Origin of the sequence: Nocardia sp. NRRL S-836 (genome assembly GCF_001279525.1) — a bacterium.
In the GTDB taxonomy this organism is placed as follows: Bacteria; Actinomycetota; Actinomycetes; order Mycobacteriales; family Pseudonocardiaceae; genus Lentzea.
Genome location: NZ_LGDY01000120.1, coordinates 1 through 57671, shown reverse-complemented (window position 1 = coordinate 57671; position 57671 = coordinate 1). Strand labels below are relative to the sequence as shown.

General features: G+C 70.3%; 52 protein-coding genes and 1 pseudogene (1 of these 53 running past the window's edge). 21 read left to right on the top strand and 32 right to left on the bottom strand.

Annotated elements, in window-relative coordinates:
• The 8 genes from ADL03_RS31400 to ADL03_RS31365 form a co-directional block, all read right to left on the bottom strand.
• A protein-coding gene (locus tag ADL03_RS31400; RefSeq protein ID WP_082373626.1) for a hypothetical protein crosses the window boundary here: on the bottom strand, positions 1-320 show its 5' portion. It extends 193 nt beyond the left edge of the window; 320 of the gene's 513 nt are visible here — the first part of the coding sequence; it begins with the start codon at positions 318-320; its stop codon lies beyond the left edge, outside the window.
• A complete protein-coding gene (locus ADL03_RS31395; RefSeq protein WP_053737207.1) occupies positions 317-889 on the bottom strand; it encodes an AAA family ATPase in 573 nt (190 codons plus the stop codon). The genes ADL03_RS31400 and ADL03_RS31395 overlap by 4 nt, the downstream gene beginning before the upstream one ends.
• Positions 890-927: 38 nt before the next feature.
• Complete coding sequence (locus ADL03_RS31390; RefSeq protein WP_053737206.1) at positions 928-1443, bottom strand: hypothetical protein; 516 nt, start codon at positions 1441-1443, stop codon at positions 928-930.
• 3 nt (positions 1444-1446) lie between these two features.
• Positions 1447-2493 (bottom strand): Gfo/Idh/MocA family protein, encoded by a 1047-nt coding sequence (locus tag ADL03_RS31385; protein ID WP_063798769.1) that lies wholly within the window; start codon positions 2491-2493, stop codon positions 1447-1449.
• Positions 2494-2695: 202 nt separating this feature from the next.
• On the bottom strand, positions 2696-3955 hold the full coding sequence (locus ADL03_RS31380; RefSeq protein ID WP_053737204.1) for a Gfo/Idh/MocA family protein: 1260 nt from the start codon (positions 3953-3955) through the stop codon (positions 2696-2698).
• A gap of 102 nt (positions 3956-4057) precedes the next feature.
• On the bottom strand, positions 4058-5533 hold the full coding sequence (locus ADL03_RS31375; RefSeq protein WP_157529509.1) for a hypothetical protein: 1476 nt from the start codon (positions 5531-5533) through the stop codon (positions 4058-4060).
• A gap of 85 nt (positions 5534-5618) precedes the next feature.
• Positions 5619-6080 (bottom strand): hypothetical protein, encoded by a 462-nt coding sequence (locus tag ADL03_RS31370; RefSeq protein ID WP_053737202.1) that lies wholly within the window; start codon positions 6078-6080, stop codon positions 5619-5621.
• A 24-nt stretch (positions 6081-6104) separates the two neighbouring features.
• Positions 6105-6617, bottom strand: a complete 513-nt coding sequence (locus ADL03_RS31365; RefSeq protein ID WP_053737201.1) for a GNAT family N-acetyltransferase — start codon at positions 6615-6617, stop codon at positions 6105-6107.
• Between the two features lie 71 nt (positions 6618-6688).
• Here ADL03_RS31365 and ADL03_RS31360 point away from each other — a divergent pair, with 71 nt between their 5' ends.
• Entirely contained in the window at positions 6689-7138 is a 450-nt protein-coding gene (locus ADL03_RS31360; protein WP_053737200.1) for a helix-turn-helix domain-containing protein, read from the top strand.
• A 71-nt stretch (positions 7139-7209) separates the two neighbouring features.
• Here the strand turns inward: ADL03_RS31360 and ADL03_RS31355 are convergent, their stop codons facing one another.
• On the bottom strand, positions 7210-10209 hold the full coding sequence (locus tag ADL03_RS31355) for a BTAD domain-containing putative transcriptional regulator (protein WP_197288805.1): 3000 nt from the start codon (positions 10207-10209) through the stop codon (positions 7210-7212).
• Positions 10210-10260: 51 nt separating this feature from the next.
• Positions 10261-11184, bottom strand: a complete 924-nt coding sequence (locus ADL03_RS31350) for an AsnC family transcriptional regulator (RefSeq protein WP_197288804.1) — start codon at positions 11182-11184, stop codon at positions 10261-10263.
• Between ADL03_RS31350 and ADL03_RS46000 the strand changes: the two genes are divergently transcribed.
• Entirely contained in the window at positions 11174-12037 is an 864-nt protein-coding gene (locus ADL03_RS46000) for a bifunctional 2-polyprenyl-6-hydroxyphenol methylase/3-demethylubiquinol 3-O-methyltransferase UbiG (RefSeq protein WP_082373623.1), read from the top strand. The two genes, ADL03_RS31350 and ADL03_RS46000, sit on opposite strands and share 11 nt — an antisense overlap.
• Here ADL03_RS46000 and ADL03_RS31340 read toward each other — a convergent pair.
• Positions 11949-12545: a TetR/AcrR family transcriptional regulator gene (locus tag ADL03_RS31340; RefSeq protein WP_053737196.1), complete on the bottom strand. Its 597-nt coding sequence runs from the start codon at positions 12543-12545 to the stop codon at positions 11949-11951. The genes ADL03_RS46000 and ADL03_RS31340 overlap by 89 nt on opposite strands.
• A 64-nt stretch (positions 12546-12609) precedes the next feature.
• Between ADL03_RS31340 and ADL03_RS31335 the strand changes: the two genes are divergently transcribed.
• A complete protein-coding gene (locus ADL03_RS31335; protein ID WP_063798767.1) occupies positions 12610-13074 on the top strand; it encodes a hypothetical protein in 465 nt (154 codons plus the stop codon).
• Positions 13075-13271: 197 nt separating this feature from the next.
• Here the strand turns inward: ADL03_RS31335 and ADL03_RS31330 are convergent, their stop codons facing one another.
• From ADL03_RS31330 to polA, 7 genes are all read right to left on the bottom strand, one after another.
• A complete protein-coding gene (locus ADL03_RS31330) occupies positions 13272-13661 on the bottom strand; it encodes a RidA family protein (protein ID WP_197288803.1) in 390 nt (129 codons plus the stop codon).
• A gap of 27 nt (positions 13662-13688) precedes the next feature.
• Positions 13689-14591 carry a methionyl-tRNA formyltransferase gene (locus ADL03_RS31325; RefSeq protein ID WP_053737193.1) on the bottom strand — a complete coding sequence of 301 codons (903 nt, stop codon included), beginning with the start codon at positions 14589-14591 and terminating at the stop codon, positions 13689-13691.
• Positions 14588-15820 (bottom strand): argininosuccinate synthase, encoded by a 1233-nt coding sequence (locus ADL03_RS31320; RefSeq protein WP_053737192.1) that lies wholly within the window; start codon positions 15818-15820, stop codon positions 14588-14590. The genes ADL03_RS31325 and ADL03_RS31320 overlap by 4 nt, the downstream gene beginning before the upstream one ends.
• Before the next feature lie 17 nt (positions 15821-15837).
• Positions 15838-16563 (bottom strand): hypothetical protein, encoded by a 726-nt coding sequence (locus tag ADL03_RS31315; RefSeq protein ID WP_157529508.1) that lies wholly within the window; start codon positions 16561-16563, stop codon positions 15838-15840.
• A gap of 226 nt (positions 16564-16789) precedes the next feature.
• The gene (locus ADL03_RS31310) at positions 16790-17422 is read right to left on the bottom strand and encodes a hypothetical protein (RefSeq protein ID WP_053737190.1); all 633 of its coding nucleotides are present in this window, start codon (positions 17420-17422) and stop codon (positions 16790-16792) included.
• A gap of 49 nt (positions 17423-17471) precedes the next feature.
• Complete coding sequence (locus ADL03_RS31305; RefSeq protein WP_053737189.1) at positions 17472-18623, bottom strand: glycosyltransferase; 1152 nt, start codon at positions 18621-18623, stop codon at positions 17472-17474.
• A 131-nt stretch (positions 18624-18754) separates the two neighbouring features.
• Positions 18755-21430, bottom strand: a complete 2676-nt coding sequence (gene polA / locus ADL03_RS31300; RefSeq protein ID WP_082373622.1) for a DNA polymerase I — start codon at positions 21428-21430, stop codon at positions 18755-18757.
• 54 nt (positions 21431-21484) lie between these two features.
• Here polA and ADL03_RS31295 point away from each other — a divergent pair, with 54 nt between their 5' ends.
• Complete coding sequence (locus ADL03_RS31295; RefSeq protein WP_231642514.1) at positions 21485-21895, top strand: hotdog fold thioesterase; 411 nt, start codon at positions 21485-21487, stop codon at positions 21893-21895.
• 76 nt (positions 21896-21971) lie between these two features.
• On the top strand, positions 21972-23144 hold the full coding sequence (locus ADL03_RS31290) for a lipase family protein (RefSeq protein WP_063798766.1): 1173 nt from the start codon (positions 21972-21974) through the stop codon (positions 23142-23144).
• 50 nt (positions 23145-23194) lie between these two features.
• Here ADL03_RS31290 and ADL03_RS31285 read toward each other — a convergent pair whose 3' ends face one another.
• The 5 genes from ADL03_RS31285 to ADL03_RS31265 form a co-directional block, all read right to left on the bottom strand.
• A complete protein-coding gene (locus ADL03_RS31285) occupies positions 23195-23911 on the bottom strand; it encodes an ABC transporter ATP-binding protein (RefSeq protein ID WP_053737187.1) in 717 nt (238 codons plus the stop codon).
• Positions 23908-24714, bottom strand: a complete 807-nt coding sequence (locus ADL03_RS31280; RefSeq protein ID WP_063798765.1) for an ABC transporter ATP-binding protein — start codon at positions 24712-24714, stop codon at positions 23908-23910. Before ADL03_RS31280 ends, ADL03_RS31285 begins: the two co-directional genes overlap by 4 nt.
• A complete protein-coding gene (locus ADL03_RS31275; RefSeq protein WP_053737186.1) occupies positions 24711-26420 on the bottom strand; it encodes a branched-chain amino acid ABC transporter permease in 1710 nt (569 codons plus the stop codon). Before ADL03_RS31275 ends, ADL03_RS31280 begins: the two co-directional genes overlap by 4 nt.
• A complete protein-coding gene (locus ADL03_RS31270) occupies positions 26417-27331 on the bottom strand; it encodes a branched-chain amino acid ABC transporter permease (protein WP_053737185.1) in 915 nt (304 codons plus the stop codon). The genes ADL03_RS31275 and ADL03_RS31270 overlap by 4 nt, the downstream gene beginning before the upstream one ends.
• 77 nt (positions 27332-27408) lie before the next feature.
• Positions 27409-28635 (bottom strand): branched-chain amino acid ABC transporter substrate-binding protein, encoded by a 1227-nt coding sequence (locus tag ADL03_RS31265; protein WP_063798764.1) that lies wholly within the window; start codon positions 28633-28635, stop codon positions 27409-27411.
• A gap of 225 nt (positions 28636-28860) precedes the next feature.
• Here ADL03_RS31265 and ADL03_RS31260 point away from each other — a divergent pair, with 225 nt between their 5' ends.
• Positions 28861-30492 carry a hypothetical protein gene (locus tag ADL03_RS31260; RefSeq protein ID WP_157529507.1) on the top strand — a complete coding sequence of 544 codons (1632 nt, stop codon included), beginning with the start codon at positions 28861-28863 and terminating at the stop codon, positions 30490-30492.
• On the opposite strand, the gene ADL03_RS31255 is transcribed toward ADL03_RS31260, so the two are convergent.
• From ADL03_RS31255 to ADL03_RS31240, 4 genes are all read right to left on the bottom strand, one after another.
• Positions 30473-31084, bottom strand: coding sequence for an ANTAR domain-containing response regulator (locus tag ADL03_RS31255; protein WP_053737182.1), 612 nt, complete (start codon positions 31082-31084; stop codon positions 30473-30475). The genes ADL03_RS31260 and ADL03_RS31255 overlap by 20 nt on opposite strands.
• Positions 31085-31126: 42 nt before the next feature.
• The gene (locus ADL03_RS31250) at positions 31127-31945 is read right to left on the bottom strand and encodes a hypothetical protein (RefSeq protein WP_053737181.1); all 819 of its coding nucleotides are present in this window, start codon (positions 31943-31945) and stop codon (positions 31127-31129) included.
• Between the two features lie 197 nt (positions 31946-32142).
• Positions 32143-32742: a hypothetical protein gene (locus ADL03_RS31245; protein ID WP_053737180.1), complete on the bottom strand. Its 600-nt coding sequence runs from the start codon at positions 32740-32742 to the stop codon at positions 32143-32145.
• A complete protein-coding gene (locus tag ADL03_RS31240) occupies positions 32739-33092 on the bottom strand; it encodes a PLDc N-terminal domain-containing protein (protein WP_053737179.1) in 354 nt (117 codons plus the stop codon). Before ADL03_RS31240 ends, ADL03_RS31245 begins: the two co-directional genes overlap by 4 nt.
• A gap of 383 nt (positions 33093-33475) precedes the next feature.
• Here ADL03_RS31240 and ADL03_RS31235 point away from each other — a divergent pair, with 383 nt between their 5' ends.
• Together ADL03_RS31235 and ADL03_RS31230 are read left to right on the top strand one after the other, a co-directional pair.
• Complete coding sequence (locus ADL03_RS31235) at positions 33476-35059, top strand: thiamine pyrophosphate-binding protein (RefSeq protein ID WP_053737178.1); 1584 nt, start codon at positions 33476-33478, stop codon at positions 35057-35059.
• A 146-nt stretch (positions 35060-35205) separates the two neighbouring features.
• The gene (locus ADL03_RS31230) at positions 35206-35691 is read left to right on the top strand and encodes a DUF664 domain-containing protein (protein WP_053737177.1); all 486 of its coding nucleotides are present in this window, start codon (positions 35206-35208) and stop codon (positions 35689-35691) included.
• Between the two features lie 41 nt (positions 35692-35732).
• Here the strand turns inward: ADL03_RS31230 and ADL03_RS31225 are convergent, their stop codons facing one another.
• Both ADL03_RS31225 and ADL03_RS31220 read right to left on the bottom strand, forming a co-directional pair.
• Entirely contained in the window at positions 35733-36266 is a 534-nt protein-coding gene (locus ADL03_RS31225) for a PH domain-containing protein (RefSeq protein WP_053737176.1), read from the bottom strand.
• A gap of 133 nt (positions 36267-36399) precedes the next feature.
• A complete protein-coding gene (locus ADL03_RS31220) occupies positions 36400-37317 on the bottom strand; it encodes a LysR family transcriptional regulator (RefSeq protein ID WP_053737175.1) in 918 nt (305 codons plus the stop codon).
• Positions 37318-37398: 81 nt separating this feature from the next.
• Between ADL03_RS31220 and ADL03_RS31215 the strand changes: the two genes are divergently transcribed.
• The 6 genes from ADL03_RS31215 to ADL03_RS31190 all read left to right on the top strand — a co-directional run bounded on the left by ADL03_RS31215 (position 37399) and on the right by ADL03_RS31190 (position 44425).
• Positions 37399-38883: an aldehyde dehydrogenase family protein gene (locus ADL03_RS31215; RefSeq protein WP_053737174.1), complete on the top strand. Its 1485-nt coding sequence runs from the start codon at positions 37399-37401 to the stop codon at positions 38881-38883.
• Between the two features lie 357 nt (positions 38884-39240).
• Positions 39241-40401, top strand: coding sequence for an FAD-binding oxidoreductase (locus ADL03_RS31210; RefSeq protein WP_053737173.1), 1161 nt, complete (start codon positions 39241-39243; stop codon positions 40399-40401).
• 10 nt (positions 40402-40411) lie between these two features.
• Entirely contained in the window at positions 40412-41530 is a 1119-nt protein-coding gene (locus tag ADL03_RS31205) for a Glu/Leu/Phe/Val dehydrogenase (RefSeq protein WP_197288802.1), read from the top strand.
• Positions 41527-42606 (top strand): CaiB/BaiF CoA-transferase family protein, encoded by a 1080-nt coding sequence (locus tag ADL03_RS31200; RefSeq protein ID WP_053737171.1) that lies wholly within the window; start codon positions 41527-41529, stop codon positions 42604-42606. The genes ADL03_RS31205 and ADL03_RS31200 overlap by 4 nt, the downstream gene beginning before the upstream one ends.
• 1 nt (position 42607) lies before the next feature.
• Complete coding sequence (locus ADL03_RS31195; protein WP_053737170.1) at positions 42608-43768, top strand: acyl-CoA dehydrogenase family protein; 1161 nt, start codon at positions 42608-42610, stop codon at positions 43766-43768.
• Between the two features lie 108 nt (positions 43769-43876).
• Positions 43877-44425, top strand: a complete 549-nt coding sequence (locus ADL03_RS31190; protein ID WP_197288801.1) for a TetR/AcrR family transcriptional regulator — start codon at positions 43877-43879, stop codon at positions 44423-44425.
• A 4-nt stretch (positions 44426-44429) separates the two neighbouring features.
• Here the strand turns inward: ADL03_RS31190 and ADL03_RS31185 are convergent, their stop codons facing one another.
• Complete coding sequence (locus ADL03_RS31185) at positions 44430-45125, bottom strand: peptidylprolyl isomerase (RefSeq protein WP_053737168.1); 696 nt, start codon at positions 45123-45125, stop codon at positions 44430-44432.
• Positions 45126-45310: 185 nt separating this feature from the next.
• On the opposite strand from ADL03_RS31185, the gene ADL03_RS31180 reads away from it, so the two are divergent.
• From ADL03_RS31180 to ADL03_RS31170, 3 genes are all read left to right on the top strand, one after another.
• Positions 45311-45499, top strand: a complete 189-nt coding sequence (locus tag ADL03_RS31180) for an antitoxin (RefSeq protein ID WP_053737167.1) — start codon at positions 45311-45313, stop codon at positions 45497-45499.
• Between the two features lie 317 nt (positions 45500-45816).
• Complete coding sequence (locus tag ADL03_RS31175) at positions 45817-47832, top strand: NACHT domain-containing NTPase (RefSeq protein WP_157529506.1); 2016 nt, start codon at positions 45817-45819, stop codon at positions 47830-47832.
• Between the two features lie 52 nt (positions 47833-47884).
• Positions 47885-48574, top strand: a complete 690-nt coding sequence (locus tag ADL03_RS31170) for a hypothetical protein (protein WP_157529505.1) — start codon at positions 47885-47887, stop codon at positions 48572-48574.
• A gap of 46 nt (positions 48575-48620) precedes the next feature.
• Here the strand turns inward: ADL03_RS31170 and recQ are convergent, their stop codons facing one another.
• Positions 48621-50687: a DNA helicase RecQ gene (gene recQ / locus ADL03_RS31165; RefSeq protein ID WP_053737238.1), complete on the bottom strand. Its 2067-nt coding sequence runs from the start codon at positions 50685-50687 to the stop codon at positions 48621-48623.
• A 39-nt stretch (positions 50688-50726) separates the two neighbouring features.
• A complete protein-coding gene (locus tag ADL03_RS31160; RefSeq protein WP_053737164.1) occupies positions 50727-52577 on the bottom strand; it encodes a Xaa-Pro dipeptidyl-peptidase in 1851 nt (616 codons plus the stop codon).
• Between the two features lie 99 nt (positions 52578-52676).
• Between ADL03_RS31160 and ADL03_RS31155 the strand changes: the two genes are divergently transcribed.
• The 4 genes and pseudogenes from ADL03_RS31155 to ADL03_RS49895 form a co-directional block, all read left to right on the top strand.
• On the top strand, positions 52677-53615 hold the full coding sequence (locus ADL03_RS31155; RefSeq protein WP_053737163.1) for a maleylacetate reductase: 939 nt from the start codon (positions 52677-52679) through the stop codon (positions 53613-53615).
• Positions 53616-53706: 91 nt separating this feature from the next.
• Complete coding sequence (locus ADL03_RS31150) at positions 53707-55008, top strand: esterase family protein (protein ID WP_053737162.1); 1302 nt, start codon at positions 53707-53709, stop codon at positions 55006-55008.
• Positions 55005-57482: a bifunctional lysylphosphatidylglycerol flippase/synthetase MprF gene (locus ADL03_RS31145; RefSeq protein ID WP_053737161.1), complete on the top strand. Its 2478-nt coding sequence runs from the start codon at positions 55005-55007 to the stop codon at positions 57480-57482. The genes ADL03_RS31150 and ADL03_RS31145 overlap by 4 nt, the downstream gene beginning before the upstream one ends.
• Positions 57479-57671, top strand: a pseudogene (locus ADL03_RS49895) (hypothetical protein); the annotation flags it as partial. The gene ADL03_RS31145 and the pseudogene ADL03_RS49895, both read left to right, overlap by 4 nt.

Genomic DNA, 57671 nt, shown 5'->3' with positions numbered 1-57671 from the left:
TCGGCCAGCAGCGGCGCCACGGCCGTGAGCACGGCGGTCCGGTAGCTCTCGTGCACCCACGCCACCAGCAGGTTCACCGGGTGGCCGGCCAGCTCGTAGCCGACCTCGGCGGCCAGCTCACGCGGCTTGCCCCAGTCGGCCCTGACCCACGTCGGCCGGTGCCCCCGCGCCAGCGACGCCCGTGCCGCGCGGCCGGGTCCGTCGTCGGCCATCAGCGGCTGCGTGCGGCACGGCAGCACCACCCGCCACCCGCGTGCCACCAGCCGTTCCGCGCAGCCGGCCAGCATCCCGCTCCCACCGAGCACCAGCGCCGACCTCACCGTGCACGCTCCTCACCGACCGCGGCCAACGGCCCGTCCAGCCACCGTTCCACCTGCCCCTGCCCGCTCAACCGCACCACCACGACCTGGTCGACGAGCGCGCGCACCCTGGCCCGGCTGCGCCCGTAGGTCTTCCAGCCCCACCGCAGGATGTGCTCGGGGTCCGTGAACACCGACCACAGCGACGGTTCCTGGTTACCGTTCCACAACTCCACGCGTCGCGCGCGCCGCCTGACCGTCCGGCTGACGAGCCGTCCCATCACCGTCGGGAACGGGTGGTCGAGCCACACCACCGTGTCCGCCCTCGCGGCCAGCGCCCCGCGGACCTCCTTGTACTGATACTCCGTGACCCACCGGTCACCCTCCGCGAACGCCGCGACCTCGGCGCCGAACTCGGGCCGGGGTGTCCACTGTGGACCCCAGTACAGGCGGTCCAGCTCGACGTAGCGGACACCGTGCCGCCCGGCGATGCGCCGGCACAGCGTCGACTTGCCGGATCCGGCGTTCCCGGCGACGAGGATGCGCCGGGGCACGTGCGGCAGCGGATCTGCTGGTCCGAGCAACGGCATCGGCCCAGGCTAACGAAAACCCGGTGATCACAACACGGTCAGCGGCGTTGGGGCCGCGGCACCGCGAACCGCTGCTGCATGGCCGAGATCCGCCAGATCACGAAACACGCGAGCCCGGCGGCGGCCACCGCGCAGACCGTGGACAGCGTCGAGAACACCACGTAGGCCCCGGTGTCGAGCAGCACCGTCTCCAGCAGGTCGGTCAGCACCATCGCGAGGAACGCGTACTGCCACGGCCTGATCAACGGGCTCACGGCGCGTTGCTTGAACGGCACGTCCCGCTGCGCCGGGTCGCTGGCCCGCCACACGTCGCTGATCACCCGGACGCCGTGCAGGGCGATGGCCTCGGCGTTGTGGGTGGCGTTGCGGAACCACAGGACGAACGCCACGGCGGCGGGCAGGTAGAGCACCTGCGCGAGGAAGCTCCACGTCGACGAGCCGCCGGTCCAGTCGTTGACCGTGCCCCACACCGACTCCGCGGCGACGAGCGCGATCAGGCCCTGGCTCACGAGGCCGGTCAGCCGGACGTCCCTGAGGTCGATGTAGGTGTCCACGGGCTACCTTCCGAAACCGCAACCGAGTTCCGCGAACGTAGCGATCTTCTCGGCGGCGCGCACCACCACCTCGTCGATCCCGTCGAGCACGATCCGGTCACCGTCGCGGCGGGCGGGCACGAACGGCACGTCGGCCTTCCCGCACTCCTCCACCACGGTCGTGAACGCGCGCGCTGCGGCCAACGGCGACACCAGCGGCTCACCGGTCTGGCGGTGCCGGATGAGGTTCTCCAGCAGGTCCACGGGTGGAGGAACGGCCATCCTGTGGTCGTTGACCATCAGCTTGTCGTCGTCGTACCACCACACGGCCTGCCCCAGCGTTCCGTGCACGAGCACGACCGGCGGCAACGACGACTGCGCGCACAACGTCGCCGCCACCACCACGGGCGGCGCACCGTCCGACGTCACGCGCACGCACGCCGTGTCGTCGGCGGTGATCGTGTCGCGGCACCGGAACAGCTCCAGCTCGACCGAGACACCGGCCCGTTCCTCGACGTCGGCCAGCAGCAGCGCGTTCTGCAGGGCGTGTGCGAACGGGTTGACCAGGCACCCGTCCTCGCCCTGCCGCCCGGCCCACGCCGCCCGCTCGTAGTAGGCGTCGGTCCGCACCCACCGCCCGGCCGCGCCGATGCCGGAGATCTCGCCCAGCGCACCGGAGCCGATCAACGAGCACAGCCGCCGGTAGGTCCCGGTGCCCTGCGACTGGAAGCCGACCTGGCACACCAGCCCGCGGTCGGCGGCCGCGGCCGACACCTCGTCGAGGTCGGCGACCGTGAGCAGCGCCGGTTTCTCCAGCAGCACGTCACAGCCCAGCTCGAACGCCGACAGCGTCAGCTCGCGGTGCGTCGACGGCGGCGAGGAGACCACGACGACCTCCGGGTGCACCTCGGCGGCCAGTGCGGGCAGGTCCGGGTAGGACGGCACCGGCACGTCGACGTCGGCCACGTCCACGACGCCCACGAAGGTCGCGGTCCCGTCGTGGCCGAGCCGCAGGAGGTTCTCCACGTGCCGCGCCCCATGCCCGCGAGCCCCGACCAGCGCAACACGCATCGCCCTCACCCTTCTCGGGTGGACTTCGCCGCCGGCGCGAGAGCTCCGGCGGCCACCCGCACCGGCGACCACCAACCCGGCCACCAGCATCGGCCGCGGGCTGGGGAATTTCAATGCACCGCGCCATCCAAGACAGCCTTGTGACAGCAACGCGCCACTAATGGCCGTGTCGTGGCGCCCCGTGCCACGGACCGGAGCCTCCTCACCGGAGGTCGGCGACGCGGACCGGTAGGCCGGTCTCGAAGCTGCGGTTGGCGGCGAACCCGGTCAGCAGCGACAGCACGCCGTCGTGGTGCGTCGCCCTGCGGCCCAACGGGTCCTCCTGCCCGGCCGGGCCGTACAGGGCGGCGGCCATGCGCCGGTCGGCACCGCCGTGGCCGTCCCGGTCGTACGTCAGCGGGATCTCCTCGCGCCGTTCGAACAGCCGCTGCACGGACAGCGTCGCCCACCCCTGCTCGGGGTTGGCGACGGCGCCGTGCACGGCCGGCTGCTGCCCGGACACCCACGAGTTCTCGACCACTTCGAGCTCCAGGCGCCCCCTGCTGCCGTTGACCATCAGCCGGTAGCCCTCCCACGGCGAGTAGGCCGTGAGGTGGTAGGTCAGGCTGGCGCCACTGGCGTACCGCACGAGCACCGCCATGTCGTCCTCAATGGACACACCCGGTTCGAACGGGTTCTGGTCGCGGCGATAGCCGTCCTCGTGCCGTGCGTCGAGGTAGAGCTTCTTGAGCCACGCGTCCTGTTCCAGCCGGAGCTCGAACCGGTCGTCGTCCACGTATCCGTGGCGTGCGCCGTTCTTGTTGCCGTAGAAGAACAACCGGCCGTGCGCGTACACGGTCTCCGGTACCGAGCCGATCCACCAGTTGAGCAGGTCGAAGTGGTGGGTGGCCTTGTGCACCATGAGGCCACCGGAGTTGGCCTTGTCGCGGTGCCAGCGCCGGAAGTAGTCGGCGCCGTGCCGGGTGTCGAGCAGCCACTCGAAGTGCACCGACCCGATCTCCCCGACGGCACCGTCCGCGAGCAGCGCGCGCACCTTCTCGTGGATCGGGTTGTAGCGGTAGTTGAACGTGACGGTGACGTCGCCGTCGTTGCGGTGCACGGCATCCAGGATCTTGTGCGCCGACGCCATGTCCGTCGTCATCGGCTTCTCCGTCACGACGGCGCGGCCCGCGTCCAGCGCCTCGACGACGTACGTGTCGTGGTACCGGTCGACGGTGGTCACGACGACGACGTCGACCCGTTGCTCCGTCAGCATCCTGCGGAAGTCCTCGGCGGCGTACGCGGGAACCGGTTCGAGCCCCAGCCCGGCGAGCCGGTCGTTGTGCGCGGCCATGCGCGTGTGGTTCACGTCGGCGAACGCGACGAGCTCGCAGGTGTCGGCGTGCTCGACCGCGATGGCGTGGACGTGCCGTTCCGCCCGTGCCCCGGTCCCGACCACCGCGTACCGCCTGCGCGCCGTCACGACCTCAGGGTAAGCGTTTTCCACACGCGCCGGGTGGCGCGGTGCCGCCGACGCGGAACGGGGCCGCGGCGGTGTGCCACGGCCCCGTTCCGGATCGTCAGGTCAGCTGACCGTGCGGTCGCCCAGCAGCGCCCACTGGCTCCAGCCCGCCTTCTCCTTGTAGAAGCGGCGGATCGGCTTGCCGTCGTCGGTGCGGGCGAAGACCTCGACGGTCTTGGTCTGCGCGTGGTACATCGCGGTCGGCGGCTCGGAGACCTTGGTGGTGCCGAGCTTGGCCCAGGCGGTCCAGCCGCTGTCGGTCGCGCGCGAGTGCTCGACCTGGCCCTCGGCGCCGAGCTGCAGCACGTCGATCGAGCCGGTGGTCGTGTTGTACACCGCGGCGGGGGTGCCGACGCCCTTGCCGCCGAGCGTCTTCCACACGCCGGCCGCGTACTGCTCGACGCTGCCGGTGGCGCTGCGGACGAAAACCTGGTCGACGGCGACGCTCGGGTCGCTGACGATCTTGACGTCGCCCTGGTCCTGCCACTTCGCGCCGTCCCACCTGACGAGCCTGTCGTCGGCGCTGCGGGCGTAGACGTCCTTGTCGAGCACGGCCGGGTTGCCGGCGATCTTGCGGTCGCCCAGCGGTTCCCACCGGCCCGCGGCGAACCGCAGCAGCGTGCCGTCGGTGCCGCGGGCGAGCACCTCGACGGCCTTGGCCTGGTCGTTCCAGCGCAGCGCGGGGTTGCCAGCCAGCGCGGTGTCGCCCAGCGCGAGCCACTTGCCGTCGGCGCGGTGGTAGATCCGGCCGTCGGTGCCGCGCGCGTACACCTCGACGATCTTCGTCGCCGGGTTGAGCAGCGCCACCGGGTCGCCGGCGAAGAGCTCGGGGCCGAGCTGCTGCCAGCCGGCCCAGCGGCTCGTCTTGTGGAAGTTCGTGATGACCGTGCCGTCCGTGCCGCGGGCGAAGACCTCGAGCGACTGCGCGGCGGTGTTGGAGATCTGCGGCCCGCTGCTCACGACCGGTGCGTCGGTGACCGGGGTGTCGCTGGTGGTGGTGCCACCGCCACCGGACTCGACCAGGCCGTTGTAGCGCAGCGGCACGTACCGGCGGGCGGTCGCGGCGCTCCACACCCGCTGCACGGGCTGGGAGCCGTCCGGGCCGGCCTGCTCGCGCACGATCGGGCGGGTCTTGGCCGCGTCCGCCCAGCCGATGAACAGCGCCACGTGGTTGAGGCGGTCGTTCAGCGCGTCGCCGGGACGCAGGTCCTCCCAGTCGATGCGGTGCGCGACCTGTTCGAGGATGTGGGTCGTGTAGGAGATGCGCAGGCCCCAGGCCATCGACACGTAGCCGGAGCAGTCCGTGCGGTAGGCGCCGTACTTGTTGCCGAAGCAGTCGCTCTGGCTGTAGGGCACCCGCGCGCTGATCCACGTCCGCGACCGCGCGAGGACCTCGCTGCGCGTGATCTTCGAGTTGGCCGCGTACGTCCCGCAGTTCGCGCCGCCCTCGGCAGCCGCCACCGCGACGTCGGGCATGGCCAGCGTCGAGCCGAACGTGATGGCCGCCGCGGCGACCGCCAACATCCCCCACGATCTCATGCCGGTCACCGTAGCAAGGCGATGTGAAGTTTTGGTCCGGTCGAACGGCCGGAGTTGCACACCGCGAACGCCGGGCGCGCCGCCGTCACCCGAGCACGCTGCGGTAGCGCCGCGGGAGGTACAGCTCCGGCGCGCTGTCGTAGGGGTACTCGACCACCCGCAACCGGGTGCGGTGCCCACCGGCCTGCTCGTACGCCCAGTACCGGCCCTGCTCCTCCGCCCACGCCGCGAAGACCACGACGTGCCGGGTGAGGTTGGTGCCGTCGGCGCGCAGGACGACGTCGCCCGCGCGCAGCTCGTCCGGCCCGATCACCGTGCTCACGCCGGCCAGGCCGCGGGTGTCGAGGCCGCCGTGGCGGTCCTCCGGCTTACCGGGCAGGCCCCACGCCATGGACACGAAGCCGGAGCAGTCGGCGCGGTAGATGCCGTGCTCGTTGGCGTGGAACTTCGTCTGGCCGTAGGGGACCGAGTCACGCAGCCACGTGCACGCGCGTTCCACGATCTCGGCACGGCCGATGAGGCGTCCGGCGGTGCGTGCGGAGGTCACGCGCCCATGGTCGGTGACCGACCTCTAAATGCCCTGCAAACTCGCTATAAGGTCCGCGTCGGTGATCTCGGCGGTGACCCACGCGAGCGGGTAGCTGAGCCTGATGGTGTCGTCGCTCCTGGTCAGCCGCACGCCGGGGAGCACCTTGCGGACCAGCGCGAGCATGGCGTGGTTGTCCGGCAGCACGTCGCCGTGCAGCTCCGCGAGCCCGAGCCGGGCCGCCACCTCGGTCAGCGCCTCCAGCAACCCCCGGCCGACGCCGCGGCGCTGCCAGCGGTCGACCACGGCGACGGCGATCTCGGCGCCGCACTCGCCGGTGCGGATGACGCGGGCGATGCCGATCGGTTCGCCGGCGATGCGCGCGCAGACGGCCGCGTGCCGCGTGCCGTCGACGTCCACCAGCACCTCGCGCGCGGACGCGGTGAGACGCGGTGTCGGGGAGTGGAAGCGCTGGTAGCGGCTTCGCGCGGACAGCCCGGCGAACACCGCGTCCACCGCCGCGGGGGCCGACTGCCGGTCGAGCTCGGTGACACGCATGGGACCCCCTGAGTTCGGAATCCGAACTGTAGCTGAGTTCGAAAAACGAACGCAAGGGATATCCTGGGGGCATGTCGTACGCGAGCTTCGCCAGCCTGCCCTGCACGCTGGGCCGCCCCGCCGCACTGCTGGGCGAGCGCTGGACGTTGTTGCTGCTCCGCCAGATCTTCCTGGGCACGCGCCGGTTCGAGGACTTCCAGTCGGCGATGGAGATCTCCCGCAGCGTGCTGACCGACCGGCTGAGCATGCTGCTGGACGAAGGCGTGCTCAAGCGCGTGCCGTATCAAGCCGATGGACGCACACGGCACGAGTACCGCCTCACGGAGAAGGGCAGGGACCTCTACCCGGTGCTGATGGCGCTGCGGACGTGGGGCGAGAAGTGGATGCTGGCCGAGCAGGAGGACGAGCCGTTCTCGCTCGAACACCGCGACTGCGGCGGCGGCGTGCGGGCGAAGGTCGAGTGCACCGGCTGCGGTGCCGAGCTGACGGCGCGCGACGTGCACGTGACGGCGCGCTCGTGAACCCGTACCAGGTGCCTCGTCCGGCTACCTCGGGCACGACGTGCTGCGCCGAGTCGGCGCAGCACGTCGTCCTAGGTGCTCAGGTGGGTTGAGCGCCAGTCACCGGCACTCAACCCCTCCAGCTCGTCCGCCTCCCGTGCCCGCAGGTCCGCGAAGAGTGCCTTGGCCTGCGCCCAGATCGCCTCGTCACCGGTGGCGGCCGCGAGGTCGCGCATGGTGCGGGCCTGCCAGATCGGCAGCCCGAGCGTGGTCCACTGGTCCAGCGCGTCCTCCAGCAGGTCCGCGGCCTCCTCGTCCCGGCCCTGGGCCAGTGCGGCCTCGCCGAGGGTCCTGGTCATCAGCGCCACGCCGAACCGGTCGCGCTGACGGGTGCAGACCTCCAGGCAGCCGGCCAGCAGGTCCTCCACGCCGTCGAGCTCGCCCGCCCGCAGCGACGCCTTCGCGAGCGACTGGACGGCGTACGTGGCACCGAGCTCGTCACCGGCCTCGCGCAGGATCCGTTCCGCGTCCCGGCTGAGCTCCACGGCCCGCGGGAACGCCCCCGTCGCGCGGTGGCAGACGCTCAGGCCGCGCAACGCCAGCGCTTCGCCGCGCTGGTCGTCCAGTGCGCGGTACAGCTCGACGCAGCGTTCGAACGACGCGATCGCCCCGGTGACGTCGCCGTGGTCGCGGTGGATGGCGCCGACGCCGTAGCTCGCCGCGGCGACGACCCCCTTGTCCCCCAGCGCGATCGCCTGGTCGAGCAGCTCGCGTGCCTGCTCGAACTCCGCGAGGTCGCGCCGGACCGTGCCCATGCCGACGTACGCCACGGCGAGGGTCTCGGTCTCGCCGATGTCCCGCGCGATCTGCGCCGCCTGCTGGAAGTGCCGCAACGCCATCGCGAAGTCGTCCTGCTCGTAGCGCAGCTGCCCGAGCCCGGTCAGCAGCACCGCCTCCGCCCGCCGGTTGCCGCGGTCGCGGGCGGACCTGAGCGCGACCTCGTGGGTGCGCTGCCAGTTGCCGAACTCGTTGCGGGCGGCGAAGGGCGACGACAGCAGCGACGTGAGCACGGTCGTGGTCAGCTCGTCCACACCGAGGTCGTGCGCGCGTTCGACGGCCCGCACGACCGCGTCCGTCTCGGAGTGCAGCCAGCCGTTCGGGTCCTCCTCGACGTCCTCGGCCAGCCGCCGGTCCACCTCGACCGCCGGGGTGAGCCGGGGGCGCAGGCCCAGCGTCACGCGCGGCAGGTTCCGCACCCCGGTCTCCACGAGCGCGAGCCACGTCGCGAGCGTGCGGGTGACGGCCTCGGTGACCTCGCCCGCGGGTTCCCGCGCGGCCTGCTCGGCGCCGAACAGCTGCACCAGGTCGTGGAACCGGTAGCGCACGCGGCCGATCTGGTCGACGCCCGCGACGTCGACCAGCCGCAGGTCCACGAGGTGCTCGACCACGTCCTCCGCGTCGTACGGCGGGATGTCCAGCAACGGTGCCGCGACCCACGCGCCGAAGTCCGGCAGGTCGAGCAGGCACAGCAGGTGGAAGGCCCTGCGGTGCACCGCGTCCAGCTCGGCGTAGTTGAGCCGCAGCGACGAGCGGATGGCCAGGTCGCCCATCTCCAGCTCGTCGAGCCTGCGCCGTTCGTCGGACAGCCGCCTGGCCAGCGTCTTCAACGGCCAGTGCGGCCGGGCCAGCAGTTTCGCCCCGGCCGCCCGCAGCGCCAGCGGCACACCGCCGCACAGCTTCGCGATCTGGTGCGCCGCCTCGGGTTCGTTGCCGATCCGGTCGGTGCCGACGATCCGGCTGAGCATCTCCGCGGAGATCTCGTCGCTGAGGAACCCGAGCTCGATCGGTTCGGCGCCTTCGAGCCCGGTGAGCCGGCTGCGGCTGGTGATGATCACGAAGCAGTTCGCGTTGCCCGGTAACAGCGGCCTGACCTGGGCCTCGCTGCGGGCGTTGTCGAGCACGATGACCAGCCTGCGGTCGGCGACGGTGCGCCGGTACAGCTCGACGCGTTCGTCCGGCGCGGCCGGCTGGTCGGTGCCGGGGATGCCAAGCAGCCCGAGGAACCGCCCCAGCACCTCCTGCGGTTCGAGGTCGCGCCCCGCGCCCCGCAGGTCCGCGAACAGCTGCCCGTCGGGGTAGGTCTTGCGCAGCAGGTGCGCGGCGTGCACGGCCAGCGCCGACTTGCCGGCCCCGCCGAACCCGGAGATCACGGCCGTCGGCGTCGCCGTGCTGTCCTCCGGCGGCTCGCACAGCCCGATGACCTGCTTGAGCGCCTCCTGGCGGCCGGTGAAGTCGCTGATGTCCGGCGGCAGGTGGTGCGGCACGACCTGCGGCTTGATCACGACCGGCGCCGACGCGGCGGTGGTGAGCGCGTCCTCGATCGTGCCGTTGAGGATCGCCGTCTGCAGGTCCCTGAGCTTCTCGCCCGGCTCGATCCCCAGCTCGTCCAGCAGGTACTCCCGCGCGTCGCGGTACACCGTCAACGCGTCCGCCGTCCGTCCCGCACGGTGATACGCCCTCATCAGCAACTCACGCGTCTCCTCGCGCGCCGGGTGCGCGTTCGCCAGTGCCGTGAGCCTGCCGATCGCGTCCTGCGCCCGCCCCTGCCGCAGCTCGCAGCGGCCGAGACCTTCCTCGACGCTGAGCCGCTGCTCTTCGAGCGCGAGCGCGTGTCCTCGTGCGAACTGCGCCTCCACCCCGTGCAACGCCGGTCCCCGCCACAGCGCCAGCGCCTGCTGGTAGTGCGCGACCGCCGTGCTCTGGTCCCCGGCCCGTTCCGCCTGCCGCGCCGTGGCGACGTGCCGGGCGAACATCTCCACGTCGCTGTCGACATCGAGCACGTACCCCGGCGCCCTCGTGATCAGCGCTTTGTCGAGCGCCCTGCGCAACGACGACACGTAGGTGTGCACGAGCGCACCGGCGGTCTGCGGCGGCTGGTCGTCCCAGATGAGGTCGATCAACCGGTCCACCGGCACCACCTGCCGCGGCTGCAACAACAACGCGGCGAGCAAGGTCCTCGGCTTCGGTCCGCCGAGGTTCACCTGTCTGTCGCCGACCCACACTTCCACTGGCCCCAGTACGAGCGCCTTCACGCCCACACCCCCATCCCCCAGAATGAGCACGCGTGCGTCTTAGAGAATGCACTACTCGGCGGTGAGATCCACCCGTTTCAGCGTGCGCAGCACTGGAGCGGTCTCCACGTCGTTGACGCCGTCGAGCCCGCCGATCCGCTCGGTGAGGTACCGGTAGAGCTCGCCCGTGGTCGTCGTGGCGATGCTGGCGACGAGGTTGCGCGGCCCGGTCGTGGCCGCGGCGAAGTACACCTCGCGGTGCCCGGCGAGCGCCCGTCCGGTCTCCGCAAGCGCCGACGGCCTGACCGACATCCACAACCGGGCCTGCGTCGGAAAGCCGAGGTCGGCGGGATCGGCGTCGAGCTGGACGTCGAGCACACCCGCCCGCCGCAACAGCTCGACCCTGCGCCTGGCCGTCGACTCGGACGTGCTGGTGGCGTGGGCGAGCTGGGTGAACGTCGCCCGTCCGTCCACCGCGAGCACCCGCAGGAGCGCCTCGTCCGTTCCGCTCAGCTCGACCGCTTCGTGATCACGCGTGACCGTCAACGCCGCCACTTCCTCGTCCGTCAGGCAGTGCACGCCGCGCCACGTCTGCGGCGCCGTGAACCCCCGCAGCACGGCATGCGCACTCACGTCCACCAGCCTGCGCGGCAACCGGTCGAGCAACAGCTCGTCGGCGCTCGCGACCTGCTGCATGCACGAGATCTCGGTCCCACCCGACATCAGGTGCACGAAGTGGGTGTCCGCGCGCTTGGCGAGCGCCCGCGCCAGCGCCGCCCCCGCGTCCGGCGTGCACCTGAGCCGCAACGTCCACGCGTGGTACCCGAGCCGGAACCGGTTCGGCACCCCCACCACCCGGACCCCGCGCTCCACGAGCCCCCGGTACCTGCGCGCCACGGTGTGCTCCGACGTGCCGAGCACCTCGGCGATCCTCGCGAACGGCGCCCGCCCGTCGATCTGGAGGGCGTGGACGAGCCTTCGGTCGATGGATTCCACCTTCGTCAGCGTATTGCGTGCCGGATTCCGCCACGTTTCTACGGCTGGCCGCTACTTCGGCGCGCGTCCTGGCCACGCTGGACGCATGGTTGACTTCGAGGGTTTCTACCGGGGCGGGCCGCTGGTCGAGGGCATGCCGGACGTCGGCGTGCCGTGGGACATCGGCGGGCCGCAACCGGCCGTGGTGGAGTGGGAGGCGGCGGGACGGTTCCGCGGGCACGTGCTGGACGCGGGGTGCGGAACCGGCGACAACGCGATCTTCCTTGCGGCGCGCGGGCATCGCGTCACCGGGGTGGACATCGCACCGACGGCGATCGACATCGCACGGTCCCGCGCCGTCGGAATCGATCCCGACTCGACCCCCTCCGGGGGGCGAGCGGCCCCCACTCCCATCATCCCAGCCAGGTCTGACACTTCCGGCGACCTCACCTGGGCGGTGGGCGACGCGGCAACCCTCACCGGCCAGTTCGACACCGTCCTGGCCAGCGCCCTCTTCCACTGCCTGCCACCGGACCGCCGCCCCGCCCTGGCGCGCACGCTGCGCAACGCCGCCGCCGACGGCGCGTTCCTCAACCTCACCTGCCTGGCGAACCTCGAAGCCCCGTTCCAGGTCTCCGAACCCGAACTGCGCACCGCCCTCACCGAAGCCGGCTGGGACATCACCCGCTTCGAGCGCGGTTCCGTCGCGGTGGCCGGGGTTCCGGGCCTGCCCACCCTCCCGGTCTGGCTCGTCGAAGCCACCGCGGCGAAAGCCACCGCAACCGCTACCGCAACGACTCCACGTGCCGACCCAGCAACGCCACCATCAACTCGGGTGTCATCCGATCCGGGTGCAGCACCCCGTTCACGCTGAGCCCGTCGATCAGCGACGCCAGCCGCTCCGCCTCCAGCGTCACGTCGAGGTCCGCGGCCACGGTCCCCTCCGCGACCATCCGCCGCACGACCTTCCCGCAGATGAACCGCAACCCGTCGTAAAGCCGCTCGGCCTGTGGCAGCAACGCGGGCCGGGTCCGCGTCGCCGTGACGAAGGCCAGCCACAGCACGGCTTCGTCGCGGCGGCGCTCGTCCAGCGGCAGCATCTCGGACAGCACCCGGACGGCCGGCCGTCCCTCACCCGAGCCCAGCGTCTCCACGTGCGCCAGGATGCGGGCGCCGATCGAGTCCACCAGCGCCTCCACGGCGAAGACGATCATCGCGTCGTGGCTGTCGAAGTAGTGGCGGATCGAGCCGATGGCGAGACCGGCCTCCTGGGCGACGTTGCGCAGCGACGCCTGTTCGACGCCATCACGGACCACGACGCGGAACACCGCCTCGGCGACGTGCTGACGGCGGGCGACCGGATCGACGACTCGGGGAGACACCTCCCTTTTGTAGCACGACCCTGCTAGTTTAAGTAGCAGGGGTATGCCACAAAAGGGGGAAGCAATGACATACGCGCTGATAGCGGCCGGTGTGCTGTACGTGCTCGTCCGCAGGTTCATCGGTGAACCGCTCAACGCCCGCGACCTGCTCGGCCCGCCGGTGTTCCTGCTGTTCTTCGGCATCCGGGCGACGACCGACTTCCACGCCGCCTACCTCCTGCCGCTCGCGGCGGGGTTCGCGTTCGGCGCGCTCCGGGGCATGACGATCAGGCTCTACGAACGCGACGGTCACCTGTGGCAGCGGTACACGCCGTGGACGTTGCTCGTGTGGGTGACGTCGCTCGGCGTGAGCGTCGGCCTCGGCTTCCTCGTCGGCGGGCACGCGCCGACGCAGCTGTCGATCGGCGTGAGCATGCTCGGCGAGCTGTGCACGATCGGCGCGAAAGCGCTCAACACCGGCATCCCGTTCGCGCGGAACGAGGCAGGCAGCCCGTTGGCGCGGTTGCACGACAGGCGCGGACCGTCGTGAAGTCCTCCTGGGAACCGGTCTGCCCGGCGTCGCCACCCGCACACCACACGACCCGCGGGTCCGGTGTGCTTCGACGTCGCCGGGCAGACCGGTGACCAGGGTCCAGATCACCACCGCCTACCGGATCCCCTACGCGCGCGTCGGCACCGCGGTCACGAACACACCGCGGGAGATCGAACGCCAGGAGACCCGGTCACTCACTCGGCAGCGGCGGCGACGACCTCGATCTCCACCAGCCACTCCTCCTCGTAGATGTCGCAAGCGATCACGGTGACCGCGGGTTCGTGGTCACCGAGGAGCTCGCGGCGCACGTCGGAGTTGACGCCGCGGTACTTGCGGTCGGCCAGGAACGTCGTCGCCTTGACGATGTTCGTGCGGTCCATGCCCGCCGCCTCGAGGGTGGTGAACACGTTCGCCCACGCCTGCCGGCACTGCGCCTCGAAGTCGTCGGGCACGTTGCCGTCGGCGTCGGCGGGGATCTGACCGCTCACGAACAACAGTTTGCTGCCACCCGGCACGCTGGCGGCCTGGACGTAGCCGGGGCTGGGGATCGCCGTCTTGATCGGCGTGAAGGATGCGGTACGCACGCACCGCATCCTCCCGCATCGCCACGATCAGGTGAGCCGGCCACCCATCTTCTTGAACACCTCGGCCGCCGGACGTGCTTCTTCGCCGTCGACCTGGACCTCCAGCAGGATGATCCCCTCGGTGCCCGTCACGACCGCCACACCGCCGTCCGCCTGCCGCACGACCTTGCCGGGCGTGCCGCAGAAACCCATCGACGGCAGCGCGGCCTTCTTGACCGCGATCCGCTGGCCGTCGAGCGTCGTCCAGGCGTTCACGTACGGGTCGGACTGGCCGCGGACCAGGTCGTAGATCGACCGGGTGCTCTTCGTCCAGTCGATCCGGGTGTCGTCCTCGGTGATCCGGTGCCAGAACGTGCGCTTCGCCGCGTCCTGCGGCGTGCCCCGCTCACCGGCGGCCAGCCGGTCGAGCGCTTCGAGCGTCGCCGGCACGTACTGCGCGGTGACCTGCTCGTAGATCTCGGTCGCCGTGTCGTGGTCGCCGATGGGCACGACGCGTTGCACCACGACCGGTCCCGTGTCGAGCTCCGGTTCCATCAGGTGCACCGTGACGCCGGTTTCGCTCTCGTGCTCCCGGACCGCCCAGTTGATCGCGCCGAACCCGGAGAACTTCGGCAGCAGCGCGTCGTGCACGTTCAACGCGCCCAGCCGTGACGTGGTCAGCAGCTCGCCGGGCAGCCGCGTGCGCCAGTTCGTGGAGACGATGGCGTCCGCGGCCAGCTCCCGCAGCTGTCCGGGCAGCTCGGGCTCGCGCCCGTTCGCCGAGATCACGCACGACAGCCCGTGCCGCTCGACCAGCTCGGCCACGTGGGGCTCGCCGAGCCCGGTGAACTCGGTGCGGTGGGTCAGCACCTGCACGACGTCGTGGTGTTCGACGAGCGCGCTGAGCACCACCGCACCGAGTTCGCCGTAGCCGAAGAAAACAATCCTCATGAAACTCCTTCAGGCGCTGAGTCGGACGCCGCGGCGGCCACCGACGCGAAGCGCAGCGCGTTCATCCGGATGAAGCCCTCCGGGTGGTGCCGCTCGTAGGCCGCCGCACCGACGCCCGCCTCGAACGACACGCGCTTGCGGCTGTGCCGGGAGAACGGCGAGGTGCGCCGCAGCACGCTCACGTTCCCCTTGTACAGCGCGACCTCGACGTCGCCGGACATGTTCTGCTGGCTGTGGTCGATCGCCGCCTGCAGCATCTCCCGCTCGGGGGCGAACCACAGGCCGCGGTAGACGAGCCTGGCGTAGCGCGGCATCAGCTCCTCCTTGAGCAGGGCCACCTCGCCGTCGAGCGTCAACGCCTCCAGCGCGCGCCTCGCGGTCAGCAGGACCGTACCGCCGGGCGTCTCGTACACGCCACGCGTCTTGATGCCGATGATCCGGTTCTCGACCATGTCGACCCGGCCGATCGCGTGCTTCGTGGCGAGCTCGTTGAGCTTGCCGAACGTCTCCGTCGCGGTCAGCGGCACCCCGTCGACCGCGACCGGGTCGCCGCCCTCGAACGTGATCGTGACGCGCTCCGGCTCGTCCGGCGCCTCCGCGAGGTCACGCACCCGGAAGAACACGCCGTGCGGCGGCAACGCGCCGGGGTCCTCCAGCACCTCGCCCTCGTAGGTGGTGTTCATCAGGTTCTGGTCGACCGAGTACGGACGCTCGGCGGCACCGGTGCTGTCGATCTGGATGCCGTGGTCGGCGGCGTACTTGAGCAGCTGCGACCGCGTGTTGAGGTCCCACTCCCGCCAGGGCGTGATGATCTTGATGTCCGGGTTGAGCGTCTGGTACGCGAGCTCGAACCGCACCTGGTCGTTGCCCTTGCCGGTGGCACCGTGCGCCACCGCGTCCGCACCCACGGTCTTCGCGATCTCGATCTGCTTGGCCGCGATCAACGGCCGCCCGATCGCCGAGCCGAGCAGGTAACCGTCCTCGTAGACGGCGTTGGCCCGCAGCATCGGGAAGACGTAGTCGCGGGCGAACTCCTCACGCAGGTCCTCGACGAACACCTCCGCCGCACCGATGGCGTACGCCTTGTCCCTCGCCCGGTCCAGCTCCTCACCCTGACCGAGGTCCGCGATGAACGCGACCACCTCGCATTCGTAGGTCTCCTTCAACCACGCCAGGATGACCGAGGTGTCCAAACCGCCGGAATAGGCAAGAACCACTTTGTTGACCACGACGCTCCTCTGGCTTTTCAGACGCGGAAAAGGTCTTCCATGGTTTCGTGCGAGATTTCCTTGCTCAGATCCCGTTCGGCCGCGTAAGCCATGTTGATGATCGTGCGCTTGGCGCCTTCCTCAACGGGGTGCACGCGGTGCAACGTGGTGTCGGTGCGCAGCAGGTAGATGTCACCGGGCTTCAGCTCGTACGAATAGATCGGGTTGTTCACGAGCTGCTTGAACACCTGCGGATTCTGCTTGTCCCACGCCGTGTTCGGCACCGTCTGCACGAACCCGCCGAACTCGACGTCGGGGCAGTCGACCACGAAGATCACGCCGAAGCTGTAGTCGTCCCAGTGCCAGCCGTGCGTGTCACCAGGCCGTTCGAGGTGCGTGATGACGTAGTGTTCGGGCTCGTACGGGCACTCCAGAACCTGCTCACCAGCGACGTTGCTCAACGCCCTGATGAACGCGGGACTGCTGTAGAGATCGACGGTCGCACCCCCGTGCGCCCGGATGTCGGCAGCCGTGACGTTGCGCATGTACCGCGGGCTGTTGCTGGTCTCCGCCAGGTGCAGGTCCCTGCGCACGGACTGCTCGGTCAGCAGCTCGTTCACCTCGGCCGCGACCATGGCTTTCACGTCGGCGGGCAGGAGGTAGGACACGAGCGCGAAGCCCGTTTCGTAGAACGACTTGCGCGAAGCCCACAGCTGCTCGTTGTCCACCTCGCGGTGAACGTGCTCCTCGATGGACGAATCCAATGAAGTGACGATGGACAATTCCGTCTCCCCGGTCCGGTCGTTTGCAGCCGAAAAAATCCCCCACTGAAATCGGCTCCGAATGTGGCGCTCCGACAGCCTGCTGGTTTTGTTCAGCCGGTGTCAACGGCGGTTAAACCTGTGTCTTCGCCGGAGGAAATGGGCGGGATCAGCGTCCGTTATGGCTCCGGGACGGGCGGCACCGGCCGCACCGCCCGACGCCCTGCGGTCAGCCGCCGTTGAGGTGCGCGGCGAGCTGCTCGGCCTGCGCCTTCGTGAACCTGCCGGTGATCTGCACGACGCCACCCGGGATCGCGGACTGGATGGTGGGTGCGCTGAGCACGCGGCCGTTCATCAGGATCGCGACCTGGCTGCCGATGTTGGCGGCGGTGAAGTCGCCGAAGACCTGGGCGCCCTGCTGGTCGAACTTCACGGTCACGACGTGGCCGGCCCCGGTGGCATCGGGCTCGGCGGTGGCTTTCATGACGCGGTCGCCGTCGAGGAACACCGGGCCGAGGGCGTAGCGGTGGTCGCCGGCGTCGCAGGTGACCAGCGGGAGGGTCCTGTCGTCGTTGCCCAGCAACGGGTCTGGTGCCGAGCAGTCGAAGGTGGCCAGCAGCTGTGCGCGGGCGGGGCCTTCGGCGAGTTGGCGGAGGGCTTTGGCCTGTGCGACCGCGGGGTCGTCCGCGCTGTGGTGCGGGGCCGGATAGCCGGTTGGCTGCTGGTTGGTGGGGACGGGGTCACCCTCGACCTTGCGGAAGGTCAGCGGTCCGGACAGGAAGGGGTCCGTGGACTGCGCGCCCTGTTCCGGCGTTGTGCAGGCGGCGGTGACCAGGAGCAGGGCCAAGGCGAAGATCCTCATGCCGATGGCTTACCACGGGCGTTCCGCCCGCATCAGCGGATTCGTTGGCTTACAACGCCATCAGACGCACAGCGGCTTGGTGGGCGCCGTCGGTGCGGATGTGCGGGGCGAGTGCCGCGGCTGGTTCGGACAGCTGGAGCGTGTCGGCGAGGGTGCCGGGGGTCAGCGGGCCCTTGCGGCCGATGCCGAGGCGTTCCACCTGTGCGGCCCAGTAGTGCTGGTCGTACAGGTGGGGTAGCACGAACTGGGGCACGCCGGCCGCGGCGGCGGTCGTGGTGGTGCCGGCGCCGCCGTGGTGGACGACCGCCGCGACGCGGCGGAACAGGGTCTGCTGGTTCACCTCATCGATCGTGATGTGGCCGGACGTGTCGGCGGGGAGTGCAAGGTTGGCCCAGCCTCGTTGCAGGACAATGCGTTTACCGAGTTCGCGGGCAGCGTCGAGGGTGGCGGTGACGGCCTGCGGGTCGGTGCGGGACATGCTGCCGAGGCCGAGGTAGACGGGTGGCTCGCCGTTGTCGAGGAAGGCTTCCAGGGCGGGGGCGAGGGGGCGTTCGTCGCGCAGGAGCCAGGCGCCGGTCTGCACGAGGTCGCCGGGGCCGGGCCACGGGCCGAGCACGGGGTCCGCGGCGAGCCACGGGCTGTCGCCGAAGATGTGGTCGCGGACGTCTTCGACCGGGGGCAGGCCGAGTTTCGCGCGTTCCGCGTTCAGGGTGTCGCGGGAGAAGGAGAACATGTGACGCTGTCGTTCCCATTGCGCGAGGTTCTCTTCCGCGGTTCCATTCTTCGGAACGTTGCCCAGCATTGCCGGCGGCGCGTGGTGAGGTGACGGCAACGTGTTCGCGCAGAAACTCGCGTACACGTAGTGCGCGCCGGTGCTTTCGGCCACCGAACGGGTGGCGTGCTGCAGCGCACCGCCCGCGACCAGCACGTCCGCGCCCTCGGCCACCGCCCTGACCACCGCGAACTGGTCTTTCACACTTTGCTCGGCCAGCACCCTGAGCTGTGCCGGGTCGACCTTCGCGGCGTCGCGCAGGAACGGGCCGACCGGCGTGAAGTCGATGCCGTTGCCGGTCACGAGCTCTTCGAAGTCGGGAGGCGCGACCACGGTGACGTCGTTGCCGAGCATTGTCAGCTGCACGGCCAGCGCGGTGACGGGTTGCGCCTCACCGCGTGAACCGATCGTGGACACCAGAAAACGCATCGTGAAATCCCCTCAATCCGCTGGCAGGCAACGAATTGTGGGGGAAACACCGGGGCTTGCGGCAAGTCCCCCGGTGCGTTATAAGTTCCAATGGGGAGAAGAACGGCCTCCCCATTGGAACCGGCGTTCCTCTAGTGCGCCGCGTCGTCCCACGAGCGGCCGACGCCCACCGAGACCTCCAGCGGGACCTGCAGCGGGTAGGCGTTGCCCATCTGGTCGCGCACCAGCGCCTCGACGGCCTCGCGCTCGCCGTCGGCGATCTCCAGCACGAGCTCGTCGTGGACCTGCAGCAGCATGCGGGAGCGCAGGCCGGACGAGTCGAGGGCGCGGAAGACGCCGAGCATCGCGACCTTGATGATGTCGGCGGCGCTGCCCTGGATCGGCGCGTTGAGGGCCATGCGTTCGGCCATCTCGCGGCGCTGGCGGTTGTCCGAGGTGAGGTCCGGCAGGTAGCGGCGGCGGCCGAGCACGGTCTCGGTGTAGCCGTCCTTGCGGGCCTTCTCGACGATCTCGTTGAGGTAGTCGCGGACGCCGCCGAAGCGCGAGAAGTAGGCCTCCATCTGCTCGCGCGCCTCCTCGGTGGGGATGCGCAGCTGCTGCGAGAGGCCGAACACCGACAGGCCGTAGGCCAGGCCGTAGGACATGGCCTTGATGCGGCGGCGCATCTCGCCGGTCACCTCGGAGGTGGGGATCGAGAACGCCTGCGAGGCCACGTACGTGTGCAGGTCCTCGCCGCTGTTGAAGGCCGCGATCAGGCCCTCGTCGCCGGACAGCGTGGCCATGATCCGCATCTCGATCTGGCTGTAGTCGGCGGTCATCAGCTCGGCGTAGCCCTCGCCGACGACGAACGCCTGGCGGATGCGGCGGCCCTCGTCGGTGCGGATCGGGATGTTCTGCAGGTTCGGGTCCGTCGAGGACAGCCGGCCGGTCGCGGCGATCGTCTGGTGGAACGTCGTGTGGATGCGGCCGTCGTCGGCGACCGACTTCAGCAGTCCGTCCACAGTGGACTTCAGGCGGGTGACGTCGCGGTGCGACAGCAGGTGCTGCAGGAACGGGTGCTCGGTCTGCTCGAACAGGTTCTGCAGCGCGTCGGCGTCCGTGGTGTAGCCGGTCTTGGTCTTCTTCGTCTTCGGCATGTTCAGCTCGTCGAAGAGGACCGTCTGCAGCTGCTTGGGGCTGCCGAGGTTGATCTCCTTGCCGATCACCGAGTACGCGTCCTGGGCCGCCTGCTTCACACCGGCCGCGAAGTGCGCCTCCAGCTCGGACAGGTGGTCGACGTCGATGGCGATGCCGACGGCCTCGACGTCGTCCAGCACGTTCATCAGCGGCAGTTCGAGGTTCGCCAGCAGGTCCGCGCCGCCGATCGTGACCAGCTCGGCGTCGAGGCGGTCGGCCAGCTCGGCGACGGCGCGGGCGCGCAGGATCGTGCCGGTCGCCACCTTCTGCGCCTCCTCGGACTCGTCCGACAGCAGCGACAGCTGGCCGTCGCCGGACTCCTCGGCGCGCAGCTCGCGCTTGAGGTAGCGCAGGGCCAGGTCGTCCAGCGCGAACGACCGCTGGCCCGGCCGCACCAGGTACGCCGCGAGCGCCGTGTCCGACGTCAGGCCGCGCAGCTTCCAGCCGCGGGCGCGGACCCGGCGCAACGGCAGCTTCAGGTCGTGACCCGCCTTCGCCACGCCCTCGTCGGCCAGCCAGGCGGCGAGCGCCTGCTCGTCGGCCTCGTCCAGGCCCTCGACGGCGACGTAGCCGCCCTCACCCGAGGCCGTGCACAGCGCGACGCCCTCGATGTCCTGGCCGGTGATGCGCAGCGCCACGCCCACGCGGGTCTTGCGGGCGTGCTGGTCGAGCCACCTGGCCAGCGTGCCGGCCGGGATCACGCCACCGGAGACCTCGAAGCCCTCCTCGGCCTCCGGCTCCGCGGTCGACAGCGTCGAGAACAGCCGGTCGCGCAGGACGCGGAACTCCAGCTCGTCGAACAGCCGGTGCACGGCGTCGCGGTCCCACTGCTTCACCTCGAGACCGTCCACCTGGTACGGCAGCTCGAGGTCCTTCACCAGCTCGGTCAGCTGGCGGTTCATGATGATGTTGTTCAGGTTGCCGCGCAGCGCCTCGCCGACCTTGCCCGGCACCTCGTCGATGTGGTCGACCAGCTCGTCGAGCCCGCCGAACTGGTTGAGCAGCTTGATGATCGTCTTCGGTCCGACGCCCGGCGTGTTCGGCAGGTTGTCCGACGAGTCGCCGCGCACCGCCGCGTAGTCGGCGTACTGCTCGGGCCGCACGCCGTGCTTCTCCTCGACGTACGCGGGGGTGAACCGGCCCATCTCGGACACGCCCTTGACCGGGTACAGCACCGTGACCTTGTCGTTGACCAGCTGGAACGCGTCCCGGTCGCCGGTGACGATCTCGACCTCGAAGCCCTGCTCCACCGCCTGCGTGGTCAGCGTGGCGATGATGTCGTCGGCCTCGAAGCCCTCCTTCTCCATCTTGCAGATCTGGAGCGCGTCGAGGACCTCGCCGATCAGCGACACCTGGCTGCGGAACTCGTCCGGCGTCTTGGAGCGACCGGCCTTGTACTCGGGGTACTGCTCGGAGCGGAACGTCTTGCGGGAGACGTCGAACGCCACCGCCACGTGCGTGGGCTTCTCGTCCCGCAGAATGTTGATGAGCATGGACGTGAACCCGTACACGGCGTTCGTGACCTGCCCGGTGGCCGTCTGGAAGTTCTCGGCGGGCAGGGCGTAGAACGCTCGATAGGCCATCGAGTGACCGTCGATGAGCAGGAGCCGCTTCACGTCTGAGGGAGTCACGAGCCCGAGTCTAGGGTGGTGGTCTGACAGTTTCGCTTGAGCCCTGGAGCGCACGTGATCGGCGACCTGCCCACCGAGTACGCAGACGAGCAGTTGCACACCCGCATGGGCATAGAAATCACCCAATGGGATGTCCAGGAGATGATCGGCACCATGCCGGTCAAGGGCAACCGCCAGCCGTTCGGGTTGTTGCACGGCGGCGCGAACGCGGTGCTCGCGGAGCAGCTCGGCTCGGTCGCGGCCACGATGCACGCCGCGTCGTTCGGCTCCATCGCGCTCGGGCTGGAACTGTCGTGCACCCACCACCGCGCGGCGCGCGAGGGGATCGTGACGGGTGTGTGCCGCCCGCTGCACCTCGGCCGGTCCACGGCGACGTTCGAGATCGTCGTCTCCGACGAGGAGGGCAAGCGCACCTGCACCGCCCGCCTCACGTGCATCATCCGCGCGAAGGCGCCCGGAGCCTGAGCACTGCGGTAAACCCCACCCCGGTTGTGCGGTCAGCCCCAGTGTGCTCGATCTTGGTCAGGGCCATCGTCGAGTCATGACCTCGACACGAACAGCGGTGGCCGCGATGTGTGGAATCGCGGTCGCCGCCCTGGTCCCGGCCACGGCCTGGGCCGGTCAGCAGACCCGCGGGTCCGTCGTAGCCGTCACGGCGGTGTCCACGATGGACTCGACGCAGGTCGCCGCGCACCTGCGCGACCGGGGGCTGGACTCGTCGCGCGTGCGCTTCGGCGTGGACGCGCAGCGGATCGTCTACCGCACCGTCGACCCGCGCGGGAGGCCGACCACGGCCAGCTCACTGGTCGTGGTGCCGCGCGACGGCGACAGGTCACCCGGCCAGGTCGCCTGGCTGCACGGCACCACCGGGTACCGGGGCGCGGTCGCCTCGGTGGCCGACGGCAACGACCGGGCGGCCGCCGTGCTGTTCGCCTCGGCCGGTCACCTCACCACGGCCCCCGACTACCTCGGCCTCGGCACGGGCCCCGGCCACCACCCCTACCTGGACGGCCCGTCGACGGTCACGGCGTCGGTGGACGCGTTGCGCGCGACCGGGGAGTTCGCCGCGCGGCGCGGTCTGCGGCCGGACCGGAGGGTCTTCCTCACCGGCCACTCGCAGGGCGGCCACGCCGCCATGGCGCTGGGCCAGGCCCTGCAACGGGGTGCCGGCCGCGGGCTGGAGCTCGGCGGCCTGGCACCGATCAGCGGGCCGATGAGGCCGAGTGCGCTCGTGCCCAAGGCGGCGGACGGCCAGATCGCGAACGGTGTCGCGTACATGGCGTACTGGACGGTGGCGTGGAACCGGCTCCACCACCTCTACGACGACCCAGCGGAGGCGTTCAACGACCCGTCGGTCGAGGCGCTGTTCGACGGCGACCACCGTCACGAGGAGATCTTCGCGACGCTGCCGCACACCATGCCCGAGCTGCTCACGCCGTCCTACCTCGACCGGGTCAGGAACCCCACCGGCGTGCTGCGGGCGAAGCTGCGCGAGTCGGACGGCTACTGCGACTGGCGTCCACGCGTCCCGGTGACGATCTACTCGTCCACCGGCGACAGGGACACGCTGTTCGAGACCTCGGCCTACTGCGACGGGCGCCTGCGGCAGCACGGCGCCCGGAGCACGCTGATCGACCTCGGGGCGGACGTGGACCACGGCAGGGCCGCCAAGCTGGCGCTGCCGCGCATCCTCGCCGGCCTGGACCGCGGATAACGGAAACGGGGCGGAGGAAAGTCCTCCGCCCCGTTCACCCGGCAACTAGCTCAGTGCGACTCACCGAGGTACGCGTCGCGCACCCGCTGGTCGGCCAGCAGCTGGTGCCCCGGACCGTCCAGAGTGGTCCGTCCGAGGTCGATCACGTAGCCGTGGTGCGACAGCGCGAGAGCGGCCAGCGCGTTCTGCTCCACCAGCAGAATGGTGGTGCCGAGCGACTGGAGCTCCTTGATGGTGTCGAAGATGCGCTGGGTCATGATCGGCGAGAGGCCCATGGAGGGCTCGTCGAGCATGAGCAGGCGCGGCTTGGACATCATCGCGCGGCCGATGGCGAGCATCTGCTGCTCACCGCCGGAGAAGAGGCCGGCCTTGTTGTGCCGGCGCTCGCCCAGGACGGGGAACAGCTCGTAGACCCGGTCCATGTCGGCCTGCACGCCGTCGTCCTTGCGGACGTAGGCGCCGAGCTGGAGGTTCTCCTCCACGGTCATCCGCGGGAAGAGCCGCCGGCCCTCCGGCGAGTGCGAGATGCCCATGCCGAGGATGGCGTGCGCCGGGTCGTTGTGGATCGGCTTGCCCTGGAACAGGATCTCGCCGGACGCCGGGCGCAGCAGACCCGAGATGGTGCGCAGGGTCGTGGTCTTGCCCGCACCGTTCGAGCCGATCAGCGACACGATCTGGCCGGCCTCGACCGTGAACGAGATGTCGCGGACGGCCTCGATCGCGCCGTAGGCGACCGAGAGGTTGCGGACTTCGAGCAGCGGGCTCATGCCTGCTCTCCCTTCGCGGCCTCGATGTCGTGCTCGACTTCCTCCGGCGGCTTGCCGAGGTAGGCCTCGACGACCCGCGGGTCCGCCCGCACGACCTCGGGGCTGCCTTCGACCAGCAGCTCGCCCTGCACGAGCACGGAAACCGAGTCGCACAGCCCGAAGATGAACTTGATGTCGTGCTCGATGACGACGACCGACACGCCCGTCTCGCGGATGCGGAAGATCAGCTGCTGCGTCGCTTCCGTCTCCTGCGGGTTCATACCCGCGGTGGGCTCGTCCAGCAGCAGCACGGCCGGGTCGGTGGCCAGCGCGCGTGCGATCTCGAGACGGCGCTGGTCGCCGTACGGGAGGTTGCGCGCGAGCTCGTCGTCCGGACCGCCCAGGCCGACGAAGTCCAGCAGCTCACGGGAACGCTCGCGAGCGGCCTTCTCACCGCGGTGGTAGGCCGGGCCGTGGAACAGCGACGCCAGCGGGCCCTGCTTCATCCGCACGTGCCGGCCCACCATGACGTTCTCCAGCACGGTCATGCTGGGGAACAGCCGGATGTTCTGGAACGTGCGGGCGAGGCCCGCGTCGGTCACCCGCGCCGGGTCGCCGGGCAGGACGTTGCCCTTGAGCAGCACCTGACCCGTGGTCGGCGTGTACAGACCCGTGAGGCAGTTGAAGAACGTCGTCTTCCCCGCACCGTTCGGGCCGATCAGGCCGACGATCTTGCCCTCGTCCAGCGTCAACGTCACGTTCTTCAGCGCCTTGAGGCCACCGAAGACCATCGAGACGTCACGCGCCTCCAACACCGGCGTCACGCCTTCGCCTCCTTCGGCAGCTCGTCGACGTGGGTGCCGTCGACGTTCTCATCGGCCAGCTCCGCGCGCCGGTGCGCGTCGGGGATCAGGCCCTGAGGACGGAACCGCATGATCAGCACCAGCGCGAGGCCGAAGATCATCAGGCGGTAGTCCTCGAAGTCGCGCAGCTTCTCGGGCAGCACGAACAGCAGCGCCGCACCGAGCACGGCGCCCGGGATCGAGCCCATGCCGCCGAGGATGACCGCGGCGAGCAGCGTGACCGACTCGAGGAACTTGAACGACTCGTAGGACACGGTGCCGTTCTTGTGCGCGAACACCGCACCGGCGAGACCGGCCAGCATGGCGCCGATGAGGAACGCGAGGATCTTCATCTTGCCGGTGCGGATGCCCATGGCGCGGGCCGCGTCCTCGTCCTCGCGGATCGCGATCCAGGCCCGGCCGATGCGGCTGAACTTGAGGTTCGCGAACACCGCCATCGTCGCCCCGACCAGGAGCACGATCAGCACGTAGTAGAGGACACCGGCGGGCAGCTTCACCGCGCCGATCGACAGCTGCTTGTTGAACTCGGCACCGAACAGCGACAGCTGCGGGATGCCCGGGATGGCGTTGGAGCCGTTGGTCAGGCCACCGATGTCGTTCTGCGCGGAGCGGGTGAAGATCTCACCGAACGCCAGCGTCACGATCGCCAGGTAGTCACCGCGCACGCGCAGCGTCGGCGAACCGACGATGGCGCCGAAGATGCCGGCCACGACCGCCGCGATGACCGCGGCCACCGGGAACGGCAGGTCGATGCCGAAGTTCGCGGCGGCGGCACCGGAGAAGTTCGCCGCGACGAGCGCGCCGATGCCCATGAACGCCACGTACCCGAGGTCGAGCAGACCGGCGAGACCGACCACGATGTTCAGGCCGATCGCGGTGGCGGCGTAGATGCCGATGTTCGCCGCGACCGTCATCCAGTACTCGTTGCCGGCCTCGGTGAACGGCAGCAGCAGCGCACACGCCAGCAGCACGATGACGCTGAAGACGCGGTGCTCTTCGGACAGGTGCGAGATCCACCTGGTGTAGCCGATGGCGTTCAGCGCCGCGAGCAGGCCGCCCGCGAAGCCGAGGAACGCCAGGAAGATGGCTCCCGCGTACGGGTTGCCCGCGCCGACACCACCGGTGGTCAGCATCGCGGCGACGGCGTAGAGCACCGCGGCGAACGACACCAGCAGCACCAGGTAGGCCAGCGGCGTGCTCAGCTTGATCTTCCAGTCGCCGGGCGGCGTGATGCCGATGCCGTACCCGGCGAGGATCACCAGCACACCGGCGACGACGCCGGCGATGCTGCCGAACGCGACCACGCCCTTGTACGCGGTGATGGCACCGAGGCCACCGCCCTTGACGACGAGGTAGATGCCGTTGATGGCCGCCACCGACAGCACGCCCCAGCCGAGGGAGCGCACGACGCGGCCCTTCGACGGGGTCGGCGCGAAGGTCGCGACGAGCACGAGCACGCCGAGCACCAGCATGTGCCAGCGGAACCCGGTGAGTGCGAACGGCGCGTCGAAGAACGCCAGCGTGGACTTGTCCGGCCACACCCCGTCATTGAGCGGGAACGTGACCCACGGCAGCATGGCCGCGACGATCGACAGCACACCGCCGACGGCCGCGAACGGCTTGCCCAGGGGCGCGAGAGCGGAGCGCTTCTCAGCAGTCGTGGTCATGCGCGCACCCTTTCCGGCTCGCCGAACAGACCCTGCGGGCGGAAGACGAGCACGAGGATCAGCACAACGAAGATCCAGACGTAGTCGTACTGAGTACCGCCCGGCATGTACTGGCCGGCCAGGGTCTTGATCAGACCGATGATGAACGCGCCGATGACCGCGCCGCGGATGCTGCCGACACCGCCCAGCACGGCCGCCGTGAAGGCGAAGATGCCGTTCTGGAAGCCCATGTCGATGTTGATGTTGTTCAGGTAACCGCCGAACATGACGCCCGCGACGCCCGCGAGGACGGCGCCGAAGATGAACGTCAGCACGATCACGCGGTCGGGGTTGATGCCCATGAGCTTCGCGGTGTCGGGGTCCTGCGCGGTGGCACGCATCGCACGGCCCATCCGCGACCGGTTGATGTAGGTCTGCAGACCGATCGACAGGCCGACCGACAGCACGACGAGCAGCACACCGGTCCACGGCACGCTGATGGTGCCGAGGGTGAAGTTCCCGGTCGGGAAGACCTTCGGGTAGGGCAGGTTGGACGTGGCGTCGGGGTACCAGACGCGCACGGCCTCCTGGAGGAACACCGAGACACCGAGCGCCGTGATGAGCGGCGCGAGCCGGGGCGCGTTGCGCAGCGGCCGGTAGGCGAAGCGTTCCATGATCACGGCTACGACGACCGCGACCAGGATGCCGCCCAGGAACATGAGCGGCAGGGCCACGGCAGGCGACTTCTTGAGGTCGTCAGGAAGAAGCGTGAACGTGGCGAGTCCTCCGTACGAGGACACCATGAAGACCTCGCCGTGGGCGAAGTTGATCAGCTGGATGATGCCGTACACCATCGTGTACCCGAGGGCGATCAGGGCGATCAAAGCGCCCTGCACGACCCCGTTCGCCAGCTGTTGGAGCAGGACTGACACGACTACCTCCGTAGACGGCGGGGGCGAGCAAACTTCGCCCGCCCCCGCCGCAGCCTCATTTAATGATCAGTAGTCGGTCAGCCCGTGAACTCACCGGTCTGAACGTCGTCCCACTTGGTGCCGGCGACCTGGTACACGGTCAGGACCTTGTTGGTGCTGTCGCCGTACTGGTCGAACTTGACCTCACCGGTGGCGCCGGAGCCGCTGTAGGAACCGACGTTGGTCAGCATGGCGTCACGCTTCGCGTCGCCCCACTCGCCACCCTCGACGGTCTTGGCCAGCGCGCCGATGATCGAGTTCGCGGCGTCGTAGGAGAACGCACCGTAGGCGGCGTAGTCCTCCTTGCCGAACTTCTCCTTGTACGCGGTAACGAACGCCTTGGCGGTGGCCAGCGACTCGGTCGGCGCACCGACGGAGGTGGCGAGGTCGCCCTCCTTGCCGCCGAGGTCGATGAACTTCTGGTCGTAGATGCCGTCGCCGCCCATCAGCGGAACGTTCAGGCCACCGTCCTTGAGCTGCTTGGACAGCGGGCCGGCGGCCGGGTACTCACCGCCGTAGTAGACGGCCTCGGGCGCGAGCGCCTTGATCTTCGAGACGACACCGGAGAAGTCCGTGTCCTTCTCACCGATCGTCTCGGTGCCGACGATCGTGCCGCCCTTCTTGGCGACCTGCTTCGCGAACTCGTCCGCCAGACCCTTGCCGTAGGTCTTGCCGTCCGTGATGATCGCGATCTTCTTCTTGCCGGCCTTCTCGACCATGTAGTTGGCCGCGAACGGGCCCTGCAGGTCGTCGGTGGCGCAGACCCGGAAGTAGTTGTCGAACTGGCGCTTCGGGGCCGTCAGGAAGTCGTTGCCGCGGCTCAGCGACGGGTTCGTGTTCGCGGGCGAGACCTGCGGGATCTTCTTGTCCTTCAGGATCGGCTGCACCGTCTGGGCGACCGACGAGTTCAGCGTGCCGACGACGCCGACGACGTTCGGGTCGGTCGACAGCTTGGTGGCCGCCTGAGCGCCCTTGGCCGGGTTCGCCTCGTCGTCCTGAGCGGACACCTGGAGCTTGTAACCCTTGACCGTGCACTTCTTGTTGGCCTCGTCCACGGCGAGCTCCGCGGACTGCTTGATGCCGATACCGAGAGCCGACAGGTTTCCGGACAGCGGAGCGACGACGCCGACGGTCAGCGTGCCCTTCGACGTGTCGCAGCTGCCCCCGGTGCCGCCCGCCTCGGTCTTGTCATTCGTGCCACAGGCCGCGACGACGAGCAGCGTGGCGCCGACGATCGTTGCGGACTTCACAAGGTGCTTACGCACGTGAGTCCCTCCTCTATCCGTGCTCCCTGCGGTGGCGAGTTCTCCGCGCACCGCTCCACGCCCCTCTGCTGAGGGATGGCCGGACCCTAGGCGCTGACTGTGACCGCAGTCATCAACGCCAATGGGCTCGTGACCATAACGCAACTCGGCGTTATGTTTTGTTTAAGGAAAGTCACCTAGCGTAACCGAGGTTCACTCTTTGGACTGCTGCCATAACCTGGGCGTATGACTCCCCGTCGTCGTTTGGTTGCGGCCATCGTGGCCGCCGGGGTGCTGGCCTCGGCGGTCCTGGTGTTGCGCGACCCCGGCCCGGATCCGCGAAACCCCAGCTCGGGGCCGGTGCGACTGACGAACTACGCGGCCGACTACGTCAAGCGGGAGCCTCCTTCAGGGCCACTTCTGCCGCCGTCCACCGTCTGGAGCAGTGACGGACGGGTCCAATGGACGCCGGTGCCGGGTGCGGCGGGCTACGAGGTGTTCGGCCGGCTGGTCACCTCGCCCGAGGTGGCGGGCACGGGCATGCCGGACGTGCGGGCGGTCGACGCCTCCGGGCAGCGGTCGGCACCGGCGCGGGCGCGGGAACGCGCAGGTGACGACGGGTCGTGGCGGCAGCGGGTGCTCGGGTTCCTGGAGGACTTCGACGACCCGCGGGTCGAGCGGCGCTTCCACCTCAGCGGCCGGCGCGGGTGCGTGAACGCGTCCGTCGGCTCCGGCCGGCTCGTGGTCGACACGCCGTGCGGCGAGGGCACCGTGGTGCTGCGCGCCCGTTCGCCGCTGGTGCTCGCCGACGCCGACGAGCTCGGGCGGGTCGCGGTGGTGACGTCGGCGGCGGGACCGCACGGCCGGCTCGTGGTCGACCTCGTGCCCGGCACGCCCGATCTCGCCGGTCCGGTGCCGCCCGCCGGTGCGCTGCGGGTGGTGGTGGACGACTCGGTCGCCGGGACGCGCGGGGCGGGTGTGCCGCACCGGTTCGAGGTGGTGCTGACGCGCGGCGGTGTCCGGGTGCTGCAGGACGGTGTGGAGATCACCCGGTCGGCCGCGGTGCCGACGTGGCGTGCGGCGAGCGTGCTGGTCGGCGTGACCGCTCCCCCTGGCCGGCCGGGGCGGGTGGAGGTCGACACCATCGGGATCTCGGGCGCGCCACAGCCGATCGCGGACGTCACCGAGACGCCGATCGTGGCGGCGACGTTGCGCGTGCTGGAGCCGGAGGAGGAGGCGCCGGGTATCGGCGTGGCGCGCACACCGTTGCGAAACGCGCCCTCTGCCCGCCTGCGCGCCACGGTCCGGCTGGGCGACGGCGGCGACGTGAACGGCCTGGTCGCACAGCTGGGAACGGCGCGGATCCCGTTGCGGCCGGTCACCGAGGGCTGGTCGGCGGCGCAGGACGCCGAGCTCACCGTGGCCGGGGACGTGCCGGCCGAGCTGCTCGGGCCTGGCAACGACGCGCTGTCGCCGTTCGTGCTGCGGATGCCGGGCGCCTCCCAGGCCCAGGTGCTGGAGAGCTACCTGGAGGTGCCGGGCAGGTCGGAGGCGAAGCTGCCGGACGCACCGGAGCCCCCGCTGCCCGCTTTGCCGGTAATGACCGCTGAGCTGATCGGTGTGACCCCGAACGAGGCGACGCTGGTGGTGACCCTCGACGGCAGTGCGACGCCGTCAGTGGCGCCGGTGGCGGGCTTCGAGGTGTACGTGGATCAACAGCACGCCGCGACCGTGGCCACACCGGGTGGCGTCGGCGGCCGGCACGAGCTGCTCATCTCGCTCAAAGGCGGCCACGACGTCGAAGTCCGCCTGCGCCCCGAGGACCCGGGACGGCAGACGGACTCGATCTGGCTGGAGCTCAGCCGAAGTTCTCGATGACGGCCTCGGCCACGGCCTTCATCGTCGTGCGGCGGTCCATGGCGGTGCGCTGCACCCACCGGAACGCCTCCGGCTCGCTCAGACCCTGCTTGGTCATGAGGATGCCCTTGGCCCGTTCCACGACCTTGCGGGTCTCCAGCCGCTCGGTCAGGCCCGCGACCTCCTGCTCCAGTGCCGCGAGCTCGCTGAACCGGCTCATCGCCAGCTCGATCGCGGGCACCAGGTCCCGCTTCGCGAACGGCTTGACCAGGTACGCCATCGCACCCGCGTCACGGGCGCGCTCGACCAGCTCCCGCTGGCTGAACGCGGTGAGGATCACGACCGGCGCGATCCGGTTGCCCGCGATGTGCTGAGCGGCCTCGATCCCGTCGACCTTGGGCATCTTCACGTCCAGGATCACCAGGTCGGGGTTCAGCTCGGTCGCGAGCTTGATGGCCTCTTCACCATCAGCGGCCTCACCCGCCACGTCGTAGCCCTCCTCGCGCAGCATCTCCACGAGGTCGAGACGGATCAGCGCCTCGTCCTCGGCGACGAGTACGCGGGGGGCCTTGCGCGTGGCTTCGGACTGGGCCTCGGCAGCCTGCTGGGTCACCGGGGTCCTCCTGACGATCGTTCCTGCGGGCGAAAGCGCAGTCTACCGGCGCACCGGCCCCTGATCGGGCTCACCAGCCGTGATGACTGACACGAACTCCTCCGGCCACGGGTAGGAGCGCATGGCGCGGTCGACGTCCTGGGTGGGCGCTTCACCGCGGTGCAGGGAGATCTCGTGCCGCGTGCCGAACCGCGGGTGGTCGAGCTTCGCCCGCACGTCGGTCTCGGACGGACCACCCGGCCACTCGACGAACCAGCCGTCGCCCAACGGAAGTGCACGGAGCCAGCACGCGTCATGCCACAGGTGTACCCGGCGCAGGAGAGCGCTTCCAGTGGCCGCTTTCGCCACGTCCTCGTCCAGACCGCCGCCATCGGTGTACTCGACGCCGCGGAAGTCGTGCATCCAGCGCACGTACCGCATGCCCTGCTCCCACGCCGCCTGGTCGACACCGGCCAGGACCACGGACGCGTCCCCGGTGGTCAGCTCGGCCGAGCGCCGGTGCTGGACGTGGGTCAGGCCCGCGACGCCCATGCCGTAGCCGTCCTCGGTGCGTGGCAGCAGCTCGAACAGCAACGGCCCCAACGCTCGTGGCGCGAGGTGGAGCCTGACCGCCTCCCCCGGTTCCACCGTCCGGAACACGGGGGTGGGCGTGGTGATGCTCGCCGGCGGCATGAGCTGGACGACGCTCGCCGCGGTGCACGCCGCGAGCAGCACCTTGGCCTCCAGCTGCCGCTGGGCCTCGGTGGTCGCGTCGGGCAACGGCTCGCCGTCGCGCACGGCGGGCACCACCTGCGAGAGGTTCTCGCCCGTGTAGGTGCGCCGCAGATCGGCGAGCTGGTCCGTGGTGGACAGACGTGCCATGACAGCAGTCCTCGTTTCCGCCGCCCGGCTCGGCCGACAAGGACGCATGTGCACGCGTCTACGTGGTCGGTTCGCGATTCGTGAGCAGGAGTTGCTGAACTCTGCGACGGACTCCGCTCCACTGCCGGGAGAGCGGCTCCAGCCCCACGTCTGCTCGGACGCCACCGACCACGGTACCGGACCGGCGCACGTGATTCTCAGTCCGCTCCCACGATCAGCCGGTACCGCACGTCGACGGTGCGGCCCGGTGCCGTGCCCCGGATCTGCACCTCGTGCTCACCGGAGGCGGGCGGTGCGACCCACGCGTACAGGCCGCAGCCGACGGCGTCTACCCGGCCGACCGGGTTGTCGAACGGGTTGCCGGCCCGCGCCTCGTACGTGAACGGCGTGGCGGACACCCGTGTCAGCGGCTGCGTCGACCCGTCGACCAGCACCTCGCCCTGCGCGCCCTTCATCAACCGCTCGCATCCGGCGACGTCGGCGGCCAGGTTCACCACGGGCACCAGCAACGGTTTGTCGGCCGGCACCCGGCACTGCCGCTCGACCGGCCCGTCGCCGAGCGAGCCGGCCAGCAACCACACCTCCACGGGCTGGTCCCGCATGCAGAACCGGCCGGAGGTGTCGGTCACCGGGTTGGTGGTCGACGGCTGGCTGGCCCAGGTCCACCACCGCGCCTGGAACTCGGCGGGAGCGAGCCTGTCCGATGTGGACGACGGACTCGGCGGGGGTGCCGCCGTCCGGGCGCCGGACCCGCAGCCGGCGAGCAGAACAACCAAGAACAGCAGGACTTTCCTCACTGGTTCTCGCGTCCCTTGCGTCGTTGTTCCTCCGCGCGCTCACGGCAGCGGCGCAGGAACTCCTCGTCGTCGTCCGGGCTCGTGGCCGCGAACCGACCCGGCCGGTCGTACTCGCGGAAGGCGGGAGCGTCGCGGTCGAAAGCGGCGAGGCGCGCGCGTCCGGCCCCCACCGGGCGACCTGCCACCAGCCACGCGATCGAGCCGACCAACGGGAACAACAGGACCAGGAGAAGCCATCCGATCTTCGGCAGATTGCGAACGGAACCCTCGTCGGTCGTGATGACGTCCACGATCGCGAAGATCCAAAGACACAACGTCACCACGCCGAACAGCCCGCCGAAGTACAGCATCCCCACCCCCAGGTCCCACGTTCGCGCACATCGTGGCACAAACCGCCGTCACCTGAACATGGTTGGCTCGTCAATCAGGTCGCGGAATTGACGAAAGTGGCTCTGAGCAGCACGGTAAAAGCCGATCCGCCACGCATTCGACCGATGTTCGATTGACAGCCAATGGGTCCCGGTGCTGAATTGCGCTCATCTCGTGGCGCCTGTCCGGATTCCGTTATCGATTCGGCTCCGCCCCGAGGGCGGCCGACGAGTGGAATTCACGGCGAAGTGGCGCGGACGGGTCCCATTGCACTCCGGGTGGAGGCATCGACCGGACAGGGCTGAGCGCCAGAGCTGCTACACCCCCGTTGCCTGCGGGGTAAGCCGCCCTTAGCGTCCAGCCCATGCCCCAAGGTGCCGAAAGCCTGCTGAGGACGTTGGCCGCGCACGGCGTGGAGGTCGTCTTCGGCCTGCCCGGCGTGCACAACCTGGCCGTTTGGGAGGCACTGAGCGGCTCGGGCATCCGGATGGTCGGCGTGCGGCACGAGCAGACGGCCGTCTACGCGGCGGACGGGTACGCGCGGGCCACCGGACGGCTCGGCGTCGCGGTCGTCACGACCGGTCCGGGTGCGGCGAACGCGCTCGCCGCGACGGGCGAGGCCATGGCGTCGGGAAGCCCGGTGCTGGTGGTGGCGACGGACATCCCGAGCACGCTGCGGCGGCCAGGGGTGTACCGCGGCGTGCTGCACGAGACGCGGGACCAGCGGGCGATGTTCGAGCCCGTGACCAAGGCGGCGCTCGACGTGCCTGCGGCGGCCGAGCTGCCTGCGTACGTCGACCGTGCGGTCCTGCTCGCGACGCGCGGTGCGCAGGGACCGGTCTACCTCGGCGTGCCGACCGACTTCCTGACCGCCGAGGTAGCGGACCACCCGGCGACGACGACGGCGCCGGACCGCGCGCCGGTCCCCGATCTGACCGAGGCGCTGGCGCTGGTCGAGAACGCCGAGCGGCCGTTGCTGTGGGTGGGCGGCGGCGCGGCCCGAGCGGGGGCCGGTCCGGCCCTGGACGCGTTGAACGACAAGCTGAACGCACCGATCGTCACCACCTATGGCGCGCGCGGCATCAGCAACCACCCGCTCGCGGTGCGCGGGCCGGTGCACGCGCCCGCGGTCGGCGCGTTGTGGGACGACGCCGACCTAGTGATCGCGATCGGCACCGACTTCGACGGCATGATGACCCAGAACTGGTTGCAGCCCCGGCCGCGGAAGCTGCTGTCGGTCAACATCGACGAGGCCGAGCTGTCGAAGAACTACCCGGCCGACGTCGCGGTGCTCGGCGACGCACGGGACGTGACCGCGGCACTGGCCGACGCGGTCCCGGTCAAGAAGGCCGCCGTGGACGTGGAAAGCGTCAACGCGGCCGTGCGGCGGTTCGTCAAGGAGGACTCGCCGGAAGCGGCCGTGTTCCTCGACGCGATCCGGGACCAGGACGCCACGATCGTCGCCGACATGTGCATCCCCGGCTACTGGATCGGCGGCTTCCACCACGTCCGGGAACCACGCGGCCTCGCCTACCCGGTCGGCTGGGGCACGCTCGGGTTCGGCTTCCCCGCGGCGATCGGCGCCGCCGTGCACGGACGCAGCATCGCGGTGGTGGGTGACGGCGGGTTCCTGTTCGCGTGCGGCGACCTCGCGACGCTGAAGCAGGAGAACCTCCCGCTGACCGTCGTGGTGGTGGACGACGGCGGCTACGGGATGCTGCGCTACGACCAGAAGACCGCCGGCCACACGATCACCGGCGTGGACCTCACCCGGCCGGACTTCGCGAAGCTCGCGGAGAGCTTCGGCGTCCCGGCCGTCACGCTCGACGGGTTCGACGGACTCGCCGACGCGCTGACCACCCAGGGCCCCAACGTGGTCGTGGTCAACGCGACCCTGGAACCGCCGGTCAACACCTCCCCTCGCTGGTACCGCAAACCCGCCAACTGATCGTGGTCCCGCCAGTACCGGCCAAGGAGACGTGGGCTTGGAGATCTCGCTCCAGCGAGGACGACGGCAACAAGAACGGGTCGCGGCTCCGGCCACATGTCGTCCCACGACTGGGAACCATCGCGGACGGCTGACAAACTCGCCCGGTGACCCGAACCTGGCCCGAGAAGCACGCGACGGACGAAAGCGCACTCGCCTGGCAGTTCCTGGACTTCCTGCGCAAGACCGCCGTCATGAAGGTCGACGGCCTGACACGTGAGCAGGCGGCCGCGGCCCCGATCACGACGTCACCGAAGCTGACCGCCCTCGGCGTCCTCAAACACCTCGTCGCCGTGGAACGCTACTGGCTCGGCATCGCGGGCGCCGGCCTCGACCTGCCGTCGCTGTGGGAGGGCGACCCCGACCCGTCGTGGGACCTCGACCCGTCCGACACCCCCGAGTCGCTCATCGCCTCCTACCGCGCGGAGTGGACGAACGCCGACGCGCTCAAGAGCCACGGCCCGGACGCGGTCGCAGCCGACGGGAAGCGCACGGTGCGGTGGATCCTGGCGCATGTGGCGCAGGAGACCGCGCGCCACGTCGGCCACCTGGACCTGCTGCGCGAGCTCGCCGACGGCCAGACGGGCGAATAGCCCTCCGGCAGGCCACATCCGGCTGGCCAGGTCCGGACACGTCAGGTCCGGGCCACGCCCACCCAGGCCAGCACCAGCAACAGCGCGACCAGCCCCAGGAAGTGCCACGGGCACAGGTCGAGCCGCCTGCCCGGCACACCACCGTCGGGCGGCTCGGCCGGTCGATGCCGTTCGACGGCCGCGCTCACCTGGCGCTGCACCCGGCTGCCGCCCAGCGCGCTCGCCAGGGAGAACGCCCCGACGGCCACGTTGACCCGCTCCCCCGTCGTCAGCACCAGGTTGACCTCGCCGGTCACCTCGACCTCGCGCAGCGCCGTCCACGGCACCCAGTAGGCCCGGAACCAGTTGACCACCCGCACGCCGGTCTCGTAGACGTGCACGGCCGGGTGCGCGGACACCATCCAGCAGAACCAGATCAACGGCGCCATGGCCGCGATGAACTCCAGTTGCTCCGCGAATCCACCGCCAGGGAAGGGGTTCAGCAGCACGTAGGCCGTGCCGCCCACCCCACCGGCGGCCACGAGCCAGCCGAACGTGCTGTCGAACCTCCTGCGCAGCACCGCCTTCGCCTTCACCCGGCCATTGTCACCTCTCCCGGCCACAACGGCCGCAACGGCACGACCACACCGTCGAGCGCGTTGCCGACGATGACACCGGCGAACGGCATCACCGTCGAACGCGACGTGCCACAGACAGCGGTCCAGCGCGTCAGGGCGGACTCATGTACTGGCCCACAGCGTTCTCGCAGACCTGCTGCAGCGCGTGAACCGCGTCCCGCAACAACGGGTTGGTGTTCGCGGTCCGGTGCACGACGTGCACGTGCCGACGCAACGGCTTACCGCGCAACGGCATCGCGTGCGTGCCGCTGAGCGCCTTGTACCCGAGCGCGGGCACGAGCGCGACACCGACACCCGCCGCGACGAGCGACTGCACCACCTCGTAGTCGTTGCTGCGAAAGGCGATCCGCGGCGCGAACCCCGCCGCCGCGCACAGCCGGGTGAGGCACGTGGCGCCGGAGGTCCCGTCCCGTGACGCGATCCAGCGCTCGTCCCTGAGGTCCTCCAGCCGGACCGTGCTCTTCGCCGCCGGGTGCTGCTCGGGCACCATCACCAGCAACGCCTCGTCCAGCAACGGCCGCACCGTCAGCTCCTCCGGCCACGTCCGCGGAACGAGGTCGTAGGCGTAGACCAGCGCCAGGTCGAGCTCACCGGTCAGCACCAGCGGCAGCACGTACTCCGGCTCGCCCTCGTCCAGCCGGATCTCCGCGCCGGGCAGCTCGGCCGTGAGCCGGGCGAGCGCCCTCGGCACGACCCGCGACGACGCCGTGGGGAACGTGCCGATCCGCAACCGTCCACGCAGCCCCTGCACCATCGCCTTGACCTCGTGCTCGAACCCGTCGAACGCGGCCAGCAGCTCCGCGCCCCGGTCGGCGATGAACAACGCGGCCGAGGCCGGCCGGATCGAGTGCGCCTCGCGTTCGAACAGCGTCACGCCGACCGCCCGTTCGAAGGCCGAGACCTGCTGCGACACCGCCGACGACGTGTAGCCGAGACTGCGGGCCGCCGCCGCGAACGAGCCGGTCTTCACGACCTCGATCAGCGTGCGGAGATGCACCGGGTTGAGCACCAGGTCAGCTTATGCTCGACGTCGCCAGGTCTCGTTCTGCCGCCTCTGGCGTTCCGGTCGGGCGCCCGCCAGGGTGGAGGCATGTCCTACGTCTCCACGAACCCGTCGAACACCTCCGACGTGGTCACCGAGATCGAGCTCGGGACCAGCCGCACCTTCGTCGACGCGGCAGGGCGCGCGAAGGCGGCACAGCGCGAGTGGGCTCGGGTGCCCGCTCCCGTGCGCGGTCAGGTCATCGGCAACATCGGCCGCCTGGTCGAGGCCAACGCCGAGCAGCTCGCCCAGCTCGTGACCCGCGAGATCGGCAAGCCGATCGGGGAAGCCCGCGGCGAGGTGCAGGAGATCGTGGACACCTGCAACTTCTTCCTCGGCGAGGGCCGCCGCCTCTACGGGCAGACCGTCCCGTCGGAGATGCCCGACAAGCAGCTCTTCACCTTCCGGACCCCGGTCGGGGTGGCCGCCGTCATCACCGCGGGCAACTTCCCCGTGGCGGTCCCGTCCTGGTACATCGTGCCCGCGCTGCTGTGCGGCAACTCCGTCGTCTGGAAGCCCGCCGAGTACTCGGCCGCCTCCGCCCAGGCCTTCTACGACGTGTTCCAGGCAGCCGGCCTCCCGCCCGGCGTGTTCGAGATCGTCTTCGCGGAGGGCGCGGAGACGTTCTCCGGCCTGGAGCAGGCCCTGGGGCAGGGCCTCGTCGACAAGGTCGGCTTCACCGGCTCCAGCGAGGTCGGCGTGCGGATCGGCGAGCTCTGCGGCCGCCACCTCCAGACACCGTGCCTGGAGCTCGGCGGCAAGAACCCGATGGTCGTCACCGAGGACGCCGACCTGGAGCTCGCCGTGCAGGGCGCGCTCTTCGCCGGCTTCGGGTCCGCCGGCCAGCGCTGCACCTCGCTCGGCACGGCCATCGTGCACGAGTCGGTGTACGACGAGTTCCTGGCCCGCTTCACCGCGGCCGTGTCCGACGCCGTCGTCGGCGACCCGACCGGCGACGTCCTCTACGGGCCGCTGCTGGACGAGAAGTTCGCGCTGGCGTACGAGAAGCACCTCGGCTGGATCGGCGAGCACCACACGGTGCACGGCCCGATCGGGCGCATCACCTCCTCCCACCCTCGTGGCGGGTTCACGGGTACAGGCGGCCTCTTCTACCACCCGGCTGTCGTTTCCGGCGTTCGTCCCGACGACGAGCTGTTCCTGCAGGAGACGTTCGGCCCCATCGTGGGCGTGATGCGGTACTCGTCGCTGGACGAGGCCGTCGAGCTCGGCAACAAGCCTGGCTACGGCCTGTCCTGCTCGATCTACACCACCGACCCGAACAAGGCGTTCCGCTTCCGCGCGGGCATCTCCGCCGGAATGGTGAGCGTCAACAACTCGACGTCCGGGGCCGAGGCGCACCTGCCGTTCGGCGGAAACGGCAGGAGCGGCAACGGCTCCCGGCAGTCGGGTGTGTGGGTGCTCGACCAGTTCACCCGGTGGCAGTCCATGAACTGGGACTACTCGGGCAAGCTGCAGAAAGCGCAGATGGACACGCTCGAGATCGAGGCAGACCTTGACTTCCGGCTCGCCTAGCGCGGCCGGGAAGACCCAGCGGCCCGGTGGAGCCGGGCGCAGAGCCGGTGCCCTCGTTGCCGGTGGCGAGACGTCGAGTGCCTCGGCGAGCCCGGCTCCCGCTGCACCGGTGCAGCGGGTGTCCGGCGACTCGCTCCTGGCCGACGCGCTCGGGACCGACGCGGCACCACGAGATCGGAGGCCTGCCTTGAGCTGCGCCTCGTTCGACCACCACCGAGCCGGTGCCGTGACCGTCCCGGGAGGGACGACCGGCGACTCGCTGCCGCGGCAGAGGACACCTGCGCGGCGGCCCGGCGGTGTGGCGTCGGGCTCGATGTCCGCTGTGTCGTCGCGGCACCACGAGATCGGAGGCCTGCCATGACGTCCGGCTCAGCGGAGCTCCCTGCGCGGGCTGAGGTCGTCGTCATCGGTGGCGGGGTGATCGGCACGTCCATTGCCTTCCACCTCGCCGAGGCGGGCGTCCGCGATGTCGTCGTCGTGGAGAGGGACGAGCTGGGCTCCGGTTCCACCTGCAAGGCTGCGGGTGGAGTGCGCGCCCAGTTCTCCGACGAGCTCAACATCAGGCTCGGTGCTCGGTCTCTCGAAGCGTTCCAGCGCTTTCCGCAGCGGCCCGGGCAGGAGATCGATCTGCACCGGGTCGGCTACCTGTTCCTCCTCTCCTCCGCCGAACACGTGGCGGCGTTCGAGCGCAACGTCGACCTCCAGAACTCCCTCGGCGTGCCCAGCCGCATGCTGGCTGTCGAGGAAGCCCGGCGGATGTCTCCGCTGATCGAAACGGACGGCCTGCTCGCGGCGACCTTCTCGCCGGACGACGGACACTGCACGCCCGAGTCCGTGGTCCTTGGCTATGCCACCGCTGCCCGCCGGATGGGGGCCCGTTTCTGCACCAGAACTACCGTGCGATCGATACTAGGGACGGGGTCTGACATTTCCGGCGTCGTGACCGACCGGGGCACGGTGTCGACCGGCACGGTGGTCTGCGCGGCGGGCGCGTGGTCGCGGTCGATAGGCGAGATGGTGGGCCTTGACCTGCCGGTTTCCCCGTTGCGGCGGCAGGTGATGTTCACCGAGCCCATGCCGGAGTTACTCGATCGGGTGGTTCCCTTCACCATCGACTTCGGCAGCACCTTCTACTTCCACCGCGAGGGCCGCGGGCTGCTGTTCGGCATGTCCGACCCGGAGGAGACGCCGGGGTTCAAACTGGAGATGTCCGACGCGTGGCTGCCGCGGCTCACCGAGGCGATCGGCCGGCGAGCACCGGGGCTGCTCGACGTCGGCGTGCGCAACGGCTGGGCGGGGCTGTACGAGGTGACACCGGACCACAACGCGCTCATCGGCCGGGCCGGCCGGTTCTTCTACGCCACCGGGTTCTCCGGGCACGGGTTCCTGCAGGGGCCCGCGGTCGGCGAGGTCGTGCGCGACCTCGTGCTGGACCGCGAGCCGTTCGTCGACGTGTCCGGTCTGGACGTCTCCAGGTTCGCGGCCGACCGGACGCGGCCCGAGCTCAACTGCGTGTGAGGGAAGTGTGATGGACGTACTCCAGCTCATGGACGAGTGGGGACCCGAGAAGGTCGTCGCGGTGTCGGACCGGCGCACCGGCATGAAAGGCGTGCTGGTCATCGACAACACCGCGCGCGGCATGGGCAAGGGCGGCACGCGGATGAGCCCCGGCGTGACGGTCGGGGAGATCGCGCGGCTGGCACGGGTCATGACCTGGAAGTGGGCCGGTGTCGACCTCTTCTTCGGCGGAGCCAAGGCGGGAATCCGGTTCGACCCGGCCTCCCCCAGCAAGGAAGCGGCGCTGCGGGCGTTCGCGCGCAAGCTGTCGAACGAGGTGCCGCGCGAGTACGTGCTGGGGCTCGACATGGGGCTCACCGAGCGGGACGCGGCGATCGTCCAGGACGAACTGTCGGACCGCGGCGCTATGATGGGCGCACCGGCTCAACTCGGCGGCCTGCCGTACGACGAGCTGGGCGTCACCGGGTTCGGTGTGGCCGAGGTGGCGGACGAGCTGATGTCCCTGCGCGGCAAGAGGGTCGCGATCCAGGGCTTCGGCGCGGTGGGTGCAGCGGCAGCGAAGCGGTTCGCCGAACTGGGCGCGACCGTTGTCGCCGTCTCGTCGGTTCACGGCGCGGTGGTGGACACCGATGGCCTTGATGTCACACGGTTGTTGCGGCTGCGCGCGGAGTACGGCGACCTCGCGGTCGCGGAGTACGGCGCCGTGCGGGCGCTCGGCACCGAGTTGAGGGTGCCGTGCGACGTACTGGTGCCGGCGGCGGTGCAGGACGTCATCGACGCCGATCTCGCACGGGAGCTTGACACCGCACTGGTGGTCGAGGGGGCGAACCTGCCCACTTCCGTTGCGGCGCAGGAAGTTCTGGCCGCGCGCGGGATCACGGTGGTACCGGACTTCATCGCGAACGCCGGAGGTGTGGTCGCGGCGGCGTTCGGGATGGACGCGCGGTACTCGGCGTTCCCGGTGAACCCCGCGACGGTGCTGGAGACGGTGTCGGCGAAGCTGCGCGCGAACGCGGCGAACGTGCTGACCGAAGCACGCAACCGCGGCACGACAACACATGTGGCGGCAAGAGAAATCGCACAGCAACGCGTGCTCGCGGCGATGAAGCTGCGGGGGCGGGTCGCATGAGCTCGCTCGAAGGGGTGGTGATCGCCGACTTCAGCAGGGTGCTGGCCGCACCCTACGCGACCATGGTGCTCGGCGACCTGGGCGCCGAGGTGGTCAAGGTCGAGCAGCCCGGCCGTGGTGACGTGACCCGGACGTGGGGTCCTCCGCACCACGGGGACGAGGCCACGTACTTCTTGTCCGTCAACCGGAACAAGACGTCCGTGCAGATCGACCTGCGCACCGAGGCGGGCCGGGAGCAGGCGCGCGAGCTGATCGCGCGTGCCGACGTCGTGGTGGAGAACTTCAAGCCCGGCACGATGAGGAAGTTCGGGCTGGACTACGGGTCGCTGGGCCGCGACGACCTCGTGTACTGCTCGATCTCCGGGTTCGGCTCCGGCAAGGGTGCCGACCTGCCCGGCTACGACCTGCTGGTGCAGGCCGTCGGCGGGTTGATGAGCGTGACCGGTGACGGCGCGCCGGTGAAGACCGGCGTGGCGCTGGTCGACGTCCTGACCGGGCTGCACGCCTGCGTGGGTGTGCTGGCGGCGCTGCGGCACCGCGAGAAGACCGGGCTGGGACAGCTGGTCGAGCTCGACCTGCTGTCGGTGCTGCTGTCCAGCATGGTCAACCAGAGCGCGGGCTTCACGCTGGCCGGTGTGGTCCCGGAGCCGCTGGGCAACCGGCACCCGTCGATCGCGCCGTACGAGGTGTTCCCGACGGCCGACCAGCCGATCGTGCTCGCCGTGGGCAACGACCGGCAGTTCCGCCGGCTGTGCTCGGTGCTGGACGTGCCGGAGCTGGCGACCGATCCGCGGTTCGTGACGAACCCGGACCGGGTGGAGCACGTGGACGCGTTGTTCGACGTGCTCGCGCAACGGCTTCGGGCGTACCCGGCGCAGCACTGGTTCGAGACCCTGACACCGCTGGGTGTTCCGTGCGGGCCGGTCAACGACGTCGCGCACGCGTTCGCACTGGCCGAGTCGCTGGGCCTCGGTCCGACCACGACGATCGACGGCATGACGCTCGTCGCCAACCCCATCCGCCTGTCGCGCACGCCGGTCAGCTACCGGCTGCGCCCGCCGAAGCTGGAGCAGTGAAGTGCAGGACCCGTTGCAGTTGCTGGACATCCCGTCGTTGCTGAGCGACGAGGAGCGCGCCATCCAGGCCACCGTCGCGGCGTTCCTGGCCGACCACGTCCGGCCGCACGTCGCGGACTGGTTCGAGGAGGGCGTCCTCCCGCGCGAGCTCGCCGGGGAGCTGGGCAAGCTCGGCGTGCTGGGCATGCACCTGCGGGGGTACGGGTGTGCCGGCACGTCGGCGCTGGCCTACGGGCTCGCGTGCCTGGAGCTGGAGGCCGTGGACAGCGGCATCCGCAGCTTCGTGTCGGTGCAGGGCTCGCTGTCGATGTTCTCGATCTGGAGGTACGGGTCGGAGGAGCAGAAGCAGGAGTGGCTGCCGAAGCTCGCGGCGGGCGAGGCGATCGGCTGCTTCGGACTCACCGAGCCCGACCACGGCTCGGACCCGAAGGGCATGCGGACGCGGGCCGTGCGGGACGGCTCGGACTGGGTGCTCAACGGCACCAAGATGTGGATCACCAACGGCGGGCTGGCCGACGTGGCGACCGTGTGGGCGCAGACCGACGAGGGGATCCGCGGGTTCCTCGTGCCGCGGGGCACGCGCGGGTTCTCGACGCGGGACATCAAGCACAAGCTGTCGATGCGGGCCTCGGTCACGTCCGAACTGGTCCTCGACGACGTGCGGCTGCCGGACAGCGCCCGGCTGCCGGGTGCGACGTCGCTGGGCGCGCCGCTGTCGTGCCTGAACGAGGCCCGGTTCGGGATCGTGTTCGGGGCGGTCGGTGCGGCCAGGGACTGCGTGCGGACGGCGCTGGACTACGCCGTCACCCGCGTCCAGTTCGACCAGCCGATCGCGGCGTTCCAGCTGACCCAGCGCAAGCTCGCGACGATGTCGGTCCAGGTGAACAACGCGATGTTGCTGGCGTTGCACCTCGCACGGTTGAAGGACGAGGGCCGGCTCAAGCCGGAGCAGATCAGCGTCGGCAAGCTCAACAACGTCGAGGCGGCCATCGCGATCGCGCGGGAGAGCCGGACCGTGCTCGGCGCGAACGGCATCTCACTGGAGTACTCGCCGCTGCGGCACGCGAACAACCTGGAGTCCGTGCTGACCTACGAAGGGACCTCCGACATCCATTTGCTCTCCATCGGCCACGCGTTGACCGGAATCGCCGCATTCCGCTGATCTTCGCCCTATCCTGCACTGGCAGTTCGTCAAACGGCGTTCATTGGGGAGGACGTCCTGCCAGAGGACACGAGCGGCCGCAGCGACGCGCGCCGCAACCGCAGACGATTGCTGGACGCGGCGACGCACGTCCTGCGAGACGAACCGGCCACGGCGACGATGCAGTCCATCGCGCGTGCGGCGGCTCTTTCACAGGCGACGGCGTACCGGCACTTCCCGTCCGTGGAGGCGCTTGTCGTCGCCTACCACGAGGACGTCATGGCGTCGTTGGTCGAGCACGGCGAAGAGTCGCGCAAAACCGGCAAAGCGCTGTTCGAGCACCAGGTGGCGCAGTGGGTGAAGCTGCAGGGCGAGCACGGCCCGGTGATAGTGCGGTTCTGGTCCCAGCGCGGGTTCCTGGAACGGCTGCGCTCGTCCGACGTGACGGCCGCGCTGTGCTGCCGGGCGTGGGACCGGGCGTTGCGCGGGGTGCTGATCGAGCTGGAGTTGCCCGACCCGCTGCTGCCGGTGGGACGGTTCCTGCACAACGCGTTGTTCGACCCGCGCGAGATCCTCGATCTCACGAGAACCGCCGGGTTGTCTGACGAGCAGGTGGTCCGGCGGCTCTCGGACGCGTTCTACGGTGCGCTGTCGGGCTGGGCCCGGTCGGGGTGCTGACGGGTCAGACGCCGAGCGGGAGCACCCACCTGAGCACCGACTTGACGTTGGGGCTGCCGTCCAGCGGGTTCTCCCCCGCGATGCCGCCCGCCGCGATCTTGTCGAGCGTCTTCAGGCCCTCGGGCAGGATCTGGCCGAACACCGAGTAGTTCGGCCGCAGGACCGAGTCGGACTGCACGAGGAAGAACTGCGAGCCGTTGGTGTCCGGCCCGGCGTTGGCCATCGCGAGCGTGCCGCGCGGGTAGATGCGGCGCTGGCCGGTCGGGTCGTTCGGAGCGGGCTGCAGGTCGGTCGGCAGCTCGTCCTTGTACCTGTAGCCGGGGCCGCCCTCACCGGTGGCGGTCGGGTCACCGCACTGCAGCACCTTCAGCGTCGGGTACGCGGTGAGGCGGTGGCACTCGGTGTTGTTGTAGAAGCCGCGGAGCGCGAGGTGGATGAAGCTGTGCGTGGTGCACGGCGCCTTGGCGCGGTCGAGCAGGAGCGGGATGTCGCCCTGGTTGGTCTTGACCTTGACCAGCACCTTGCCCTTGATGAACCAGGGGTTGTGCGGGATGGACACCGGACGAGCGGCAGGTTCCTCCGGCGTCGCGGTGTAGCCGCAGTCGGGCCTGACCAGGTCTTCCTGCGCGGTCGCGGTGCCCGTCGTGGTGAAGACGACGGCAAGCGCCGCCACTGCCAGCCCAGCTGCGATTCGCCTCATGTGCGTTTCCTAGTGGAGCCGGTGGTGCCCCGGCAAGGTTTAACGAATCACTGCCGGGCGAACCGCAGGCGTAGGGCGCTGCCCGTCGAGCGGATCGAGCTCGGTGAGCGGCACTTCACTCCATCCAGTGAGTGTGCCGGATGCCAGACCGGGTATCCGGAACTCCATAGGGAGGTGATGCAGTCATGGGCTTCGAAGAGATGAAGGACAAGGCCAAGGACCTCATCGGTCAGCACGGTGACAAGGTCGACCAGGGCGTGGAGCGCGCCGGGCAGTTCGCCGACGAGAAGACCGGCGGCAAGCACAGCGAGCACATCGACCAGGGCGAGGACAAGCTCAAGGAGGGTCTCCGGAAGTTCGGGGACCAGCAGTGATCTTCGAGTGATCTTCCGGCGGGCGGCGCACCCACGACGGGTGCGCCGCCCGTTGCCGTGCAGACCACCACCAAGACGGAATCTCGCACCCGCCACACCCACGCGGAGTGGGCGTCTGGGGCTGCCCGTGCCGATGGGTCGGGTGTGGGTTACGCCGGAATGGACCACCGGTGTTCACAGGCCGGCGCAACGATCACCGCCGGGGCACCTGCGGACGCGCCGGTCCCGCCCCACGCGAGTGAGTCACTTCCGCGATCCCGGCGGCCCGGTTACCGTCGTTCGCCTGGATCGCGGAGGTGAAGGTGGATCCGAGCGGGGTGACGAGAGCCGCGCGGCTCACCGCGTTGGTCGGCTTGTGCCTGGTCACCGTGCTCTTGTTGCTCCCGGCGGCGATCAGCGTGAGCACCGGCGGGACCGCGCCGGAGTTCCTCGGCGAGTTCGGGCGCTGGCTGTGGCCGGCGGTGGGCGCGATCGTGCTGGTCGCCGTGGCTCTGGCGTTCTGGGAACGCGTCCGCGGTCACGAGACCTCGAACCGGTCGGCCGCGTTGAGCCGGGTCGAGGCACGGGTGAAAGCGCTGCTCGCGTCGTCGCTGGCCGCGCAGACCCAGATCAAGCTCGGCGTGCTGCGCCAGCCGAAGCTGTCCGTCCGGGCCGACGGCGACGAGATTTCCTCCACCGACCTGGAGGCCGTGTACGACCGGCTCGGTCACACGATGGTGTTGATCGGCCCGATCGGCAGCGGACGCTCGACGTTGCTGCGTGAGCTCTGTCTGACGCTGGTGGAGCGGGCGCGCAACGACCCCGACGCGCCGATCCCGGTCGTAGTCGACCTGGCGACGTGGCGGGCGTACGGCTCGCGAAAGCCGACGGAGTTCACCGCGTGGCTGCTGCGGGAGATGAACCGCCGTTACGGGATCAGCCGGTCGGCGGGCACGATCTGGCTGCGCCGGGGCCGGGTGGCCGTGCTGATCGACGGGCTCGACGAGGTGCCGCGCGTCGACCGGGAGCACTGCGAGTCCGAGCTGGCGCCGTTCGCGTCCGTCGTGTGCTCAACCGGGCCGATCGAGAACCTGCCGTCCGCTCACGTCGAACCGTTGTCGCGGGGCGAGGTGCTGGAGTACATCGCGTCGGTCAGCCCCCGGCTCGACGGGCTGGAGGCAGCGCTGACACCGGCGGTCTGGGAGCAGCTCACCTCACCGCTGGCGTTGAACCTCCTGGCGTTGACGCACCTCGACAAGCAGGTCGACACGATCGGCACGGACCTCGTCGGTTCGTTCGTCGTGGAACGGCTCTCCGGCCAGCGCGGGGCGGGCCCCACGATTCGCGCGCTCAAGTTCCTGGCCCGGCTGGGCCGGCCGGACCTCGGTGCGCCCGTGCACATGCCGCACCGCCGTGCGTGGCTCCCACTGCTGCCCACCCGCCCGTTGTGGTTGCTGTTCATCCGCGCCGTGCCCGCCGCGTTGGCCGGTGGCATGTGCGCCGTGACGTTCATGACCGGCCTGCAGCTCGGTTTCTGGGCTGCGTTGGTGTTCATGGTGTCGGCGTCGTTGTTGCTGGTGTGGGTGAACAAGCTGCCGCACGTGTTCCATCCGCCGGGACGCGCACACGGGCTGATCACCGCCGGGCTGGGTTTCCTGGCCGGTGTCCTCATGGGTTTGCTGGTCGGTTTCGTGGGTCTGTGGCTCGGTGGGGCCGGAACCCAGTGGCCGTACCTCGTGGCCTATGTGTTCGTCGTGGTGACGACGTTCTTCTTGGCGCTGGGCTTCGTTCCGGGTGACGCGTCCGTGCCGTGGTCGATCCTGATCGCTGCCGCGCCCGGCGTCTCCATGGTGTGGATCGAGCCCCATGTGGTGCTGACCGGCATGGGGCTCGGTTTCTCCGCGGGTGTGGCGGGCGGTGTGTTCGCGGCGGCGGTGGGACGGGTGTGGCGCACGGTGCGTCCGGCACAGCAGCAACGCATGCGGCTCGGGCGCCCGTGGTGGGTGCAACCCGCGGTGCCGTTGGCCGGCGCGGTGGGTCTGCTGGGTGGCATCGCGTCCTTGGGCTCCTGGGGTTCCGCGCTCGGTGTCGCCCTCGGGCTGATGGTGACGCCGGTCGCCGCCCGCGACTACGTCTGGCCGTTCGACGCGCTCGCCGAGTGGGCAGCGGAAGGGCTGACCCGGCCGCTGTCACTGGGTGAGCTGTCGTTCCGCCGCAATGCTTTGCTGCACCTCGCCGAGGACCGTCTGCTGCTCACGCGGGTCGACGGCGAGTACCGCTTCACCCACGTCGTCGTGCGTGATCATCTGGCCGCGTGCGACCCGACCGCCCTGTTGAGGGCCACGCGCCGTTGAACCACGCCGTTCTGCGGGCCGTACGGCCTGACAGAAGGGTCGGGTGTTGCGCATGCGCTGGTCAAAGGGCTGGATCGCGGGCGCCGGGGTGATGTCGGTGGTGGCCGCGGCCGGGGGTACGGCCTTGGCGCTGGCCGGATCCGGTTCACCCGCCTCGCAGCCGGCGGTCGCGGGCAAGGAGGTCTGCGCCGGAAAACCGCTGGAGTTCATGGAGATCGGCGGGCCGGCCGGGGTGTTGTCCGATCGGTTTCCGACCGGGACGTCGTTGCGCGTCACGAATGTGGCCAATGGACGCACGATCACCGTTCCGGTCGTCGGGACGGCGGCGAAGTGCGCTTTGCTGAACAACGCGGCGTTCGAGGCGTTGCGGTCACCCGACGCCGGGCGCGGTGCGGCGGAAACCGTTCTCCGGCGGGCACGGGTGGAGATCGTCGGAAACGCACCGGCGCCGATGGTGTCGTCGCTGCCGCGGGTGCGGGCTTCCGGCGTCGTCGGGTCGGTCGTGTGCGACGGCGCCTCGGTCGGGTTGTCGGACGTCGGCGGGGAGGCGACGGCGTTCTCGTCGCAGCTGCCCGTCGGGACGGTGGTCCGGGTGACGAACCTGGACAGCGGCCGGCAGGTGACCGTGCGGGTCGTCGGGGTCGGCAACGGGTGTGTGGTGCTGAACCGGGCGGCCTTCGCACTCGTCGGGGAGTCCGGGGAGAACGTGGTCAAGCGCGCGCAGATCGAGCAGGTGAGGTGAGCCGGTGTGGTGGCCCGGCGGTCAGGCCACCACGCGGCGCCCGGTGTCACCAGTCGAGGGGTTCCTCCGGTTCGGGCCATTCCTCGGGCTCCGGCAGCGAGGAGAACCCGTCGTCGTCGGACGCGCCCGATCCGCTGGGCGCCCACGCACCCGCGGCGGCGCCGCGGCCGGCCGCCTTGGCGGAGCGAGCGGGCTTGGGTGCGGCGGCCGGGGCACCGGCGGGGCTCAGGAGCGAGGCCTGGGCGTCAGGCTCCGCTGCCGGGGTGGAGCCGGGAGCGCGGTCGGCGACCAGGTCGAGGATCGCGGCACCGTACTTGGTGAGCTTCGCCTGGCCCACGCCGCTCACGCCGCCGAGAGCGGCGAGGGTCGCGGGACGAGTCGCGGCGATGCCGCGGAGGGTGGCGTCGTTGAAGATGACGTAAGCCGGAACGGCCTGGGTGCGGGCCTGGTCGGCACGCCACTTGCGCAGGGTCTCGAACAGCGGCGCGGCCTCGGGCGGGAGGTCGACGGCGGCCTTCGCCTTCGTGGCGCCGCCGGCGGAGGCGGTGCGCGTGGTGGAGCGGGCGGGGATGGTGTCCTTGCGCATGAGCACGGTGCGTTTGCGGGACAGCACCTCGTTGCTCGCCGGGGTGAGGACGAGCGTGGAGTACTCGCCCTCCACGGCCAGCAGGCCCTGGGCCAGGAGCTGGCGGACCACGCCGCGCCACTCGGACTCGTTGAGGTCCTCGCCGATGCCGAACGTGCTCAGCCGGTCGTGGTCGAACTGGAGGACCTTGGCGGTCTTGCGGCCCATGACGATGTCGATGACCTGACCGGCACCGAACTTCTGGTTGCGCTCGTTGCGCAGGCGCCACACCGTGGACAGCAGTTTCTGCGCCGCGACGGTGCCGTCCCACGACTCCGGCGGGGTGAGGCACGTGTCGCAGTTGCCGCACGGGGCGCCGGACTGGCTGAAGTAGTCGAGCAGCATGGTGCGGCGGCACGTGACGGTCTCGCAGAGGGCGAGCATCGCGTCGAGGTGGGCCTGGCTGCGGCGCCGGAACGCCTGGTCGCCCTCCGAGGACTCGATCATCTTGCGCTGCTGGACCACGTCGGCGAGGCCGTAGGCAAGCCAGGCGGTCGAGGGCAGGCCGTCGCGGCCCGCACGGCCGGTCTCCTGGTAGTAACCCTCGACGGACTTCGGCAGGTCGAGGTGGGCGACGAAGCGCACGTCCGGCTTGTCGATGCCCATGCCGAAGGCGATCGTGGCGACCATGACCAGCCCGTCCTCGCGCAGGAACCGGGACTGGTTGCGCTGGCGGACCGAGGCGTCGAGCCCGGCGTGGTACGGCAGCGCCTCGATGCCGTTGGCCACCAGGAACTCGGCGGTCTTCTCCACGGAGGCGCGGGACAGGCAGTAGACGATGCCCGCGTCGCCGCTGTGCTCACCGCGCAGGAGGTCGAGCAGCTGCTTCTTGGGCTCCTTCTTCGGCACGATCCGGTACTGGATGTTCGGCCGGTCGAAGCTGGAGACGAACTGGCGGCCGTCGATGAGGTCGAGGCGGGTGAGGATCTCGGCGCGGGTCGCCTCGGTCGCGGTGGCCGTCAGCGCGATGCGCGGCACCTTCGGCCAGCGTTCGTGCAGGTGGGCGAGCGACAGGTAGTCGGGCCGGAAGTCGTGGCCCCACTGCGAGACGCAGTGCGCCTCGTCGATCGCGAACAGGGCGATGTCGGCCTTGTCGAGCAGGCGCACGGTCGCCTCGGAGGAGAGCCGCTCGGGCGCGAGGTAGAGCAGGTCGAGCTCGCCCGCGACGAACTCCGCCTCCACCATGCGGCGCTCGTCCCACGACAGCGACGAGTTCAGGAAGCCCGCGCGCACGCCCAGGTCGCGCAGCGCGTCGACCTGGTCCTGCATCAGCGCGATGAGCGGCGAGATCACCACGCCGGTGCCGGGCCGCACCAGCGCCGGGATCTGGTAGCACAGCGACTTGCCGCCACCGGTCGGCATCAGCACGAGCGCGTCACCGCCCGCGATCACGTGCTCGACGATGTCGGCCTGCTCGCCGCGGAACTCGGGGTACCCGAAGACGCGCTGCAGGACCTGCAGCGCGTCTCCGTGGTCGGTTGAACCCATGCCGCCGATGCTAGCGAGCGGCACCGACAATCCCCCGAGCTAGCCCAGCGGACTCCTCGTACCAGCGGAAACCGTGAACGCGGTGATCGGATCAGCGGATGCCGACGGCACCGCGCCGCGCACCGGGACCCGCACCGAGGTGTCCGCCAGGTCCACGGTCAGCCGGGGCAGCTGGCTCGGCGCGACGATGACGCTGGAGTCGGTGCCGCCGATCAGCAGGCCCAGCCGGTGCCCCGCCGGCACCAGGTGGTCCGTTGTGGACAGTCGGAACGTGATGCGGTACTTGGTCCCCGGCGTGATCGTGTGCGTGACGGAACGTGACTCGTAGTTCGCGAGGTCCGCCCACCCGCGCGCGATGACCTGCGCGTCGACGTTGCCCGCCGTGGTCTCCGTGTCGCGGTAACAGGCGTCGTCGCCGGTGCGGCTCTCGCCCCAGCACGACTCCGTGGACAGCGTGCGGATGCCTTCACCGGTCCGCACCCGTGCCGGGCCGTAGTCGACGAGGTACGCCGTCAGGTGCGCGGTCGGCGTCGACGACGACACACCGACCGTGATCGACGACGTGCCGGCGACCAGCAGGTCCGACGCCAGCGGTGCCGTCGAGTAGACGACCCGGCCGGTGTTCGAGCCGGACAGCCACGAGGCGGGCGTGGCGCTGCCGTTGTCCGTGAACGCCGCCGTGCCCGTACCGGGCGTGGTGCCGAGGCCGGCGGACGAAGGCCGCAGCACCTGCTCCGCGGTCCCGGCGGGCGGCCACGTCTGCGAGTCCTCCCACTGGTCGGGGTTGCGTTCGACGGACGCCTGCGCCTCGTTCTCGATGCCGTTGGGCACGTTGAGCAGCCAGCGGTCGAACCACCGGTGCAGCGTCGGCACCCACTCGGCGCGGCGGAAGTCGAACGGGTCGACGTGCGCGGTCTGCGAGAACCACAGCTTCTTCGGCACCGACGCGGGCACCGCGTCCCAGAACTGGCCGTACTGCAGCGTCTTGACGTTGAGGTCGTTCTGGCCGTGGATGGCGAACACGGACGCCTTCACGCGCGAGGCGTTGCGCACGAAGTCACGCTGCTGCCACATGGCCGTGTAGTCACCGTTGGCCGGAGAGCCGTTCGTCATCTCCGTGCGCACGGCATCGCAGCGTGAGCGGGCGTTCGAGTTCTCGAACTGCGAGCCCAGGCCCGTCGGCGAGCTGTAGTTGCGGTAGGCAACGCCGTCCGAGCGGAACCAGTCGTACCACGAGCTGATACCGGCGATCGGCACGATGGTCTTCAGGCCGTCGATGCCGGTCGCCGCGACACCGTTCGCGATCGAGCCGTCCCACGACTTGCCGATCATGCCCACGGCGCCCGTCGACCAGCTCGCCGACTTCGTCGTGCTGCCGATGACGGTCGTGTAGCCGGTGCGCCGGCCGTTCAGCCAGTCGATGACGGCGCTGGCGGACGCGATCTCCGACCGTCCGCCGACGTCGACGCAGCCGCGTGAGCGGTTCGTGCCGAGGAAGTCGACCAGCACGACCGCGTAGCCGCGCGGCACGAAGTAGTTGTCGTAGAAGAGCGGGAACTTGACCGGCACACCGGCCGAGTCGTAGGACTTGATCTCGCTCTCGTTGCCGCGGCCCGCGCTCTGGTAGTACGGGCTGGCGTCCATGATCACGGGCACGCGCCCGGCGGTGGCCGGTCTGATGACGTCGGCCGTGACGCGGTCGCCGCGGCCGTCGCCGTCGAGGTCGAGGCCGGTGTCGACCCAGACGCTCTCGCGGACGGCGTCGGCCATGGAGTGGATGGGCGCGGACACCCCGCCGGACAGGGTGAACGCCGGTGTCGCCGCTGTGGCAGGGAGTGGCGTGAGGGTCAGGGCCCCTGCTAACGCCACTACAACACGAACACGCTTCATGGCCTTTCACGCTACGGAGTGCGAAAGTCACCCAGCAGAGTCGAAAGTCTGGTTCCGCAGAGTTGCGACGCAGCCACCCCGCGTTGAATATTCGACCTCGTGAGCTTCACCTTCGAACCAGCGCGCACGCGCATCGTGTTCGGGCGCGGTACGTCCGCCTCCGTGCCCGCCGAGGCCGAGCGCCTGGGCGCCACCCGCGTCCTGCTGATCGCCCGCCACGGCGGCGACCGCGTGGCCGAGGCGCTCGGGCCGCTGCTCGTGGCGCGGTTCACCGGCGCGGCCATGCACACCCCGGTCGAGGTCACCGAGCAGGCGCTCGACGTGCTGCGCGCGCACGGCGCGGACTGCGTGGTGTCGGTCGGCGGCGGGTCCAGCACGGGGCTCGCGAAGGCGCTGTCGGTGCGCGCGGGCGTGCCACAGCTCATCGTCCCGACGACCTACGCCGGGTCGGAGGTCACGCCGGTGCTCGGCGAGACGGCGGCCGGGCTGAAGAAGACTCGGCGGGACGCGGCGGTCCAGCCCGACACGGTGGTCTACGACGTCGATCTGACGCTGGACCTGCCGCTGGACGTCACGGTGACCAGCGCGTTGAACGCCCTGGCGCACGCCGTGACGGCACGCGGCGACGAGAACCCGTTGATCGACGCCATCGCCGTGAAGGCCATCGAGGGCATCTTGCACGCGCTGAGCAGTGATCCGTCCACGGTGGACGCACGGACTGAGTTGTTGCGCTCGGCGTGGTTGGCGGGCACGTGCCTGGCGTCCGTTCCGATGGGACTGCACCACAAACTCGCGCACGTTTTGGGTGGATCGTTCGGATTGCCGCATGCCGCAACGCACACGGCGCTGCTTCCCCACACCGCACCCACAGACCTGAGCAAGCGCATCCACGACACGGCGGCCCGCTTCGGCGCGGCAACGTCGTTGCGCGCGTTGGGCATGGCGGAGTCCGATTTGCCCCGGGCTGCGGAGATAGCCGCGCATCCGGAGGCCCTGCGGGTGCTGACCAGCGCGTGGCGGGACGCAACACCCGGCTGATGCGTTGTCAGCCTAAAGGCTGATGTTCCTGATGCGGAACCGAGACGAACCTCCGATGTGGAACCTGTAGATCTGCTGATGAACTGACAGCATGACTAGCCCTCTGGACCTGTCGCTGCTAAACGGGCCGATCCCCGTCGCCGCGACCGTCGCGGGCGTGACCGCGCTGGTCTTCCTGGCGATCCGGGCGAAGAGGACGTGGTGGACGCGTGTGCTACCGCTGGCCGTCCTGGCCTGCGCGCTGGTCGTCGCGGGCCTCACGTACGTGGTCAACGACGTGTGGAAGCCGTGGCCGGAGCCGTTGCCGGTGGTCCTGGTGGTGTGGCTGGGCGCGGCGCTGGTGGCGCTCTGCCTGGCGGTCGCACGGGTGCGGTCCGGGCGGTGGTACCTGCGCACGGTGAGCGTGCTGGCAGCGGTCGTGGTCGTGTCGAGCGCGCTGACGGCGACGAACGCGTTCTTCGGGCAGTACCCGACGATGCGGGCCGCGCTGGAGGTGTTCGACAACCCGACCGTGGACATCGACGAGGCCGCGAAGCCCACGTCGGCCGTCCTGGAGGTGCCCGCGGGCAAGCGGCTCGTCGACGTCTGGCGCAAACCGCCCGATCTGCCCGACAAGGGCACCGTGTCCGAGGTGAGCGTTCCGAGCAGCTTCAAAGCCCGCCCGGCGTGGGTGTACCTGCCGCCGGCGTACTCGGCGACGCCACGGCCGCGGCTGCCCGTCATCGTGCTGATGGCGGGCCAGCCGGGCAACCCGCGCGACTGGAACGACGCGGGACGGCTCGTCGACAACATGGACGCGTTCGCCCACGCGCACGACGGGCTTGCGCCGATCGTGGTGGTGCCCGACCAGCTCGGTGCGCTGACGGCGAACCCGCTGTGCCTCGACTCGAAGCTCGGGCAGGCGGAGACGTACCTCGCGCGCGACGTCCCGGCGTGGGTGAAGCAGCGGCTGACCGTCGACGAACGCCGGGAGGCGTGGACCGTCGGCGGGATCTCGCACGGTGGCACGTGCTCGTTGCAGCTCGCCGTGCGCGCGCCGGAGGTCTACGGCAACTTCATCGACCTCAGCGGGCAGATCGAACCCACGCTCGGTACGCGTGCGGACACGGTCAAGGCGGCGTTCGGAGGGGACGCGGCGGCGTTCGCGCGCGTCAACCCGATGGACGTGCTCGCACGGCAGAAGTTCCCGCAGACGGCCGGGGTGATCGTCGTCGGGCAGAGCGACCGCGGGTTCGTCGAGGCGAACGCGAAGGTGCTCGAAGCCTGCCGCAAGGCGGGCATGGACGTGAAGTGGCACGAGCTGCCCGGTGGGCACGATTGGAACGTGTGGCGGTCCGGCCTCTACGGGCACGCGTTGCCGTGGCTGGCCGCACGGACGGGGTTGAGCGGATGAACAGGATCGTGGCCGTGACGCACCGGGCGCGGCAGCTGGCCGGGCGGTTGTTCCGGACGGCGCCGCTGACGTGCTCGTTCCTGGTGGTGTTCTGGACCGTCGGGGCGCTGGTGCCGCCGACCGACGAGGTGCTGGGACAGGTCGGGTTCGGCACGTCCAGTCCGCTGTGGACGGTGCTCGGCTCCGTGCTGTGGGCGATGGACCTGCCGGGCTACCTGGCGACGACGGTGCTGCTGCTGGTCTTCGGCGCGCTGGCCGAGCGCGAGTTCGGTGCGCTGCGGACGGCGGCGATCTTCCTGGTGTCGCACGTCGTCGGTGCGTTCCTGGGGATCTCGTGGGTGCTGGTCGGGCAGGCCGCCGGGTGGTGGTGGCTCGACTCGCTGGTGGACCAGGTCGCCGCCGGTCCGTCGGTCGGCGGGGTCGGGCTGGCATTGGCCCTGTCCTTCCGGATGCCGCCGTTGTGGCGGCGGCGGGTGCGGCTGTTCACGATCTTGTCGGTGCTCGTCCTTACCCTGTACTCAGGATGGCTGGAGGACGTGCTCCGGCTGTCCGGCGGTGTGGTGGGTCTGCTCATCGGAGCGTTGTTCCTGAAGGGAGGTGCCGAACACAAACCACGCACGTTGCAGGAGACGCGGGTGCTGGTGGCGCTGCTGCTGGCGGCGTCGGCGCTGGGCCCGGTGGTGGCGATGCTGTCGCCCAACCAGGACGGTCCACTGTGGTGGTTCGCGGACGTCGTGGCGGTCGCGCAGCCGTCGCAGGACGAGGTGGCCGGTGTGTGCGGCGACCCGGACGCGGCCGACCTGTGCCGGACGATGCTGGTCCAGCTGTCGTACGGGCGCTTCCCGGCGCTGGTGATGTCGTTGCTCCCGGCGATGCTGTTGCTGGTGCTCGCCGAAGGCCTGCGGCGCGGACGGCGGTTCGCGTGGTGGTCGGCGCTCGTGTGCAACGCGGCGTACGCGGCGTTCATCGGGTGGTACGTCGTGCAGGCGGCACAGATCCCGGAACGCGGCGCGCTGGACCTGGCGTTCTCCTACAGCGTCCCGATGCTGGTGCCGCTCGCGATCACGGTCGTGCTCCTGGTGACGCGCAAGTACTTCGACATCGCGCTGCCGCGGCACGCCGTGGTGCGGTTCTGGCGGTTCACGCTGGGCAGTGTGGCGCTGCTGTCGGCGCTGTACGTGTTCGGCGGCTACCTCCTGCGCGAGGAGTTCTCGCCCGTGCCGGGGTTCGCCGAGCTGCTCGCCGACCTGCCGGCCCGCTTCCTGCCGCCGGGGTACCTGGTCGGGCTCGTGCCGTTGCAGTTCGCGGCGGACGGGTTCGTGGGCACGCTGCTGTTCGAGTACACCGGCGTGGTGTTCTGGCTGATCGCGCTCGCCGGTCTGCTGATGGCGTCGTGGCGTGCGTGGCCGACCGCGAGCACCGAGGCGGCGCAGCGTGCGCGTGCGTTGATGCAGCGCTACGGCGGCTCGTCGTTGTCGTACATGACGACGTGGCGTGGCAACGAGTACTGGTTCACGCCCGACGGCGAGACGGCCGTCGCGTACCGCGTGGTCGCGACGATCGCGCTGACCGTCGGCGACCCGATCGGGCCCGCCCCGGTCGCCGCCGTGCGCGGGTTCGCGGAGTTCTGCGCGCGCAACGGCTGGACGCCGTGCCTGTACAGCGTGGGCGCGGCGACCACGGACGCGGTGACGGACCTCGGCTGGTCGGCGGTGCAGGTCGCCGAGGACACCGTGATCGAGCTGGACACGTTGAGCTTCACCGGGAAGAAGTGGCAGGACGTCCGCACCGCGCTGAACAAGGCGGCCAAGGCCGGCATCACCGCCGAGTGGTGCACCTTCGCCGAGGCCCCGTACGCCATCACCGACCAGATCCGGTCGATCTCGGCCGAGTGGGTGGCGGACAAGGGCCTGCCCGAGATGGGCTTCACGCTGGGCGGCCTGGAGGAACTGAGCGGAGAGGGGGTGCGCTGCCTGGTCGCGGTCGACGCCGACCGCACGGTGCACGGCGTCACGAGCTGGCTGCCGGTCTACGCCGACGGCGAGGTCGTGGGCTGGACGCTGGACTTCATGCGCCGCCGCTCCGACGGGTTCCGCGGCTCGATGGAGTTCCTGATCGCTTCCGCCGCCTCGTCGCTGAAGGAGGAGGGCGCGCGGTTCCTCAGCCTGTCCGGCGCACCGCTGGCCCGCCTCGACCGCGGTGAACAACCGCGCGCTCTGCAACGCGTCCTCGACTTCACCGGGCAGGTGCTGGAGCCGGTGTACGGCTTCCGCTCGCTGTTCGCGTTCAAGGCGAAGTTCCAGCCGGTGTACCGCCCGATGTTCATGGCGTACCCGGACTCGGCCGCGCTCCCCCGCATCGCCAACGCGGTGAGCCGCGCCTACCTGCCGCACCTCAACGCGCGGCAGGGCGTCCGGCTGGCCAGCAAGATGATCATCCGCTCGCGTGACCGGGTGCCCACGCCGGTGCGGTGATTGGCGCGCGTGCCGGGGTGTGGCTGGCCGGTGGGCGCGCCGGCGAGGTGGGCTGGCGGCGCGGAGGGCTGGCGGGCAGTGGGCTGGCGGGCAGTGGGCTGGCGGGCAGTGGGCTGGCGGGCAGTGGGGTGGCGGGCAGTGGGCTGGCGGGCAGTGGGCTGGCGGGCAGTGGGCTGGCGGGCAGTGGGC

Coding starts and splice junctions, on each gene's coding strand:
- ADL03_RS31260 (WP_157529507.1), top strand. CDS start 28,861: ATGACTCCCCGTCGTCGTTTGGTTGCGGCCATCGTGGCCGCCGGGGTG.
- ADL03_RS31145 (WP_053737161.1), top strand. CDS start 55,005: ATGAACAGGATCGTGGCCGTGACGCACCGGGCGCGGCAGCTGGCCGGG.
- recQ (WP_053737238.1), bottom strand. CDS start 50,687: ATGGGTTCAACCGACCACGGAGACGCGCTGCAGGTCCTGCAGCGCGTC.
- ADL03_RS31290 (WP_063798766.1), top strand. CDS start 21,972: ATGACCTCGACACGAACAGCGGTGGCCGCGATGTGTGGAATCGCGGTC.
- ADL03_RS31275 (WP_053737186.1), bottom strand. CDS start 26,420: ATGACCACGACTGCTGAGAAGCGCTCCGCTCTCGCGCCCCTGGGCAAG.
- ADL03_RS31200 (WP_053737171.1), top strand. CDS start 41,527: ATGAGCTCGCTCGAAGGGGTGGTGATCGCCGACTTCAGCAGGGTGCTG.
- ADL03_RS31160 (WP_053737164.1), bottom strand. CDS start 52,577: ATGAAGCGTGTTCGTGTTGTAGTGGCGTTAGCAGGGGCCCTGACCCTC.
- ADL03_RS31365 (WP_053737201.1), bottom strand. CDS start 6,617: ATGCGTGTCACCGAGCTCGACCGGCAGTCGGCCCCCGCGGCGGTGGAC.
- ADL03_RS31310 (WP_053737190.1), bottom strand. CDS start 17,422: ATGAGGATCTTCGCCTTGGCCCTGCTCCTGGTCACCGCCGCCTGCACA.
- ADL03_RS31235 (WP_053737178.1), top strand. CDS start 33,476: ATGCCCCAAGGTGCCGAAAGCCTGCTGAGGACGTTGGCCGCGCACGGC.
- ADL03_RS31180 (WP_053737167.1), top strand. CDS start 45,311: ATGGGCTTCGAAGAGATGAAGGACAAGGCCAAGGACCTCATCGGTCAG.
- ADL03_RS46000 (WP_082373623.1), top strand. CDS start 11,174: ATGGATTCCACCTTCGTCAGCGTATTGCGTGCCGGATTCCGCCACGTT.
- ADL03_RS31385 (WP_063798769.1), bottom strand. CDS start 2,493: ATGCGTGTTGCGCTGGTCGGGGCTCGCGGGCATGGGGCGCGGCACGTG.
- ADL03_RS31215 (WP_053737174.1), top strand. CDS start 37,399: ATGTCCTACGTCTCCACGAACCCGTCGAACACCTCCGACGTGGTCACC.
- ADL03_RS31205 (WP_197288802.1), top strand. CDS start 40,412: ATGGACGTACTCCAGCTCATGGACGAGTGGGGACCCGAGAAGGTCGTC.
- ADL03_RS31375 (WP_157529509.1), bottom strand. CDS start 5,533: ATGAGATCGTGGGGGATGTTGGCGGTCGCCGCGGCGGCCATCACGTTC.
- ADL03_RS31170 (WP_157529505.1), top strand. CDS start 47,885: ATGCGCTGGTCAAAGGGCTGGATCGCGGGCGCCGGGGTGATGTCGGTG.
- ADL03_RS31285 (WP_053737187.1), bottom strand. CDS start 23,911: ATGAGCCCGCTGCTCGAAGTCCGCAACCTCTCGGTCGCCTACGGCGCG.
- ADL03_RS31395 (WP_053737207.1), bottom strand. CDS start 889: ATGCCGTTGCTCGGACCAGCAGATCCGCTGCCGCACGTGCCCCGGCGC.
- ADL03_RS31325 (WP_053737193.1), bottom strand. CDS start 14,591: ATGAGGATTGTTTTCTTCGGCTACGGCGAACTCGGTGCGGTGGTGCTC.
- ADL03_RS31335 (WP_063798767.1), top strand. CDS start 12,610: ATGACATACGCGCTGATAGCGGCCGGTGTGCTGTACGTGCTCGTCCGC.
- ADL03_RS31360 (WP_053737200.1), top strand. CDS start 6,689: ATGTCGTACGCGAGCTTCGCCAGCCTGCCCTGCACGCTGGGCCGCCCC.
- ADL03_RS31305 (WP_053737189.1), bottom strand. CDS start 18,623: ATGCGTTTTCTGGTGTCCACGATCGGTTCACGCGGTGAGGCGCAACCC.
- ADL03_RS31250 (WP_053737181.1), bottom strand. CDS start 31,945: ATGGCACGTCTGTCCACCACGGACCAGCTCGCCGATCTGCGGCGCACC.
- ADL03_RS31185 (WP_053737168.1), bottom strand. CDS start 45,125: ATGAGGCGAATCGCAGCTGGGCTGGCAGTGGCGGCGCTTGCCGTCGTC.
- ADL03_RS31150 (WP_053737162.1), top strand. CDS start 53,707: ATGACTAGCCCTCTGGACCTGTCGCTGCTAAACGGGCCGATCCCCGTC.
- ADL03_RS31210 (WP_053737173.1), top strand. CDS start 39,241: ATGACGTCCGGCTCAGCGGAGCTCCCTGCGCGGGCTGAGGTCGTCGTC.
- ADL03_RS31240 (WP_053737179.1), bottom strand. CDS start 33,092: ATGCTGTACTTCGGCGGGCTGTTCGGCGTGGTGACGTTGTGTCTTTGG.